This is a genomic window from Streptomyces sp. Root1310 (genome assembly GCF_001426425.1).
Classification (GTDB): Bacteria; Actinomycetota; Actinomycetes; order Streptomycetales; family Streptomycetaceae; genus Streptomyces.
The window spans coordinates 623,172-680,261 of record NZ_LMEQ01000012.1 but is presented as its reverse complement, the minus strand read 5'-3'; the positions used below and the strand labels follow the sequence as shown (position 1 = coordinate 680,261).

The 57,090-nt window shown below is 69.4% G+C and carries 52 protein-coding genes and 1 pseudogene (2 of these 53 running past the window's edge); 18 read left to right on the top strand and 35 right to left on the bottom strand.

From position 1 onward, the window contains the following. From ASD48_RS21255 to ASD48_RS21175, 17 genes and pseudogenes are all read right to left on the bottom strand, one after another. On the bottom strand, positions 1-123 hold the 5' end (the start) of the coding sequence (locus tag ASD48_RS21255) for a GNAT family N-acetyltransferase (protein ID WP_057603224.1). 2,031 nt of this gene lie to the left of the window's left edge; the window shows 123 of its 2,154 coding nt (coding positions 1-123); it begins with the start codon at positions 121-123; its stop codon lies off the left edge, out of view. A 51-nt stretch (positions 124-174) separates the two neighbouring features. Beyond that, positions 175-699 (bottom strand): 3-hydroxyacyl-ACP dehydratase FabZ, encoded by a 525-nt coding sequence (gene fabZ, locus ASD48_RS21250; RefSeq protein WP_057603223.1) that lies wholly within the window; start codon positions 697-699, stop codon positions 175-177. Positions 700-701: 2 nt separating this feature from the next. Next, on the bottom strand, positions 702-992 hold the full coding sequence (locus ASD48_RS21245) for a phosphopantetheine-binding protein (protein WP_020127988.1): 291 nt from the start codon (positions 990-992) through the stop codon (positions 702-704). A 72-nt stretch (positions 993-1,064) separates the two neighbouring features. Next, positions 1,065-1,817 carry a 3-oxoacyl-ACP reductase FabG gene (fabG, locus tag ASD48_RS21240; RefSeq protein WP_057603222.1) on the bottom strand — a complete coding sequence of 251 codons (753 nt, stop codon included), beginning with the start codon at positions 1,815-1,817 and terminating at the stop codon, positions 1,065-1,067. Continuing rightward, positions 1,814-2,842: a 2,3-diaminopropionate biosynthesis protein SbnB gene (gene sbnB, locus ASD48_RS21235; RefSeq protein WP_057603221.1), complete on the bottom strand. Its 1,029-nt coding sequence runs from the start codon at positions 2,840-2,842 to the stop codon at positions 1,814-1,816. Before sbnB ends, fabG begins: the two co-directional genes overlap by 4 nt. Then, entirely contained in the window at positions 2,839-3,927 is a 1,089-nt protein-coding gene (sbnA, locus tag ASD48_RS21230) for a 2,3-diaminopropionate biosynthesis protein SbnA (RefSeq protein WP_057603220.1), read from the bottom strand. Before sbnA ends, sbnB begins: the two co-directional genes overlap by 4 nt. Then, a complete protein-coding gene (locus tag ASD48_RS21225; RefSeq protein WP_057603218.1) occupies positions 3,924-6,254 on the bottom strand; it encodes a lantibiotic dehydratase in 2,331 nt (776 codons plus the stop codon). The genes sbnA and ASD48_RS21225 overlap by 4 nt, the downstream gene beginning before the upstream one ends. Then, positions 6,251-7,441, bottom strand: a complete 1,191-nt coding sequence (locus tag ASD48_RS21220) for a PLP-dependent aminotransferase family protein (protein WP_057603215.1) — start codon at positions 7,439-7,441, stop codon at positions 6,251-6,253. Before ASD48_RS21220 ends, ASD48_RS21225 begins: the two co-directional genes overlap by 4 nt. A gap of 5 nt (positions 7,442-7,446) precedes the next feature. Then, entirely contained in the window at positions 7,447-7,701 is a 255-nt protein-coding gene (locus tag ASD48_RS21215) for an acyl carrier protein (RefSeq protein WP_057603213.1), read from the bottom strand. Next, positions 7,682-9,211: a class I adenylate-forming enzyme family protein gene (locus ASD48_RS21210; RefSeq protein WP_057603211.1), complete on the bottom strand. Its 1,530-nt coding sequence runs from the start codon at positions 9,209-9,211 to the stop codon at positions 7,682-7,684. The genes ASD48_RS21215 and ASD48_RS21210 overlap by 20 nt, the downstream gene beginning before the upstream one ends. Next, on the bottom strand, positions 9,198-10,136 hold the full coding sequence (locus ASD48_RS21205; protein WP_057603209.1) for an ACP S-malonyltransferase: 939 nt from the start codon (positions 10,134-10,136) through the stop codon (positions 9,198-9,200). The genes ASD48_RS21210 and ASD48_RS21205 overlap by 14 nt, the downstream gene beginning before the upstream one ends. Positions 10,137-10,326: 190 nt before the next feature. After that, complete coding sequence (locus ASD48_RS21200; RefSeq protein WP_057603207.1) at positions 10,327-11,121, bottom strand: ABC transporter permease; 795 nt, start codon at positions 11,119-11,121, stop codon at positions 10,327-10,329. Further along, positions 11,118-12,077 carry an ABC transporter ATP-binding protein gene (locus tag ASD48_RS21195; protein WP_057603205.1) on the bottom strand — a complete coding sequence of 320 codons (960 nt, stop codon included), beginning with the start codon at positions 12,075-12,077 and terminating at the stop codon, positions 11,118-11,120. The genes ASD48_RS21200 and ASD48_RS21195 overlap by 4 nt, the downstream gene beginning before the upstream one ends. A gap of 257 nt (positions 12,078-12,334) precedes the next feature. Next, positions 12,335-12,523 (bottom strand): annotated as a pseudogene (locus tag ASD48_RS21190) (hypothetical protein); the annotation flags it as partial. A 172-nt stretch (positions 12,524-12,695) separates the two neighbouring features. Beyond that, the gene (locus tag ASD48_RS21185) at positions 12,696-16,538 is read right to left on the bottom strand and encodes a Pls/PosA family non-ribosomal peptide synthetase (protein WP_057603562.1); all 3,843 of its coding nucleotides are present in this window, start codon (positions 16,536-16,538) and stop codon (positions 12,696-12,698) included. Between the two features lie 745 nt (positions 16,539-17,283). Beyond that, a complete protein-coding gene (locus ASD48_RS42165; RefSeq protein ID WP_079073884.1) occupies positions 17,284-18,483 on the bottom strand; it encodes a site-specific integrase in 1,200 nt (399 codons plus the stop codon). Beyond that, positions 18,458-18,976 carry a hypothetical protein gene (locus ASD48_RS21175; protein WP_057603201.1) on the bottom strand — a complete coding sequence of 173 codons (519 nt, stop codon included), beginning with the start codon at positions 18,974-18,976 and terminating at the stop codon, positions 18,458-18,460. The genes ASD48_RS42165 and ASD48_RS21175 overlap by 26 nt, the downstream gene beginning before the upstream one ends. Positions 18,977-19,163: 187 nt before the next feature. Between ASD48_RS21175 and ASD48_RS41340 the strand changes: the two genes are divergently transcribed. Together ASD48_RS41340 and ASD48_RS21170 are read left to right on the top strand one after the other, a co-directional pair. Then, on the top strand, positions 19,164-19,328 hold the full coding sequence (locus tag ASD48_RS41340; RefSeq protein ID WP_078883422.1) for a helix-turn-helix domain-containing protein: 165 nt from the start codon (positions 19,164-19,166) through the stop codon (positions 19,326-19,328). 109 nt (positions 19,329-19,437) lie between these two features. Further along, a complete protein-coding gene (locus ASD48_RS21170) occupies positions 19,438-20,397 on the top strand; it encodes an AAA family ATPase (protein WP_057603200.1) in 960 nt (319 codons plus the stop codon). A gap of 483 nt (positions 20,398-20,880) precedes the next feature. Here ASD48_RS21170 and ASD48_RS21165 read toward each other — a convergent pair whose 3' ends face one another. The 6 genes from ASD48_RS21165 to ASD48_RS21145 form a co-directional block, all read right to left on the bottom strand. Continuing rightward, on the bottom strand, positions 20,881-22,467 hold the full coding sequence (locus ASD48_RS21165) for a histidine kinase (protein WP_242432670.1): 1,587 nt from the start codon (positions 22,465-22,467) through the stop codon (positions 20,881-20,883). Further along, a complete protein-coding gene (locus ASD48_RS45345; protein WP_242432669.1) occupies positions 22,454-22,876 on the bottom strand; it encodes an ATP-binding protein in 423 nt (140 codons plus the stop codon). The genes ASD48_RS21165 and ASD48_RS45345 overlap by 14 nt, the downstream gene beginning before the upstream one ends. 209 nt (positions 22,877-23,085) lie before the next feature. Then, on the bottom strand, positions 23,086-23,766 hold the full coding sequence (locus tag ASD48_RS21160) for a SprT family zinc-dependent metalloprotease (protein ID WP_242432668.1): 681 nt from the start codon (positions 23,764-23,766) through the stop codon (positions 23,086-23,088). A 34-nt stretch (positions 23,767-23,800) separates the two neighbouring features. Next, on the bottom strand, positions 23,801-26,893 hold the full coding sequence (locus ASD48_RS21155) for an HsdR family type I site-specific deoxyribonuclease (protein ID WP_057603197.1): 3,093 nt from the start codon (positions 26,891-26,893) through the stop codon (positions 23,801-23,803). Beyond that, positions 26,890-28,032, bottom strand: coding sequence for a restriction endonuclease subunit S (locus ASD48_RS21150; protein ID WP_157880661.1), 1,143 nt, complete (start codon positions 28,030-28,032; stop codon positions 26,890-26,892). The genes ASD48_RS21155 and ASD48_RS21150 overlap by 4 nt, the downstream gene beginning before the upstream one ends. A gap of 113 nt (positions 28,033-28,145) precedes the next feature. Then, entirely contained in the window at positions 28,146-30,578 is a 2,433-nt protein-coding gene (locus tag ASD48_RS21145) for a type I restriction-modification system subunit M (protein WP_079073882.1), read from the bottom strand. A 369-nt stretch (positions 30,579-30,947) separates the two neighbouring features. Here ASD48_RS21145 and ASD48_RS21140 point away from each other — a divergent pair, with 369 nt between their 5' ends. After that, positions 30,948-31,328: a hypothetical protein gene (locus tag ASD48_RS21140; protein WP_157880660.1), complete on the top strand. Its 381-nt coding sequence runs from the start codon at positions 30,948-30,950 to the stop codon at positions 31,326-31,328. 267 nt (positions 31,329-31,595) lie between these two features. Then, positions 31,596-31,844 carry a hypothetical protein gene (locus ASD48_RS21135; RefSeq protein ID WP_057603191.1) on the top strand — a complete coding sequence of 83 codons (249 nt, stop codon included), beginning with the start codon at positions 31,596-31,598 and terminating at the stop codon, positions 31,842-31,844. Positions 31,845-31,919: 75 nt separating this feature from the next. On the opposite strand, the gene ASD48_RS21130 is transcribed toward ASD48_RS21135, so the two are convergent. From ASD48_RS21130 to ychF, 6 genes are all read right to left on the bottom strand, one after another. Next, positions 31,920-32,126 carry a hypothetical protein gene (locus tag ASD48_RS21130; RefSeq protein WP_057603190.1) on the bottom strand — a complete coding sequence of 69 codons (207 nt, stop codon included), beginning with the start codon at positions 32,124-32,126 and terminating at the stop codon, positions 31,920-31,922. A gap of 118 nt (positions 32,127-32,244) precedes the next feature. Continuing rightward, complete coding sequence (locus ASD48_RS21125) at positions 32,245-32,466, bottom strand: hypothetical protein (protein WP_057603188.1); 222 nt, start codon at positions 32,464-32,466, stop codon at positions 32,245-32,247. A 264-nt stretch (positions 32,467-32,730) separates the two neighbouring features. Then, positions 32,731-33,561 (bottom strand): helix-turn-helix transcriptional regulator, encoded by an 831-nt coding sequence (locus ASD48_RS21115; RefSeq protein WP_057603185.1) that lies wholly within the window; start codon positions 33,559-33,561, stop codon positions 32,731-32,733. After that, positions 33,558-34,103, bottom strand: a complete 546-nt coding sequence (locus tag ASD48_RS21110; protein WP_057603183.1) for a DUF6879 family protein — start codon at positions 34,101-34,103, stop codon at positions 33,558-33,560. The genes ASD48_RS21115 and ASD48_RS21110 overlap by 4 nt, the downstream gene beginning before the upstream one ends. Next, the gene (locus ASD48_RS21105) at positions 34,087-34,278 is read right to left on the bottom strand and encodes a hypothetical protein (protein WP_030145782.1); all 192 of its coding nucleotides are present in this window, start codon (positions 34,276-34,278) and stop codon (positions 34,087-34,089) included. Before ASD48_RS21105 ends, ASD48_RS21110 begins: the two co-directional genes overlap by 17 nt. Before the next feature lie 331 nt (positions 34,279-34,609). Next, positions 34,610-35,698, bottom strand: a complete 1,089-nt coding sequence (gene ychF / locus ASD48_RS21100; protein ID WP_057603182.1) for a redox-regulated ATPase YchF — start codon at positions 35,696-35,698, stop codon at positions 34,610-34,612. A gap of 434 nt (positions 35,699-36,132) precedes the next feature. Between ychF and ASD48_RS46170 the strand changes: the two genes are divergently transcribed. Continuing rightward, positions 36,133-36,522 carry a DUF6542 domain-containing protein gene (locus ASD48_RS46170; protein WP_057603180.1) on the top strand — a complete coding sequence of 130 codons (390 nt, stop codon included), beginning with the start codon at positions 36,133-36,135 and terminating at the stop codon, positions 36,520-36,522. A 381-nt stretch (positions 36,523-36,903) separates the two neighbouring features. Here the strand turns inward: ASD48_RS46170 and ppgK are convergent, their stop codons facing one another. Then, positions 36,904-37,650: a polyphosphate--glucose phosphotransferase gene (gene ppgK, locus ASD48_RS21090; RefSeq protein ID WP_057603178.1), complete on the bottom strand. Its 747-nt coding sequence runs from the start codon at positions 37,648-37,650 to the stop codon at positions 36,904-36,906. 53 nt (positions 37,651-37,703) lie between these two features. Next, the gene (locus ASD48_RS21085; RefSeq protein WP_057603177.1) at positions 37,704-38,762 is read right to left on the bottom strand and encodes a 4-hydroxy-3-methylbut-2-enyl diphosphate reductase; all 1,059 of its coding nucleotides are present in this window, start codon (positions 38,760-38,762) and stop codon (positions 37,704-37,706) included. A 292-nt stretch (positions 38,763-39,054) separates the two neighbouring features. Here ASD48_RS21085 and xseA point away from each other — a divergent pair, with 292 nt between their 5' ends. From xseA to ASD48_RS21070, 3 genes are all read left to right on the top strand, one after another. Beyond that, entirely contained in the window at positions 39,055-40,290 is a 1,236-nt protein-coding gene (gene xseA / locus ASD48_RS21080; RefSeq protein WP_057603176.1) for an exodeoxyribonuclease VII large subunit, read from the top strand. 36 nt (positions 40,291-40,326) lie between these two features. Next, positions 40,327-40,551, top strand: coding sequence for an exodeoxyribonuclease VII small subunit (locus ASD48_RS21075; RefSeq protein WP_057603175.1), 225 nt, complete (start codon positions 40,327-40,329; stop codon positions 40,549-40,551). A 416-nt stretch (positions 40,552-40,967) separates the two neighbouring features. Next, positions 40,968-41,558, top strand: coding sequence for a malonic semialdehyde reductase (locus tag ASD48_RS21070; protein ID WP_057603174.1), 591 nt, complete (start codon positions 40,968-40,970; stop codon positions 41,556-41,558). Positions 41,559-41,738: 180 nt separating this feature from the next. Here the strand turns inward: ASD48_RS21070 and ASD48_RS21065 are convergent, their stop codons facing one another. After that, the gene (locus tag ASD48_RS21065; RefSeq protein WP_057603173.1) at positions 41,739-42,263 is read right to left on the bottom strand and encodes a DUF4245 domain-containing protein; all 525 of its coding nucleotides are present in this window, start codon (positions 42,261-42,263) and stop codon (positions 41,739-41,741) included. Positions 42,264-42,389: 126 nt separating this feature from the next. Between ASD48_RS21065 and glpX the strand changes: the two genes are divergently transcribed. Next, a complete protein-coding gene (gene glpX, locus ASD48_RS21060; RefSeq protein WP_057603172.1) occupies positions 42,390-43,424 on the top strand; it encodes a class II fructose-bisphosphatase in 1,035 nt (344 codons plus the stop codon). 164 nt (positions 43,425-43,588) lie between these two features. On the opposite strand, the gene ASD48_RS21055 is transcribed toward glpX, so the two are convergent. Further along, the gene (locus ASD48_RS21055) at positions 43,589-43,966 is read right to left on the bottom strand and encodes a WhiB family transcriptional regulator (protein WP_079073881.1); all 378 of its coding nucleotides are present in this window, start codon (positions 43,964-43,966) and stop codon (positions 43,589-43,591) included. Between the two features lie 185 nt (positions 43,967-44,151). Next, positions 44,152-44,838 carry a DUF1707 domain-containing protein gene (locus ASD48_RS21050; RefSeq protein WP_057603170.1) on the bottom strand — a complete coding sequence of 229 codons (687 nt, stop codon included), beginning with the start codon at positions 44,836-44,838 and terminating at the stop codon, positions 44,152-44,154. A 167-nt stretch (positions 44,839-45,005) separates the two neighbouring features. Between ASD48_RS21050 and ASD48_RS21045 the strand changes: the two genes are divergently transcribed. The 4 genes from ASD48_RS21045 to ASD48_RS21030 all read left to right on the top strand — a co-directional run bounded on the left by ASD48_RS21045 (position 45,006) and on the right by ASD48_RS21030 (position 51,442). Next, positions 45,006-46,670 (top strand): fumarate hydratase, encoded by a 1,665-nt coding sequence (locus ASD48_RS21045; RefSeq protein WP_057603559.1) that lies wholly within the window; start codon positions 45,006-45,008, stop codon positions 46,668-46,670. Between the two features lie 142 nt (positions 46,671-46,812). Further along, positions 46,813-48,198, top strand: a complete 1,386-nt coding sequence (locus ASD48_RS21040) for a class II fumarate hydratase (RefSeq protein ID WP_057603169.1) — start codon at positions 46,813-46,815, stop codon at positions 48,196-48,198. Positions 48,199-48,282: 84 nt separating this feature from the next. Continuing rightward, on the top strand, positions 48,283-48,975 hold the full coding sequence (locus ASD48_RS21035; RefSeq protein ID WP_057603168.1) for a DUF402 domain-containing protein: 693 nt from the start codon (positions 48,283-48,285) through the stop codon (positions 48,973-48,975). Between the two features lie 316 nt (positions 48,976-49,291). Then, entirely contained in the window at positions 49,292-51,442 is a 2,151-nt protein-coding gene (locus ASD48_RS21030; RefSeq protein ID WP_079073880.1) for a SpoIIE family protein phosphatase, read from the top strand. A 139-nt stretch (positions 51,443-51,581) separates the two neighbouring features. On the opposite strand, the gene ASD48_RS21025 is transcribed toward ASD48_RS21030, so the two are convergent. Further along, positions 51,582-54,023: a transglycosylase domain-containing protein gene (locus tag ASD48_RS21025; protein ID WP_057603166.1), complete on the bottom strand. Its 2,442-nt coding sequence runs from the start codon at positions 54,021-54,023 to the stop codon at positions 51,582-51,584. 280 nt (positions 54,024-54,303) lie between these two features. Between ASD48_RS21025 and ASD48_RS21020 the strand changes: the two genes are divergently transcribed. The 5 genes from ASD48_RS21020 to ASD48_RS21000 all read left to right on the top strand — a co-directional run. Further along, positions 54,304-55,260 carry an SPFH domain-containing protein gene (locus ASD48_RS21020; protein WP_057603165.1) on the top strand — a complete coding sequence of 319 codons (957 nt, stop codon included), beginning with the start codon at positions 54,304-54,306 and terminating at the stop codon, positions 55,258-55,260. Continuing rightward, positions 55,257-55,514, top strand: a complete 258-nt coding sequence (locus ASD48_RS21015) for a hypothetical protein (RefSeq protein WP_057603164.1) — start codon at positions 55,257-55,259, stop codon at positions 55,512-55,514. The genes ASD48_RS21020 and ASD48_RS21015 overlap by 4 nt, the downstream gene beginning before the upstream one ends. 328 nt (positions 55,515-55,842) lie before the next feature. Further along, positions 55,843-56,367: a PadR family transcriptional regulator gene (locus ASD48_RS21010; protein ID WP_020128023.1), complete on the top strand. Its 525-nt coding sequence runs from the start codon at positions 55,843-55,845 to the stop codon at positions 56,365-56,367. After that, positions 56,364-57,053, top strand: coding sequence for an ABC transporter ATP-binding protein (locus ASD48_RS21005; protein WP_057603163.1), 690 nt, complete (start codon positions 56,364-56,366; stop codon positions 57,051-57,053). The genes ASD48_RS21010 and ASD48_RS21005 overlap by 4 nt, the downstream gene beginning before the upstream one ends. Continuing rightward, positions 57,050-57,090: the start of an FtsX-like permease family protein gene (locus ASD48_RS21000; protein ID WP_057603162.1), read on the top strand. Its footprint extends 2,302 nt past the window's final position; only the first 41 of its 2,343 coding nucleotides appear in the window; the start codon lies at positions 57,050-57,052; its stop codon lies off the right edge, out of view. Before ASD48_RS21005 ends, ASD48_RS21000 begins: the two co-directional genes overlap by 4 nt.

Here is a 57,090-nt window from a genome sequence, read left to right as displayed (position 1 = left end):
GCGCTCCAGCTCGTCACCGGTGATGCCGCCCGCCACCGGGTTGGGGTTGTCGCGGTGGCGGTTGTAGAGCGCCGCGATGTCGTGCGCGTCGCCCTCCTGGTACGGGCGGATCGTGATGGACATGCCTCACCTCCTTTTCTTCGAGGGTTCTTCGGTGGGACCCGTGCAGCGGGGTCAGGCCTTGCGGCCGGTGGTGACGATCAGGGAGCCGGCGGCGGCCAGTTCCGAGCCGACGCTCGCCCGCACCGACACCTGCCGCAGGCCGCCCAGCCGCTGGCCGAGCTTGGCGTCCAGGGTCAGCTGGTCGCCGGGGACGACGAGCCGGGAGAACTTCATCGAGCTGATGGACCCGAGGTAGCCGACGCTCTCGGAGGGGTCGCCGCCCTCGGGCGCACCGGCGGCCGCGGCTGCCGCGGCCGCCTCGACGAGCTCGGCGACGTACACGACGGCCACCAGCTGGGCCATCGCCTCGACGATCATCACGCCCGGCATGATCGAGTGGTCGGGGTAGTGCCCGGCGAAGAAGGGCTCGTTCACCGAGACGCTCTTCACGCCGCGGCCCGAGACGCCGGGGACGACGTCGTAGGCACGGTCGATCATCAGCATCGGCCAGCGGTGCGGCAGCATCCGCTTGATGTCGTCGGAGGAGTAACTGTGCTTCTGCTGGGGCCTGGCGGGGGCCTCGGAGGCGATGGTCATGCTCAGACCTCGCGGGCTTCGATGAAGTCGACCAGGGCGTTGATGGAGCCGAAGGCCTCGAAGTCGTCGTCGCTGATCAGCACGTCGTACTCGTTGTTGACCATGACGACGATCTCCAGGGTGTCCAGCGAGTCCATCTCCAGACCGCGGCCGAACAGCGGCTGGTTGTCGGAGACGACGGCGGGCTCGACGTCCAGGCCCAGGCGGTCGATGATCATCGACTTGACCTTCATGTTCTTCGCCAGGCGGGTCTCGGCCTGGGTACGGATGTCCTCGAAGGTGGCGACGGACACGGTGCGTTCCTTTCACAGAGGGGATGAGTGCTGTGCGATTGCCGTGCGATGGCGATTGCCATGCTCTGGTGGCTAGTTGGGGATCATTCCGCCGTCGACGGTGAGCACCTTGCCGGTGATGTAGGAGGCGGCGGGGGCGGCCAGGAAGGCGGCCGCCTGGGCCACCTCGGCCGCGGTGCCCATGCGCCCCATCGGGATGACCTGGAGCGCCTCCTTCATGTGGGCCGGCGGCACCTTCTTGACCATGTCGGTGTCGATGAAGCCGGGCGCGACGACGTTGACCCGGATACCGCGCGGGGCGACCTCGTACGACAGCGTCTTGGCCATGGCGATCACCCCGCCCTTACTGGCGGCGTAGTTGGCCTGACCGGCCCGGCCGGCGATGCCGCTGGTGGAGGCGATGAAGACGATCGCGCCGCCGCTCGCGTACATCTGCTTGGTGGCCTCGCGGGCGGTGTAGAAGGTGCCGGTCAGGTTGGTGCCGATGACCTCCTGCCACTTGGCGGAGCTCATGGCGGCCAGGTGACCGTCGGCGGTGACACCGGAGTTGAGGACGGCTACGTCGAGACGCCCCCAGGCCGCCTTCAGCTGCTTGTACATCGCGGCGACCTGGGCCTCGTCGGAGACGTCCGCGCGGACCGGCAGGGCCTCCCGGCCGAGTGCGCGGATCCGCTCGGCGACCTCCTCGGCCTTCGCCTCGTTGGAGCGGTAGTTGAGGGCCACGTCGCAGCCGTGCTCGGCCAGGGTGAGCGCGATCGCCGCGCCGATGCCGCGCGAGGCGCCGGTGACGAGGGCCTTGGTGCCCTCGGCGAAGAAGGTGCTCATGCGGCCCTCCCCGCCATCGCCGCGGTGACCCGGTGGCTGCCCGGGTCGAACCCCGCGGCCTCGGTGCCGAGGCCGGCCGCGGTGGCGGCCTTGAGGACCGCCTGGGCGACCGCGAGGTCGAGGATGCCGAGCCCGAAGGGCGAGAAGACGATCGTGCGGTCCGTGGCCGGCGGCTCGGAGCAGCCCAGCACGCCGGCGATCTCGGCGTGCACGAACTCCCGGTGCCCGGTCTCCTGTTCGGCCCTGTGCAGGGAGGTCCGCTCACGGACGGCGTGCTCGATGTCGTCGACCACGTTGTACGCGCCGAGCACCGAGTCGGTGCTCAGGTCGCGCAGCGACAGGTGCAGGATCACCTGGCGGGACGGGCGGTCGGGGTGGGCGGCCAGGTCGAGCCAGTACGTCGAGTCGGTGGTCGCGATGCTCACCGTCTCGGCTCCGAGCGCCTCGGCGATGTCGCCGGTGCGGAAGGTGATCCCCGGGTACTCGCACTCCAGTTCGGCGGCGAACACCTCGGCACGGCCCGGGACGACGTCCTGGAGCACCACGGTCTCGAGCTCGGGGTGGGTCAGGGTGAGGAAGGCGAGGACCCGCTGGTTGATCGTGCCGCAGCCGATGAACCCGGCCGTGCGCACCGGACGGGAACCGTGCAGCGCGCCGCTGGCGAGGGCGGCGCTCGCCGCCGTCCGGGAGGACGAGATCTGGCTGCCTTCCAGCAGGGCCTGCGGATAGCCGGTGTCGAGGTCGTTGAGCACCTGGACGGAGGAGGCCCGCTGGAGGCCCTGCTCGACGTTGGCCGGGAAGGACGAGATCCACTTCAGGCCCATCACCGGCTCGGGGCCGCCCAGGTAGGCGGGCAGGGAGATGATGCGCGAGCCGGCGGGCCGCGGCGGGCGCAGGAAGCTGGAGAACGGCACCTGCGAGTGGCCCTGGCCGTGCAGCACGTAGGCGCTGCGGACCGCGTCGAGGACGGCGGGTCCGAGGCCCTTCAGGGCCACTGCGACGTCGTCGCGACCGAGGATCCTCATGACTCACTCCTTTCGTGATCGGTGGTGTCGGGACCGGGGTGGTCGAGACGGGTGTGGTCGGGTAGCGGGAAGTCCTTGAAGCGGTCCTCGACCCAGGAGTCCGAGTAGACGGTGTCGAGGTAGCGGTCGCCGCCGTCGGGAAGGACGGCTACGCAGGTCGCGCCCGGTTCGATCCAGGACGCCGCGTGCTGGAGGGCGGCCACGACGGCGCCCGAGGAGCCGCCGGCCAGGATGGACTCCTGGGCGAGCAGCTGCCGGCAGCCGCGTACGCAGTCCAGATCGGTCACCTTGACGATCCGGTCCGCGAGGCCCGGCCGCAGCAGCGGCGGCACGACCGCCGCCCCGTGACCGGGGATCGTGCGCCGGTGGGTGAGCTCCCACGGCTCCGGCGGTCCGAAGATCACGCTGCCGACCGCGTCCACCGCCACCACGTTCGTGGCCAGGCCGTGGTCGCGGATGTACTCGGCGCAGCCGCGCAGCGTCCCGGTCGTGCCGGCCGCGAGGAACAGGTGGTCGGGGCCGCCCGGCAGGGCCTCGTGGATCTCCCGCATCGTGTGGTGGTGGGCCCGGGAGTTGTGCTCGTTGGCGTACTGGTTGGGCCAGTAGGCGTCCGGGACGCTCTCGAGGAGCGAGCGCACCCGCTCGATCCGGGCCGGCAGGTACTCGCCGGTGGCCGGGTCGCGGTCGACCACCTCGACCCTGGCGCCGTACGCCCGCATGATGGCGGCGTTCTGCGGGGTGGTGCGCGGGTCGATCACGCAGATCAGGTTCAGCCGGTAGAAGTTGCACAGCTGGGCGAGGGCGATGCCCAGGTTGCCGGAGGAGGACTCCACGACCGTGGAGACGCCGGGGACGAGCTTCCCCGCCCTGATGGCGTGCTCGATCATCGACTTGGCGGCGCGGTCCTTGATGGAGCCGCCCGGGTTGAAGCGCTCGCACTTGGCGTACACCTGGAACCGCGCGGGCGGGAACAGGCGGTCGAGGGCGACCAGCGGGGTGCCGCCGATCGTCGCGACGATGTCGGGGTCCCGGGTGCGGGTGGCACGGACCGCGAGGGCCGCGCCGTCGGAGGCGAGGACGGTCATTCCGGCACCTTTCTGCTGATCTGGAGCCGCAGTTCGCTGACGAAGCGCTCGCCGTCGGCGTCCGGAAGCCAGGAGTCCTCCGGAGCCGGCAGCGGCTCGCTGAGGGTGATGACGGCGTCGGGGTCGAGCCGGCGCGCGGCCCGGACGAGGTTGGCGAAGGACAGCACCAGCGTCGGGCTGGTGAAGTCGACGAGGGACGGCTTGGTCTCCTCGGGGAACTTGACGAAGAGCAGGTCGGGCAGGGCGTGTTCGGCCACCCACCGGCGGACGGCGAGATAGTCGCGCTCCCGCTCGGCCTTGTCGGGCAGTTCCGTTCCGGCGGCCGGCAGCCGCCAGGTCTCCCGGAACAGCACCAGGTCGTCGAGGCTCACGCGCGGGGCGTGCGGCCGGTCCAGGCCGATCTTGAAGGCGTCCGCGGCGATGATCGCGACGGGCACGGCGAGCAGCTCGGCGATGCTCCAGACTCCCCCGTCGGGGGTGGTCGCGGTGACGGTGCCGTCCTTCTCGGCCAGCCCGACGGACACGGCGGGGTCGACGCGCGTGCGGTCGTCGTAAGGAGCCCGGGTGAAGCCGATCAGCCGGTCGCCGGCGCCGATCGGGGCGGGCACCATGCGGCCGCTGTTGCGCTTCCACTCGACCGGCAGCAGCGGCACCAGCCGCCGGGCACCGATCGCCGCGTTCACCTTGTCCCGCAGCGAGCCGGCGTCGGTGGTCCAGTCGAGGAACGGCAGGTCCAGGGTGGCCAGGCAGGCGTGCAGTTCGCCGAGGACGGTGGTGTAGTCACCGGCGTTGAAGGCGTCGACGGACCGGGCCACCACCTGCAGGTCGGGGCTGTGCACGGCGAGATGGGGTGAGCGCACCGGGCCGGTCGCGAAGACCTCGCGGGCCCGCTTCTCGATGTCGGACACCGACAGGCGTACCGGGGCCCGCTGTTCCTCGGCGAGGTGCAGCACCTCGCGCCACTTCTCGGCGAGTTCACGGGTCGCGGTCTCCACCGGGGTGGCGTGGTCGCCCCAGAACAGCCCGAGTACCTGCGTCCACACGTCGGCGAGGGTGACGTCCCCGCGGCGGCGGGCCGCGGCCTTGCGCACGAACCCGGCGACCTCCGCCTCCACCAGTTCGGCGAGCCGGTTGCCGAACCAGTCCGCCGCGTCCGCGACCAGGGCCAGCGGACGGGCGATGCCGTCCAGGAAGTCCCGCCCCAGGTCCATCCGGCAGTCCCGGAGGGAGTCCTGGTAGCAGAGCGTGCGGCCGGCGTACGCCTTGCCCTCGTCGCGGGAGGCCGACTGTCCCGTCGTCCGGACGAAGAACTCGTCGAGCCGGTCGAGCGCCGCCACGAGCTCCTCGGCGCTCGACGCCCGGTCGATGCCGTCGCGCAGCCGGTCGAGTCCGCTGAGGACCGCGTCGAAGCGGACGAACAGCTCCGGGTCGCCGATGCCGGCCACCCGGCGGCGCAGCACCTCCTCGGCACGGACGTCGACGGGGATGTTGGCGTCCCAGGTCAGCACCCGCTGCCGCAGCAGCCGGGTCAGGACCTTCTCCACCCGCTCCCGCGCCGTCGCCGGCTCCCAGCCGGTCGCCTCGGCGATGGCCTCGCCGCCGCGGTCGCCGTCCACCAGGCGCAGCACCCGGACGTCGTCCTCGCGCAGCCTCACGGTACGGCCGCCCTGCATGACGAGCCGGTCGCCGTCGAGGTGCACGTCGGGCCGCAGCATCGGCGGGAACCACCAGCGGGCGCCCGGCTGCCCGGCCATCCAGTCGGCCAGCGCGGCCACCGTCCAGCGTTCGAGGAAGGTACGGCTCCGCGAGGTGAGCGACGGGCCGAGATCGAGATCGACGGCTCGCTGCCCCCGGCCGACGGAGATCCACGCCCCCGGGCCGAAGAAGCCGATGGTGTCGGCCTTGGCGCAGTACCGCAGCCAGTACATGGCCAGGGTGCGTTCACGCTGCCGGCGCTTGGACTCCTTGCCCTTGCGCGCGGCGAGCGAGTCGAGGATCTGGTAGACGGTGCGGTTCTGCCAGGCGATGGCGGTGCGCACCTTGTCGTCGGTGGCGAGCAGGGCCAGCCGCCCGGCCTCGGCGTCGGTGTCGGCGCGGTAGGCGGCGCTGAAGGCCTCCCGGCCGTCCGTCCCGCCGCCGGTCTCCAGCAGTTGCGCGGCGGCGCGGGCGGCGTGCGGGCCGCCGATCAGGCCGAGGCCGGAGACGGGGAAGCCCGCGCTGCGGAGCAGTCCGACGCCCCATACCCGCCAGGCGCTGTCACCCAGCCGGTACGACGGTCCGAAGGCCGTCCAGTCGAGCGCGCGGGTCGCTTCGAGCGTGCCGGTCATGCCGCCGCCCCTTCCGCCGCCCGTCGACCGAGCGCGGCCGCCAGCCGGGAGATCCCCTCGGGGATCCGCTTCTTCGGGACGTGGCTGAAGCACAGCCGGAGCGCGTCGGCGTTCTCCCCGCCGATGCCGAAGTGCGAGCCGGGCACGAAGGAGACCCCGTGCTCGGCCGCCGCGTCGGCGAAGGTGTTCGTGTCGACGCCGTTGCGGTGCCGCAGCCAGATGTAGAAGCCGCCGTCCGGCCGCTGCCACGACCAGGGCCCGTCGGCGCCGAGTTCGGCGTCCAGCGCGTCGGCCATCAGCGTCGACCGCTCCCGGTAGCTCGCCCGGTAGGCGTCGATCAGGTCCGTCCAGCCGGAGCGGGTGTGGAAGGCGGCGAGCGCCGCCTGGGCGAGCGCCGACGGGGACAGCGCCATGATCTCGGTCGTACGGCGCAGGGTGCTCGCGAGTTCCGCCGGCGCCGCGATCCAGCCGCAGCGCAGCCCGGGCGCGAACACCTTGGAGAAGGTGCCGAGATAGATCACCCGGTCGGGGTCGAGGCCCTGGAGGGTGTCGGTGGTCCGCCCGTCGAAGCCGAGCAGGCCGTAGGGGTTGTCCTCGACGATCAGCAGGTCCAGCTCCCGGGCCACGGTGAGCAGTTCCCTGCGGCGGGCGACGGAGAGGGTGGCGCCGGTCGGGTTCTGGAAGGTCGGGTTGCAGTACAGGAGGCGGGCGGTGCGGCCGTCGGCGCGCAGTCGCCGCACCGTCTCGCGCAGTCCCTCGGGGTCGAGCCCCTCGGCGTCCTCGGGCACCGCGTGCGGGTGCAGTCCGGCCGTGCGGAAGGCGGCCGCGGCGCCGGGGTAGGCGGGCGTCTGGCACAGGACCGTCTCGCCCGGGGCGGCGAGGCCCAGGGCCACCGCCATCAGCCCCATCTGGGAGCCGCCGGTCGGGACCAGGTTCTCGGCGGTCGTACGTCCGCCCTCGCGGGCCATCAGGTCGGTGATCGCCGGCACCAGGGCCCCCGCGACATGCGGGGTCGTGTACTGGAGGGCGAGCTTCCCGCCGAGCCGCAGGAGCCGGGAGAGCTGGGCGGAGAGGACGTCCAGCGGCAGGACGTCCAGGTCGGGCAGGCCCCCGGCGAAGGATATCAGGTCCCCGCCCCGTTCGAACAGCCGCGGCATCTCCACCGCGGGTCGTGTGTCGGTCCACATGGCGGTCAGCTCCCGGCTCTGGCCGGCAGTGCGGCGGCCAACTGGTCCTGCACGGAGGCCAGCAGGCCGGCCGAGGAGGTGAGCGCGGGGTCGGCGAGCACCTCGGGGTCGATCTCGATGCCGTACTGCTCCTCGACGGCCATCACCAGGGCGATGGTCTGGAGCGAGTCCACGCCGAGGTCCACGAGCGGGGTCTGCGGGTCGGTGACCGTGACGGCGCAGATCTCCTCGACGAGCTGGTCAAACTGCGACTGGTTCATGGCTGGTCCTCGTCTGTGCGGGCTGTCGGGTGGTCTGTCCGGCGGGGCGGTGGGCGGCGGCGCGGACCAGCAGCCCGGCGGCCTTGCGGTCCGGTTTGCCGTTCGCGGTCAGCGGTACGGCGTCGAGGGGGACGATCAGGTCGGGCAGCCGGGCCCGGTCGAGGCGCTGCCGCAGCCGGTCGCGGATCTCCTCGGGCGTGAGGGAGGTCTGCACGGCCAGGAGCAGGGGGGCGTCCTCGGTCTCCGGCCGGAGCGCCACCGCCGCGATCACGCCGGGGATCCGCTCGGCGGCGTCCTCGATCTCGGTCAGCCCGAGGCGGATCCCGCGTCGCTTGATCATGTCGTCGTCGCGGCCGACGAAGTAGAGCCGGCCGTCCTCGTCGAGGTAGCCCTGGTCGCCGGTGTGGAGTTCCAGCGCGCCGTCGGCGTCGCGGACGTAGCGGTGCTGTGCCTCCAGCGGGACGCCCCAGTAGCCGGCCATCACGGTGGTGCCGGCCACGACGATCTCGCCGACCTCGCGGGGGCCGAGCTCCCGCTTCCGGCCGTCGACGATCCGGACCCGGTCGCCGGGGATGGGCCGCCCGACCGAGTCGGGGTGGGCGGCGTACTCGGCGGGGTCGAGGATCGAGATGCGCTTGCACTCGGTCATGCCGTACATCGACGCGAACGCCGACCCGGGGAAGACGTCGAGGAGTTCGGCCATGACGGCCCGGCCCGGTCGGGCACCCGTGTTGGTGAACAGCCGCACCCCGGTGGGCCGCCGCAGCCTGCTCTGGAGCAGCGCCAGCATCTGGGCCAGCGAGGGTACGAGCGGGACGACGGTCACGCCGTGCTGCTCGATGGTCTGCAACAGGCCCCGGTCGCCGCCGCGTTCGGCGAGGACGAGGGTGCCGCCGGTGCGGGCGCAGAGCAGTGCCTGGTAGAGGCCGTAGTCGAAGGAGAGCGGCAGCCGGCACAGCACCACGTCGTCCGCGGTGTAGCCGAGGCAGGCGCCCACGGCCTCGACGGCCGCGATCATCTGCCGGTGGGGGCAGACGACGCCCTTCGGGCGGCCGGTGGTGCCCGAGGTGTAGATCAGCATCGCGACGCCGTCGTCCGGGATCCGGGCGGCGAAACCGTCGGCGGGGGCGTCCCGGATCTCCTGCCGGGCCTGCCCGACCGGGACGGTCCGGCCGGCCCGCTCCCCCGCGCCGGGCGGGCAGATCGCCAGGGCGGCCGAGCAGTCCTCGACGATGCCGCCGATCTGGAGGTCGGTCAGGTCGGGGTGGACGGGGACGAAGACGGCGCCGATACGGAGGGTGGCGTGGAAGAGGGCGAGGAAGGTGCGGTCGTTGCCACCGGCGTGGACGACCCGCTGCCCGGGGGCGACGCCCTGGGCCCGCAGCCAGCCTGCCGCGCGGTCGACGTCCGCGCCGAGCTCGGCGTAGGTGAGGGTGCCGTCGCCGTCGACGACCGCGGGGTGGTCGGGGCGCTCGGCGCGGGCGCGCTCGAAGAGGTCAGACACCGGCATGGGCGGGTTCCTCCTTACGGGCGCTCTCGCCGATGCGCACGAGGGCCTTGCCGATGTCGCGGGCCGTGCTGACCGGGAGGACGTCGAGTTCGGGGTGGCGGCGCTTGAGGATGTTGGCGAGGGTGCGGGCGGGCGGCAGCGACACCGTCAGCCCGGGTGCCAGGCGGGCGAGGGTGTGCAGGCACAGGTCCCAGCGCACCGGCCGGACCACCTGGTCGACGAGCCGCCGGCGGACCGTCTCGGGGTCGGCGACCACCTCGCCGTCGGCGTTGGAGAGCAGGGCCCCGCGGGGGGCCGTGAAGTCGGTCGTGGCGGCCGCGGCGGCGAAGGCCTGCCGCGCGGACTCCATGTAAGGGGTGTGGAAGGCGCCCGCGACCGGCAGGGGTTTGACGGTCGACCCGTGCGGGGGCGCGGCCGCCAGCTGCTGGAGGCGCTCGGTGAGCCCGGCGGCCACGATCTGGCCGGGACCGTTGAACGTGGCCGCGTACAGGCCGAGTTCGGCGATCCGCTCCAGCACCCGGGCCTCGTCGCCGCCGACCACGGCCGCCATCGAGGTGGGTGCCTCTGCGCAGGCCGCGGCCATGGCCCGGCCGCGGACCGCGGCCAGCCGTACCGCGTCCACGGGTGTGAGGACTCCGGCGTAGGCGGCTGCGGTGAGCTCGCCGACCGAGTGCCCGGCCGCGACCGCGGCGCCCGCCGCCGCCAGCGCCTCGTGGGCCAGCAGGCCCTGGGCAACCAGCAGCGGCTGGGTGTTCTCCGTGCGGGCGATCTCCGCGGCCGAGGCCCGGGTGCCCAAGTGGACGAGATCGCAGTCCGCGGCCTCGGACCAGGCCCGTACGCGCTCGGCGTGGACCGGGTCGCGCAGCCAGCCGGCCATCATGCCAGGGGTCTGGGAGCCCTGACCCGGCGCCATGATTGCGAACATGTGTTCTATCCCCCTTTCGTGTTGAGCCCGTCGCACGGCGCTCGGGCCGGCGGGCGGTGGGATGCGGATGGATTCGGTGAGATGAGCGAGGCGAGGTGAAGAGGGGTGGGGCGAGGTGAGGTGAAGAGAGGTCGGGCAAGGTGAGGCCTGGTGGGCCGGAGCCGGGTGGGACGGCCCCGGGTGGGGTGGGCTACTGGCGGCCGGTGCTCTTCGCGAACCGGCGGACGGCCATGAAGCCGAACCCGGCGAACCAGGCGACGATGTTGAAGACGGCGCCTGCCAGGCTGGAGTGCTCGCCGCTGAAGCTGTAGCCGTCGGTGAGGGCGTAGCGGGCGAGGGTGGAAACGCCGTACATCGGCGTGTACCGCGAGATCTCGAGCATGGTGCCGCTCAGCGGGATGAACAGGTTGCCGAGGAAGGCCAGCGCGGTCATCGTCAGCCCCGGCATGTGCATCACGACGTCGGGCTTGAGGGCCAGGCCCAGCGAGATGCCGAGCGCCGCGAAGACCGCGGCCCCGAGCCAGGCGACGACCAGGGACGTCACCCACACCTCGGCGTCGGCGTGCGCGCCGGTGACGAAGCCCAGCACTCCGACGATGGCCACCGGCACGGCGGCCATCACCACCGAGCACAAGACCTTGACGAGCAGGTACCCGGGCGGGGCGAGCGGGCTCAGCGCGATCGTGCGCATCCAGCCGGCCGACTTCTCGACGGAGATGGTGGCCGCGGAACTGGTGGCGGCCATCGCCGCCCCGTACACGGCGAGGCCGATCATCATCCAGGCGGCGAAGTTGCCGTGCGGCAGCGTGCCGTGGGCCGGCGCGGTACGGAACAGGGCGAGGTAGAGGACGGCCGGGAGGAGGAGCGTGAAGATCGTGGTCTGACGGTTGAAGCGGCGGGCCAGCTCGTAGCGGACGAAGGTGGGGTTGACTCCGCTGAAGGACGAGGCACGCGGGCGGGCGGGCGGCGCGGTCAAGGTGGTCATCGCGGGACCTCCTGGCCGGTACGGCCGTGCTGCGTGATGGCCATGAAGGCCTCTTCGAGGCTTCGGGGGGCCACTTCGATCTCGGTGGCGGAGGTCCGCGTGACGAGCAGCCGCAGCAGGGCGTCGGAATCGGTGGAGTCGAAGTAGTGGCGATCGCCGCGGACCGCGACCGAGCGGACGGACGCGGAGTCGGCGACCGCGGCGGCGTCCTGCGGGCTGATCAGCGCGGAGACGGTGCGACCGCTGATACGGGTACGGATCGAGGAGGCGGACCCGTCGGCGACGACCCGCCCCCGGTCGACCATCACCACCCGGTCGGCGAACCGGTCGGCCTCCTCCATGTAGTGCGTGGCGAACAGGACCGTCATGCCGTGCCGGGCGTCCTCGCGGACGGTGGCCCAGAACTCGCGGCGGGCCGCCACGTCCATCCCGGCGGTCGGCTCGTCCAGCACCAGGAACTCCGGGTTCGACAGCAGCGCGATCGCGAACCTCAGCCGCTGCTGCTCACCCCCGGAGCACTCGGAGACCCGGCGGTCCCGCAGCCTGGTGACGCCTGCCCTGCTCATCACGGTCTCCGGGTCGGCGCCGGGGTGCAGCGAGCCGAGCATCCGCACGGTGGCCTCGACGGTCAGGTCGGGCAGCAGTCCGCCGCTCTGCAGGACGGCGGCCACGCGACCGGCGCGCACCGCCTGCTGCGCCGCCTCGCCGAACAGCTCCACCTGTCCCGCGTCGGGCCGGGTGAGGCCCAGGAGCATGTCGATCGTGGTCGTCTTGCCCGCGCCGTTCGGTCCGAGAAACGCCACGACCTCGCCGCGCCGGATCCGCAGGTCCAGCCCGTCCACAGCGGTGAACTCCTCGCCCTTGGCGTTGGCGAACCGCTTCACGACCGCGCTGAGCACGGCGGCATCCGGTGACGTCACCTCCCCCGACGCCGGGCGGAGTTGGGTTTCGGTCATCTTCAGGTCCTCACGATCCGGTGGGGGGTGGCTTGACGAGAAACACTCTTGCGCCCACCGCTATCCGCCCGAACCGAAGCGGCTATCCCTGCCCTATCGGGCCCCGGGACGGCCGAAAAGAGCCCTCCCCCGTCGCCGGCCTCGCGGCCCCTGCGCGTCCGACCCGGACCTCGACGAACTCACCCCTCCCCGTGGCGGTGACCGGCCGGCGACCGCCACGGGGAGGGGGCGTTCACTCACCTGCCGTGAGCGATTCCCGGGATGGCCTCAAGCTCCCGCTGCACCGCCGCGTCGTGGAGCGGCTTCAGCGCCGCCCGGACCGCCTCCACCGCCCTCGCGTGGTCGCCGACCACCGCCCGCGCCGCCTCGGACAGTCGCGCTCCTCTCGCGACCATGTCCCGCTCGCCACGCCCCACGCTTCCCGCCCCTCTCCCGCCTCCCCGCATCCTCCCACCGCGACCCCGGCCCCCGACGGCCGTTCCTCGCGCCCGACGGACCCCGACGCCTCGGCACCACGGTCCGCCGAGCAGGCCACAGCCCCCCGGCCCTCCCACTCGCCCCTCGCCCCCCGGCCCCCGGCCCCGTCGTGGAACGTCGCGCACATCCCACGGATCCCGGTCAGGAACTCGCCGGCGTGCTCGGAGCGATCGGGTTCCCCAACCAGCGGGTCCTGGCCGGTACTCGCTCCCCGCGCATCACCAGGGACGCGGGCCCCACCACCGTGCCGGCCGCCAGCGAGGCACCGGGCAACGCGATGGAGTGCGGCCCCAGCGTGGCTCCCGCGTCCAGTCGGATCTGGTCCAGCTGCAACACCCGGTCGTGGAAGACGTGCGTCTGCACCACGCAACCGCGGTTGACCGAGGCTCCGTCCCCGATACGGACCAGGTCGGTCTCGGGCAGCCAGTGGGTCTCGCACCACACGCCGCGGCCGATCCGGGCTCCGAGCGAGCGCAGCCACAGATTGAGGAACGGCGTACCGGTCAGCAGCCGGCCGAGCCAGGGTATGGCCAGTTCCTCGACAAAGGTGTCGTAGAGCTCGTTCCGCCAGACGAAGGAACTCCACAGCGGGTGGCGGCCTGTCCTGAACCGCCCCACCACAAGCCATTTCGCCGCAGTGGTGGCCAGACAGGCGAGTACGCCCGCGCCCAGCAGCACCACTCCCGAAAGGGCGGCGGCCACCAGCAGCCCGTGGCGAGCGGCGAGCACTTGGAGTGCCACCGCGGCCAGGCTGCCGATGAAGGCCGTACCCATGATCGGTACCAGTCGGCACGCCTCCACGGCTGCCCGGGCGAGCACCAGTCTCCGCGGCGGCGCCCAGGTCCGTCCAGGATCCCCCTTCTCCCGCACCCGGGGCAATGAGAGACCTGGTCTGCCCAGCCAGGACGATCCGGGTTCGGCGTGCGCGGGGGCATCCGAGAGCACCCCGACCAGGGCGCCCGGGGGAAGCTCCCGGCCCGGTCCCACGATCCCGGAGTTGCCGACGAAAGCACGCCGCCCGACGCGGGAGAAGTCCAGCCGGAGCCAGCCGCCACGCAGCTCGAACGGCGCCACCAGGGTGTCATCGGCGAGGAATGCCTGGTCACCGACCCGCATCAGTGCCGGCAGCCCCAGCACGGTGGAAACTTCCGCCTGCCGCCCGACCCTGGCCCCGAGCAGTCGCAGCCACAACGGCGTCAGCAGGCCCGCGTAGAAAGGGAAGAGCGAGGTCCGGGCCATACTCATGAGCCGTGCGACCCACCAGGCGCACCAGGTGACCCTGCCACACGTCGGATGGTGCCCGGGAGTCAGAACCCGGCCCGCGAGCCGCACCAGCACCACGGTCAGCGCCGCGTAACAGCCCATCGCCAGCAGGACGAGCAGCGGGGTCAGCAGCAGCAGGTCGAGCACCACGGCGCCGAGGCCATGTTCGTCGCCCACCAGACGGTTCAGGACCAGCAGCGCGGGCAGGGAGGCCACCAGCGGCAGCAGCCCCAGGGCCGACAAGGCCGCGCTGTAGGCCAGTTCCCAGCGCCGCGAGCGTCGCCGGACCGGCTGCGGCCAGTCGTGGCCCGCGCGCGGGGCACCGGACATCCGCCGTGCCGGTGAGCCGTGCCACCGCTCGTCCGCGGGCACTTCGCCCTCCACACAGCTGCCGGGTGCGACATCCGCACCGCTTCCCACCTTGGCGCCGGGCATCAGCATGCTGCGGGCGCCCACTCGGGCGCCGTCCCCGATCTCGACCCGGCCCAGATGGAGCACATCGCCGTCCAGCCACCAGCCGGCCACGTCCGCCCCCGGCTCCAGAACACATCCGGAGCCGAAACGGGCCATCCCGGTCACCGGCGGCATGGCGTGCAGGTCCACGCTCTGCCCCACCGCGCAGCCCAACGCCTTGGCGTAGCGGGCAGCCCAGTGAGTGCCGAGCAGTGTGGCCGTACCGAGTACGGTCCCCATGCGTTCAGCCGCCCACAACCGCAGGTGCACCGAGCCGCCACGGGGGTGCGTACCGGGTCGGAACCCGGCGGTGAGCAACCGGCCGACGGCCGCCCCGATCACGACGCGGCCGGGGGCGCTGGACAGAGCCAGCCAGCCCGCAGCGATCAGCCACCACGAACTCCGTGGGGCCCATGACCGCGGACCGAGGAGGTTGTCCAGCGCGGCGAGCAGGACCAGCAGTCGTATCCCGACCACGGCGCACAGGACGGTCACCACCACGAGCTGTACCGCACCGGTCCAGCGGGGGGTGGGTCGGATCGTGCGCGCGGGCTCGCCGCCGACCTCCAGGTCATCCAGCCGTGCGGCGAGGTCCGTCAGCCGGGGACACCGGTAGACATCGGTGACGGAAACCCCGGGGACGCGTTCGCGCAAAGTCGACACCAGCTGCGCGGCGGACAGGCTGGTACCGCCGAGGGCGAAGAAATCGCTGTCCTCCTCGGGGCGGAGTCCGAGCAGGCTCTCCCAGAGGTCGGTCAGCCATCCCGCGGTGCCGGTCGGCCCTGGGGCCGCCCCCGGTGCGGTACCGGCTCCCGGTGTGGCGTGCTGATCGAGCAGCGGCCAGGGCAGGGCGTCACGGTCGACCTTGCCGGACGCGCGGGTGGGAAGACCGTCGACGACGGCCAGCAGGGGCACCAGCGGCCGGGGCAGCCGGGTGAGCAGCAGGACCCTGGCGGCAGCGGTGTCGAAGCACGGGCGGCCGTCCCCGTGCAGGACCAGGTACCCGACCAGGACCTGGCCGCCCGCCCGGGTGGCGCGTACGGCGGCAGCGGCGGCGCTTACCCCGGGCAGCGACCGGAGCGCGGCATCGATCTCGCCGAGTTCCACACGGCGGCCGGACAGCTTCACCTGCTCGTCCGCCCTCCCCACGTACACCAGTCCCAGAGGGTCGGCGCGCACCAGGTCGCCGCTGCGATAGGCGCGCACACTGCGCAGAACAGGGTGCGGCTGGAACTTCTCGGCGTCCTTGGCAGGGTCCAGGTAACGGGCCGTCCCGACGCCGCCGATCACCAGCTCTCCGATCTCGCCCCAGGCCACGGGCTCGTTGTCCGGGCCCACGACGGCCACTTCGCAGCCCGCCAACGGTGCGCCGACGCGCACGGGCCGACCGGGGACCAGCCGGGCGGCACAGGCCACCACGGTGGTCTCCGTGGGACCGTAGGTGTTCCACAGCTCGCGCTGCGGAGCGGCCAGCCGGTCGACCAGTTCGGCCGGGCACGCCTCTCCGCCCAGGACGAGCAGCCGCACTCCCGTGAGGCACTCGGCCGGCCACAGGGCGGCCAGGGTCGGAACAGTGGAGACCACGGTGACACCGCGCTCCAGTAGCCACGGCCCCAGCTCGGCACCGGCTCTGACCAGCGAGCGGGGCGCCGGAACCAGACAGGCGCCGTGGCGCCATGCGAGCCACATCTCCTCGCAGGAGGCGTCGAAGGCGACGGACAGCCCGGCCAGCACCCGGTCCCCCGGTCCCGGCGGTCGGTGCCGGAGGAACAGCTGTGCCTCCGCGTCCACGAAGGCGGCGGCCGAGCGGTGGGTCACGGCCACGCCCTTGGGGGGTCCTGAGGTGCCGGAGGTGAAAATGATCCAGGCGTCGTCGGCCGGCCGCGGCTGACCCGCCCGGCCGCACGGCACGCGGCCGGGGACCGGACGGACGGTCCCGCTTTCGCCGATGACGGCGCAGACCTCCGCGTCGGCCCAGACGACCGCGGCACGCCGGTCCGGGTCCTCGGCGTCCACAGGGACATAGGCCGCGCCCGCGCGGAGCACCGTGAGCACGGCGGTGTAGAGGTCCACGGTTCCGGACGGCACCCGGACTCCGACCCGGTCCCCCACGCCGACACCGAGCACAGCGAGGTCACGTGCCAGCAGGCCGGCCCGGTCCCACAGCTCGCGATAGCTGAGGACCACGCCGTCGGCGTCGAGCGCGGGTGCGTCGGGGTACACCCGTACGGACGCCTCCAGTATGTCGAGCAGGGTACGCGGGGGCATGGCCGGCGCGGCGGCCCAGACCGCGCCCAGCCGGTTCCGCCGGCGCTCCGGGGGACCCTCCTCGCCGTACCTGTCGGCAGGTGGAGACGCCCGTCCGCCCGGGCCGGGCCGCGGATGTTCCCGGTGAGTCGGACCCGGCTCCTGAGGCGACTCGGTCATCCGGATTCCTTACGGCGGGGGCTCGATGCGCTCCATGAACACACGCGGCGGGCGCGGGAAGGATGCGGGACTCACGGGCGGACGGCGCCGGTGGCGGCGCTCCACCGAGCGGGACGGCCCCCCGGCCGCGCGGGAGACTCCCGCGCCACGGTCCCTCTCAGGTCCGACGGCCCCATGGGAACACGCGCCTTGCGGGCCCGCATCCTGTGCGCGCGGAGACGGCGGGGGCATGTCCCGTCAGGTGGTGCAACCGGGGATGCCCCCATCGAGGCAGCCCAGATGCTCGTGTCGCCGACTCGGCTCATCCGGCACGGGACGGGGAGAAGAGGTGAGAGCAGATGACGAAGGGCAGGGAAATCCGGCAACCATCCGGCACAGGAAAACGCCAGAGGCCCACCCGCAATGAGGTGGACCCCTTCTGACCTGCATGTTTGATAGATCAGTAACGTGATGCCATGGCATCCGCTCAGACGTTGAAGCGGAACGTTCATGGAACCCCCTTCTGCCCAGTATTCCCAAGGGATTCCACCCCTGGAAGAGGCCTAGGGTCAGCACCAAGTCAGCACGGTGTCGAGCAGTCAGCACGTCACGCCGCCAGCGCCGTCGATGGCTCCGCCGCCTGGCGGGGAACCGACGGGCGCAGCGCCTCCTGCATGACGTCGCGGCAGCGGTCCCACGCCTCCGGGACGAGGTGCCCGTACGTGTCGACGGTCGTCTTGATGTTGCGGTGCCCGAGCCAGCGGCTCACCTCGTGGATCGGGACGCCGTTCGCCAACGCCGTCGAGGCGAAGAAGTGCCGCAGCGAGTGCGGCGTGTACTTCGGCTTCCCGTCTGGCGTCGTCACTCCGGCGACCTTCAGTGCCTTGCGCCAGTGGTAGCCGTACGTCGACGCCGTGGGCATCTTGCCCTTTCCGCGCTCACGCGGGGCGAACAGAACCTCCAGGCCATCGAGTACGACCGTTCCCCAGCGCTTTAGGTGCAGTCCGATCTCCTGGTCGAGGAAGGTCGGCGTGGGTACGTCTCGGAACTCCTCCGCCGTGCGGTGCTTCAGCGGCACGAAGCGGGTGACGCAGTCGCCCTGATTCGCCTTGGCGCTAATCTGGCGGCGCAGCCGGAGGAAGCCGTCGCGCTGGCAGTCGACCGAGAAGCCGAGGGTCTCGCTGATGCGCAGCCCCGCACCCGCCTGGAGCCATACGGTGAGCCGGTACTGCTCGGACATGGCCGCTGCGATGGCGTACACCTCGGCCAGTGTCGGGATCTCGTCGGGATCGACCGCAGCGCCCGCCGCCTTGAGCGGCGGCACCTCGTCGCACGGACTGTCGGGTATCCGGCGCTCCTTCACGGCCGCCGTCATCATGCTGCGCAGGATGTTCAGGCGGTCGTTGACCGTCGCGGCCGTCAACCCACGGCCGACCATCGAAGCCTGGAGCTTCTTCACGTCCGCGACGGTCAGGCCGGCGAGGGTGCGGGAGCCCAGCTCCGGTATCAGGTGGTTGGAGAGGAAGCCCTGGTAGTTGCGCCGCGTGGACTCGTTCACCTGGTGCTGCTCCAGCCACTCCTCGGCCCACTTGCGCAGCGAGATCTGGCCGAGCTGGGGGTCGATGTAAACACCCTGCCGCTTGTCGTTCTCCGCCTTGACGCCGAAGCTCTCGGCTTCCTTCTTCGTGGGGAACGACCTCTCCCGCTGCCGCGCGCTCCTCCCTCCCGGCTCCCGGTAGCGGACCGTCCACCGGTGCCCGCACCGGGTCTTGTTCCGGCAGTCACACTTCTTCAGTACCTGCGCCACTCTTCATCCCCCTGAGTGTCTGTACGGCCTTGTCCGTGAGCTGTCCGCCCGCTTTCCCTTCGACCTTCGTCAGGAACCCCCTCTGCCGGGCGGCGCGCAGGTGCCCCTTCACGGTGGCTGGGTTCAAGTCGAAGCCCACCGCCAGGCGTTGAGCCGGGGCACGCTCCCCCGCATCCACGAAGTGCACGTAGAGGGCAGACAGCACCGCCAGGCGCTCGTCCGTGAGACCGCTCGGGAGAGAAGTCAGCCGCTTGCCAAGCTGGCGGATATCCATGTCAGCAGCCTTCTCAAGGGACCGCATCGCGGCGAAGTCCCGACTCGGCGTCGTATTGATCCGCCGGAGAACGGTGCTGGAGATACCCCGCGCGACCTCCTGCGGATCAGCGTCGTCCGCAGGAACCACATGGACCTCACGCGGCCCTACCGATCCGCTGGCGCCCTCGGGCCAGTACATAGTCACCACCCATGCACCCGTGCGCTTGATGACGGTCACACCATTCCACGGTTCGGGTGCTGGTGGCTGAGGTGTCGAGTTCATATCCGAACCGTAGGCAGGCGCCACAGCATCGTCAAGTCCGGATGTGACAGATCCGGACTTGACCACGCCGATCTTGCGCGCTCAAGATGTTCAGGTCCGCCCATGCATCGACAGGAGCCCGCCTTTGCGCCACCACCGCCTCATGACCGTTGACGAGCTGGCCGAGTACCTGGGCAAGAAGCCCGCGTGGATCTACAACAACCACCGGACGCTCGGCATCCCGTCCCGGAAGGTCGGCGGCAGCCTGCGCTTCCGACTGTCAGAGGTAGACCGCTGGATCGATCGGGAGTGCCCGGTCTCGGCCTGACGGGGCCTCCCCATTCCCCACTGACCGAAAGGAGGTCACATGATCCCGTCGCTCGGCGGGAGGACGTCGGCGCACCTGAGCGCCGCACACGGAAGGACGGCCACCCATCATGGGAGCCATCAAGGACAAGGGACTCCAGCTCCACCAGATCGAGCGCGTCCCGTACGAGGAAGCGTTCCTCATCGGTGATCTCCTCACCACCCGGATCACCATCCTGTCCGGAGAACCCAAAGCCGGTAAGACCCTGCTCGCCGTAGGCATGAGCACCGCCCTACTCAACGGCGATCCGACGTTCCTCGGGCTCCCCGTACACAAGAAGCTCGACCACATCGTCTTGGGCCTCACCGACGACGGTGCGCCGGCCGAACTGAAGGAGCGCATGGACGGCGCCGTTCCCTACGACTCCGTGACCGTCTTCCCTTTCTCCGACACCGGAGACCCGTGGTACTGGGCAGGCATCTACGAGGACCTCGCCCGAATCAAGCCCGGGCTCTTCGTCCTGGACAACGTCATCGGGGCACTCGCCCCCGGCGAAGACATCGCGTCATCCGTCACCGCGCAGCGCCTCGTCAACAGCCTCCGACCGATCAGCGATCTCGGCATCCCAACGCTTCTGGTCACCCACACCCCCAAGGGGACTGGAGAAGGAATGAGCGTTGCGTCCTCCCCGATCGGAGGCCGCGCCATGGGCGCCGCCGCCCGTGGCCTCATCGCCCTGCGCAACTCCGGCAAGCAGGGACGGAGGCTCCAGACGGCCAACAACCGAGCTATCGAAGAACTCGACATCCCCGTCGCTGTGCGCCGCGCCTCCCCGGAGAACGAGATCCCCATCTGGGAACGTATCGAGCCCGGCCTGAGGGCCATCAGCCGGCCCAAGGCGGGCCCATGGGATGAAGCCCTCATCGCCCGCGTCCTCGAAGAGCAGCCGCAAGAGACAACCATCAAGGCCCTTGCGAACAAGTACGCACAGGATGCAGACAGGAAGCCGGAGACCCTGCGCCCCAAGCTCAGCGCCGCCCTCACTCACGTCGGCGGCAGGTGGGTCCGCCGAACTACCGAAGCGGCGTAAGCCGTGGTGGTGGTGATGCCGCTCCCTTATAGAAATGCTCACCACCACCAGCTACCTCGCTCCGCTCGGCAAGCCTCGCTCCTCCCCCCTACTTACGTAAGTACGCCAGCTCTATGGACGCTGGCGGCCTGCGGCCGACCAGAACACAGTCCACTGGAGAACTGGAAAGCCGGGATCCTGAAAGTGATGGTCCCCTCAAAAGGGGGCCATCTACAGGGGCAAGACGGCTTACGCGCTGACGAACAGCGGCGAAGCCGGAAGCCTGTGCAGCGGCGAAGGAGGTCAGCCAGGATGCGGCCAAGGCCGCTCTTCAGGAAGACGGCTTGCCCGGCCTGACTTCCCCTTACGTACCAACCTCTTCGCCGCTGCCTTCCTCGGGGCCGCGGGGCGACCCTCTCGTCAGGAGCTGTCCAGACTCACATCCTGCCCTGACGCCGTTGACCTTCCCCGTCGCCGCGTACGACCGTCGGCCCAGTCCGGGCCTCACGGGGTGGTGGCAGCTCCAATCGATCCGCTGTCCCCAGTCCTCGCCACCGGCACCGTGCCGTCGCTGACCAGGTCCACGACCGCATCGGCGTGCTCCCTGATCAGATAGTCCATGGCGTGCTCGGTCGTCGACTGGTACTCAAGCTGCTCGCTGTAGAAGCGGAGCCGTTCCTGAGCGTCCTCGATGATCTCGCCCCAGGTGCGCACCCAGATCCGGTACGTGGGCTGATTGACGGCACATCCGGGCATTCGGTCAGGCTGGTGGGCGAGTTGGCGTAGGCCGTCTTCCATAGCATTGCCGACAAGCCAGAAGTCCCAGGTCACCTTGGGGTCCCGGAACCTGTCGTCGTTCATGACCGCTTGCGCGTAGCTGTTGATCTGCGAGAACTCGGCCATACCAAGGGTGACGCTCGACCTCTTGAGTTCCACCACGAGATGGTGGCGCTCCCCTTTCCTCTGCCGAGCGGCACGGGACAGCATCAGGTCGACGATGCTCTTCCTCCCGTCCTCTCTCAGAACGGGGTCCGGAGCTGGCGCGTCCCGGCCGAGCAGACGGCAGTGCTGCCTCAGCACCTCGTTCAGGCTGCGGTCACTGGCGTGCAGTCCGTACTCCTCGCCGAAGATCCAGCACTCGTTCTCCAGGATCCGGTGCAGCTCGGTACGTTCCTTGACCCGCCCCTTGGCCACGGGCTCGAAGACGAGGTGCTCCAGAGCCGACAGGAAGTCGAGACGTCCGGTCGTCGCTGTCGACGCCTTGATCAGGGCAGACAGCGGCGTGCGGTCCAGCAGTCGACTGAGTTCTGTCTGCTCCTGCTTGGAGAGCGCGAAGAGCTCCTCGGCGATGCGCAGCACTTCACCCGGCTCGTGGGTCAGGACGGAGCGCAGGAGCGCGAAGGACACCTTCTGTGCCCTCTTACTCGCCGGCAGGTGCCGGACGACCGCCGTCGCCACGGCGTCGAAGGTCTCACGCTCCGCACGCTCCTGGTCGTTGGCGGGCTCGCCCATGTACGGGTAGAAACCTTCCGCACGCCACTGGTCGACGAGCTCACGACGACGTTCGTCGGCACGGGAGCGGAAGTGCTCACGCATACGCTCCCGGGCTTCGGCCAGCACCTCGGCAGCAGGCCCCTCCGGTGTCCAGTCGGCAAAGGCGAGGTCGCCGACCGAATCGTCCTCGAACCCCGACCAGGACAGGTACGCGGTGAAGTGGAAGCCGGGAGCCTGAATCTCCGGCTTCAGCTGCGCCAAGGACATGCCTCGGCCGTCACACAGGATCAGAGCCCGGGAATACGGACGCGACCATTCGATGATCTTCAGCTGAGCCGGCGGGTGAGAGCTGCCCGGCGGGGCCGCCACCTCGTACGTATCGACGTGAACCTGCTCCGACGCCGGGTCAAGCCGCGTCCCGTCGTAGGTGATGCAGATGTCCGGGTACGCCTCCAAGTGAAGCGCGAAGGCAGCGGTGAGTGCGGTACGGGCGGCGTCCTCGGTCAGCTTCTGGAGGTCCTCCCCGCCGAACGCCTCGAAGGCCGTCCCCGTCGCGTCGGTCGTCGGCTCGGGATCGCTGACGTCAAACTCGTCCATGGAGCCGCGGTCGGACTCGATGACCACACGACGGCAGATCCCCCTGCATCCCGCTCACGCTGGTCCAGCGCACCTCGCTGCCGAGCGCGAAGGCCCGGACTCGGCCCCGACCGTTCTTCCCGTGTAGCACGCGCTTCTTGACCTCGCTGACCTGCGTGCGCTTCTTCCAGGACGTACCGATCTGCTCGAAGTAGTCGCTGCACTTCTCCGCCGCAATACCAGTGCCGTCGTCGATCACGGCTACTCGGTCGACTCCGTCGAAGTCGTTGCGCTCAAGCACAACGGTGACGTTCTCGGCGTCCGCATCGAGTGAGTTCCAGATCAGCTCCTCGATGGCTCCGACAGGATGGCGCAGGCGTGCCAGCTCCTCGACGTGCCCCCGCCCTACGGTCAACCGAAGCTTCGCCATGGGGTCAGCACCTTCCGCGTCATCGTCTTTTGATGGAACCGAGAGGGAAGCTGGACGCCTCCCCAGTCATTAACTCGGATACCTGATAAACGTCACTCGACATTTTCGAGCAACGGAAATGCGTTCACGACCGCCCTGCTCTTCAGGGCAGATACGAGACTGTTGCCGTGGAGAAGGCCCTGTCCGGCCACGGAAAGTCCTTGGTGTACTCAACGCCCCATCCACAGCTCATCAGAGAGCGGTGCAGCGTTCAGGCCATCACGGCGACTACGCCAGTCCGGCAGGAAGCCGTCCATCAGCTGGGCGAAGCGCTGGCCGTGTCCCCGTTCGAGATAGTGGACCATCTCGTGAACGACGACGTACTCAAGGCACTCTGGATGCTTCTTGGCCAGTTCGGAGTTGAACCACAGGCGGCGGGTCTCCCGGTTGCAGGAGCCCCACTTGGTCTTCATCCGGCGGATACCCCACCACGGCACTGAAACCCCGAGCTTCGTCTCCCAGCGCTCGATGAGCGCAGGGATCGCCTGACGGAGTTGCTCACGACACCACCGGTCGAGCAGGTCGCGACGGCGCTCCTCACCTGTCCCGCTCGGCACGTAGAGCAGCATTCGGTCGCCGTCGATTTCTACATGCGGGCGTCCCGGTCGCTCGATGACCTTCAGGCGTCGTCGCACACCCCACACGTAGTGGGACTCTCCGCTGACCATCTCGCGCACTGACTGACGCTCAGCCGAGCGCAGTTGATCCTGCTGACGCTTGATCCACGGCAACCGCTGGATGACGGCCAGGCGGACCTGATCGTCATCCAGCTGCTGAGGCGCGGCCACCCGGACGCGCCCTATGGGGGGGTACACGCCGATGTGCAGGTTCTTGATGTCCTTGTAGACCACGTGGACGTCAATGCCCCGGACTGCGAGACGGGCGCTAGTGGTACTCATGCCTTGCCTTCACCAGTTCAAGGAGCTCATCAAGCCGGTCGAAATCGTCGGGCAGCGCTCGCTTCAGCGCGTTCCGAACCTTCCGCTCCCTTAACGGGTTACCCACCCATGCATGCGGCTTGGAGTGGAGCACCGCGGTGTCGACCTCGACAGCCAGTCGCTCATCAGGGAGGAAGAAGTCGACCAAGGCCCGCTTCGCCCCGTTATTGGCCCAGGCGGGGTACTTGTACGTGTCGTCGGACTCTCCTCTGCCGAGCTGCGCGGCAGTCTCCAGCAGTTTGGCGAGGTAGTCCTGGTACTCGATCGCGCCCTGGCGCCGCTTCTCGATTATGGCGTCGAGCAGCTCCGACATCTTGTCGAAGTACTTCGGGTTCGTCGCATGCTCTTCAATGATCAGCTTGCGCATGTTGTTGGCGACCGTCTCGGCGACGGCCTCAGGGCTGCTCTTGATTCCCTTTGGCAGCTTGTCGAGGGCCCCGGCACCCAGTTCGACGATGAGTTGAACGAGGCCGGTGTCCTCGAAGTCGGACACGGTCTCGGACGCGTCCGCCTGGATGTAGGTGTCCAGAAGGAACCGCATACCGGCCTCGTACTGCTTGAAGTCAACGTCCTCGCCGGCTCCGAGCTTCACCTCGTCGCGGACATCCGTGTAATGCCGGATCTCAGCGCGGATGTCCTGGGCCTCCTGGCTGGTGTATCCGGCGGCTTCCATGTCGTTGGCCAGGTTGGCGAAGGCCCGCGTAACCCCGGCAACGGCCTTATAGAGCTCGACACGCTTGGGCTCGTTGGCCTTGAGCTGCTCGGCATTGCCGGGATCGGCCGCACAGAAGTACTGCTGGTACTGGAGCGTGTTCCGGGGCTGCGCAACCACCTCGCAGAGCGCGCGGATTCGTTCCAGCGCTTCGTCGAGAGCCTCTCGCCCCTTCTCGATCCGGTCAGTCAGCAGGCCCTCGATGTCCTGTGGTTCGTACCCGTCGAGTGCACCAGACGTGTAGTCGGTGATGGCGTCCTGAAGGGAATTGAACAGGTCGCGGTAGTCGACGACGCAGCCGAACTCCTTGTCGTCTCCGTCGAGTCGGTTGACCCGGCAGATCGCCTGGAACAGGCCGTGATCGCTCATCTTCTTGTCGATGTAAAGGTACGTGGCACTCGGCGCATCGAACCCGGTCAGAAGCTTGTCGACGACGATGAGCAGGCGCATGCGGCTGGGCTCCTCGACAAACTGCCGCTTGACCTCTTGCTCAAACTGGTCGACCTTCGTCATGGCGGCGTCTTCGGACTCGCCGAAGTGGTCAGCGAGCATCTTTCGATAGATGTCGTACTGACGCAGCTTCTCCGTCTGGCCTGCGCCGGAGTCCTCCTTGGAGATATCTCCGGGACTCGGGGCGTAGCTGGTGACGATGGCGCACTTCCCTCGGAAGCCCGCGTTGCAGAACAGCTCGTAGAACTTGCATGCCTGGTAGATGCTCTCGCCCACGAGCATGGCGTTACCACGCCCGTCCATCAGGCGGGGCTTGCTCTCCATGTCGAGCAGGATGTCCTGCACGATCTGCTTCGCCCGAGGCTCGGAGGAGACGACCTTCTGTATCGTGCCCCAGCGCTTCTTCAGCTCTGCCTTGGACAGGTCGGTCATGCCGCGGGTCTTGGCCTCGAACCACTTGTCCACCTGCGCCGGCGATGTCAGGTGCTGGTCGATGGAGCGGGCTTCGTAACAGAGGTCGAGCACGACGCCGTCCTCGACGGCCTCGTCGAACTTGTAGGTGTGGATGAACGACCCAAACTTCTCCATGCTGGTGGCCTTGTCCGTCTTGAGCAACGGTGTCCCCGTGAACCCGATGAACATGGCGCCCGGCAGCAGGTCCTTCATCGCGTCGTGCATCTTGCCGGACTGAGTGCGGTGGGCCTCGTCGACGAAGACGAAGAGGTTGCCCTTGGCTTTGAAGCCCTTGGGGATCCTGGCTTTGAGCTCTTTGATGAACTCGTTGCTGGCCTCGGATCCATCCTTACCATCCGCCGAGCTACCGAACTTGTGCACGAGGGAGCAGATGAGCCACTCGGTAGACTTGTTCAGAGTGTCCAGCAGGTCCATACCACTACTGGTGCGGTAGATCTGCTCGTTGACGCCGTTGAAGACCTTCTCGATCTGCTCGTCCAGCTCGGTGCGATCGGTGATCAGCAGGACTCGGGCGTCGTTTTGGTGCTCCCGGATCCACTTCGCCAGCCACACCATCGTGAGCGACTTCCCCGACCCCTGGGTGTGCCAGATGATGCCGCCCTCGCGACGGCCAATGCGTTCCTGGGCAGCCTTGACGCCGAAGTACTGGTTGTGACGGCACGCCTTACGGACACCGGAGTCGAAGACGGTGAAGTCATGGATCAGTTCAAGCAGCCGCTCCTTACCGCACATCTGAAGCAGAGCCCGGTCCAGCGGCTCCTCAACGTCGGAGGGCTCCTTCCACTGCAACCAGTACTTCTCAGGCGTATCGATGACGCCGTAGCGCAGGCCCTCCACGTCGTTGCCAGCGAGCACGAGCTGGACGGTAGAGAAGAACGACCGGATGAACTGAGGCTTCTGGTTGCCGATGCTCTGCCGGATACCCTCGCTCACGGCCACCCGGGAACGCTTCAGTTCCAGGGTCACCAGAGCCAGGCCGTTGACATATAGCACGATGTCGGGTCGCTTCGTCTGCTTCCCAACAATCGTCACCTCCTCGACAACGACGAAGTCATTGGCCTGCGCGTCGCTCCAGTCAATGAGCCAGATCGTCTCGTACTGCTCGCCAGCACCTGGCTTGACCTTGACCCCGTAGCGCAGCAACTCATAGACGGCACGATTCGCCTCGTACAAGTCACGACCGCCGCCAAGTGCGGCGGCCTTCTTCAGGTGGTCGATCGCTTTGCTGATGAGAGTGCTGTCGTAGCCGCGAGCACGGAGGTTCGCCTCCAACAACTCGAACTCGATGTTCGAGTTACCGGTGCGGTACTCCCAGTTGCCAAGGTAGCGGTAGCTCAGCTGCTCCTTGAACAGCCGGACGACCCGCTTCTGGGCCTCGCGCTCGACCTGCCCAACATCGCTCATTCGCTGCTCTCCCCCTGAACAGGCAGGCGCGTCCGTCCGGTTAGGAGCTCCTGCATCATGCCACGCTTGATTTCCCGAGCTTTAGCGAGCCGGGCCCTGAGAAATTCGATCTCTTCCTCGCTATCGTTCAGAACGGCGACGGTCCCCTGCTGCTCCTCCAGACACGGCAGAGCCAGGGCGAGGTCGAGGAATTTACTCTTAGCGATGTTATAACGAGTCGCACCCTGAGCCAGAGACGCGACCGACGCCCGACCGACACCAGACCTAAAGAAGTAGGCCAAGAACGTCGGATCAACAAGATCTGGCCGCCGAATCCGATAGCCGAAACAAAAGCTGTTGAGATATGTGTTCGACCCAGCATCGAAATCGACAACAGCGGCCAGGGCCACCTCTTCGGGCGTCTCGGAAGACCCATTGAACAGAACGTCCCCACGCATCACTCTATGCTGCGGCTCAGACTCGTGGACGCGGACGCGTCCAAGCTCAGGCGTCATCAGGCGAACGTTATTTACGACATCGAGAAACGTCACGAAGGCAGCCACGCCTTGACCGAAGTCGCCTTTCCTCTTACCCGTAAGCCCTCCGTACACCATACCGAGGTCACGCAGTCGAGTTTCCTCCCGCGGCTCGGAGAGATCAGAGCGGCGCACCCTTCGGGTGAGGAGCCGCTGCATGATCCCCTGCTTGATCGCCTGCTTCTTGGCGATCAGAAGCACCAAAGACGAGATCAACCGCTCGACATCTTCAAGCGTATCAGCGATTGCACACTGCTCAGACTTTGACGGAACCGGAATTTCCAGTTTAAGCAAGTCGCGCGTGTACACGGCGGCAACACTCGTTGTACCGGTCGCCAAGTTGCGGATCGCTTCAATGCTTTCTGCGGAATTCAGCGCGTACCCAAAGTACCGCGAATCACCGCAGTACTCAGACTTGAATTCGAGCTTCAGAATGTTGGAGTTGTAGTACGCAACCGGAAGTTCGTCACGCCAAATAGAGACTTTCCCGACAAGGTCGAGTGTATTCCTGGTATTAAAAAGCACGTCACCGTATCGCAAACGGTGCAATGGGCTAACCGCTTCCGAGTCCGGGATGTACTCAATGCGCGACAAGTCGATGTTAACCCGCGCAATGTTTCCCATCTTGATGAGCGGTCGCCTAGACACAGACCCGGCGTTCCTATAGTTGCCACCCAAGCGCGGTTGGGCAATAACCCCAGTCGCCAACCGGGGCCAAGGCGAATTTTCAGAGGTCATTACATAACCCCCATGGCGGAAAGATGACGTGCCACCTTAGCCTCGATATTTTCCAAATCGGCTTTGATAGCGTCAACTGTTTCTGCGTAGCGCTTGCCGAGTTCCTTAATCCGCCCCACCAGCGTAAGCGTCAGCGATTCAACCACCTGAGCAACACGGTCCGTGACCGTAGCCTGCCACTTGTCGTTAAGCGTAAGTTGTTTGATCTCAGACTCGGCGAGCTCGCCGTACTTCTTCAGCGTGACAAGACTCAGCGCAGCTTCCGCCTCCTTGGCCGCCTTCTTCGCTACCGCCTCCGCGTTGTACAGGTTGATGAGGTGTGACAGGGAGGCCACCTCGTCTGCATCCGTACCTTCGTGTCGCGCCTTTTTCAGGCGGGCCGAAGCGAGTGCCTTGTTGATCTTTTCATCGTCCATCGCTTCCGCCAGTAGCCCGCCCTCAACGGCATGCTCCTCGACGTACTCCTCGACCAGGCGACTCGCTTCCTCCGATAGCGAAATGAGCTCATCGACCTCAGCGCGTTCCTTGGCGAAGTAGCGCTCAACGATCAGATTCGGTGGGAGGAGATCCATCTTGTACTTCTCGGCACTGCGGCCCGTACCCACCACGAGGTCAGGGGTCTCGGACAGCTTTCGGTCCTTGTCCACCACGATCTGGCGCGGCTTAGCCGCTTCGAGCCAGCCGTCGTTCATGACCATGAAGACGTCATCGTGCATGACGTCGTGCCAGTACGTCATGAGCTGTTCGTAGACGTCGTACTCGTCCAGCAAGGGAACTGGTTTGAATCGGGCCAGCAGGTCGTCGCCGAGAACGGCAATCAGGTCATTTGGCCGAGTAGTCTCGTCGATCCCTTCGAGCCTCTTGCGATGGGCGGCGAACCACTCAGTGGTAAGCTCCCGGGCCTCTTGGGTGAACTTCTGGAACTCGGGCGAATCAAGGATCGCCTGTTGAACCTGACTGACGTCGATGGTCAGGTCACTGTAGCCAGGACGGTTCAGCCGGAACAGTTGGTCTCGCAACTGCGGGAAGGCATCCCAGTAGCCACTGAGCGCGTCGAGATCGCGGTTCGGGATGCCGCCGTGCAGGTGTGCGTGGAGGTCCTGGATGTCCTCGGGCTCGGAGGAGTCGATGTATCGGGGGATGTTGAGGTTGTAGTCGTTCTTCGGGTCGGCGATCTCTGATAGCGGGACCATGCGCGAGTAGCGGTCAATCGTGGTCTGCCGGGTGAAGACGTCGACGATCTTGTGGATGTCCTGGCTGCGGAGACGGTTCTTGTTGCCGTCCTTGATGAAACCCTTGGACGCGTCGATCATGAACACGCCGGTGCGGCCGACGGCATTCTCCTTGTCGAGCACGATGATGCAGGCAGGGATGCCGGTCCCGTAGAACAGGTTCGCGGGGAGACCGATGATGCCCTTGATGAACCCTTGCTTCAGCAGGCGCTGACGGATGTCGGCTTCGGCGTTGCCTCGGAAGAGCACTCCGTGCGGGAGGATGACCGCCGCCTTGCCCGTGCTCTTGAGTGACTTGAGGATGTGCAGCAGGAAGGCGTAGTCGCCGTTCTTCTCCGGTGGCCGGCCGTACTCGAAGCGGCCGTACTCCTGCTCCAGCCCGTTGCTCCAGGACTTGATCGAGAACGGCGGGTTGGCCACGGCGAAGTCGAACGTCTGGAGTGCGTTCCCGTTGGTGAACTGAGGGCTCGTGATCGTGTCGCCCTTGAGGATCTCTGCGTCTTCGTTCCCGTGCAGGATCATGTTCATCTTGGACAACGCCCACGTGGCGTTGTCCTTCTCCTGGCCGTAGATCGTGATGCCTCGCGGAGCCTCGGCCGCGACCTTCAGAAGCAGCGAGCCTGAGCCACAGGTCGGGTCGTAGACCGTCTGGTCCTGGCGAGTGTCCTTGGTGATGCCGACCACCTTGGCCAGAACCCGCGAAACCTCCGCGGGCGTGTAGAACTGCCCCTTGCTCTTGCCGGACTCCGTGGCGAAGTGGCGCATCAGGTACTCGTAGGCGTCACCAAGAAGGTCGTCACCCTCCGCGCGCGAGCCGCGGAAGTCCAGGTCACTGAAGATCGTGACCAGCTTGGAGAGCCGGTCCTGGATCTCCTTGCCCTTGCCGAGCTTCTCCTCATCGTTGAAGTCGGCGAGGTCGATGACGTTGCGCAGGTCGTTCGCCTCGGCGAGACGACTGACGATCTTGTTGAAGCGGTCGCCGATCTCCTTGTCCCCCTTGGCGGCGACCATGTCGTCGAAGGAGCCGCCGGGCGGGACGTCGATGAGACTGTCGGGGTCGGCCTTGGCCTTGTCGGAGACGTACTTCACGAAGAGCAGCGTGAGGATGTAGTCCTTGTACTGACCGGCGTCCATCCCGCCGCGCAGCTCGTCGCAGCTCTTCCAGAGCGAGCTGTAGAGGTCTGTCTTCTTGAGGGCCAAGGCTCTTCTTCCCGGTATGTCATGGCGGTCGCGCGGGCCGCCAACCCTGATGCCTGCGGCGTGACGCACGTCGCGCGGCCGTTTCCAGCCGTCGATGCGAGTTCCACGCAAGCGGCAGCCGAGTCCACGCGGGAAGCGTAGTAGAGAAAGCGGCCGAGCTGCCCTCTATGGGAAGAGAGGCACCTCGCGGCCGACGCCAAGCAGAGCCGCCCGGCGGGCGGGCCACAGAGCGAGGATGGCAATCCGCTGCGACGGCCAGAGGATGTACCTTCGCGAAGACTCGAAGACGTACGAGCGCCACGGAACCTGATCGGGCGATGTCGGGTGATTGCCTGACAGGTGAGGGACGGGTCCGGTAGATCTGTGCGCGTGACTGACTCCACGCCCAGCGAACCCATCCCCGAGGACGGCGAGCCCACCGCTTTCGCCAAGGCGAAGGGCTGGGTCAGCAAGCACAAGCCGAAGATCCTCGCCGTGGCCGGCACGGTCGGCAGCGCGGCTCTGGCCGTCGCCGTCCTGGCCGCTAGGCATGCCGAGGAACAGAACGTCGCCGAGGAGTCCCAGGACACCGGGTCGGCCGCTGACTCTGCAGAGGAGAAGGAGCAGCGGAACCCGCCCACCAAGCACAACGTCGCCCCGCACAAGAGACGGCTCGCAGACGGCCGCGAGATCGACGTGTCGGGTTACGAGCGGGGCGGCTCCTCGGAAGACGAGGACGAGGACGAGGACCCCGGCGAAGCCGCGGCCTGAGCGCTTCTCATTCCTGTGCAGTGCCGGCGGATGCCCTGCAGAACGGTTGGATCGCCGCTGACCTGCGGCTTCTATCGCCGCTGGAGGGAGCGCCACAGCTGCCCCGTCGCCCCTGGAACCGTGGCAGAACCCGAGCTGCTAAGACGCGGCGGCCGACGACGGGCCCCTTCGGGGGTCGTACCCCCACCCCCGCTCTCACCTCTGGCTCTTCACGCCGCCCGCCGCCGTCCGTACGATCCGCGCACGATCAAGCTGACGTGGGCCCTGGTGGCCGAGCACGTGGACGAGTGGACCGGGGACGACGCGGCGCAGGGCGCGGCCGTACTCGAAGCCAGGGTGGGGGCCTCGGTCGAGGCGAGCGGCATGAAGCCGGAGGCCGTGCAGCATTGGCGTACGGACTTCCTGACCCCCGTGGTCACGTCGCTGCGCACGGAAGGCGCGGCAGCTCTCGCCAGGGGAGAATCATGGAGCCGGGCGGCCGGGCCGTTCATGGCCTGCGCATCCCCGCTCAGCTGAACACCGCCCGTCTCGTGAGCCAGGCAGGCTGACCGGCTCGCCGAGTGGCGCGGAGCCTTGGAGCCGCGATGAAGCTCAGGCTCCAGCTGTGCGCCTTGCGGCGCGTTCCTCCTTCTCCCGGAGCATCGCCTGGTAGGCCGCCTCCACCTGTTCCGTCGGGAAGCCGAACCTGTTGAGCACCCACCAGACATCCTCGGCCGTCGGCTCCGGGGCATTGGCCAGCTGTTGTTCGATCCACTCCCCCTTGGTCATCGTCTTCTTCGGCTCGGAACGCTTCGCCATGGGTTTCGTCCTGTTCGATCTCATACGGAGGCCCGTGTCTGTGTCGCGTGCTGGGGGCCGTCGACGTCGCCTCCAGCGCGTCTGACGGCAACTGAAGCAAGGGACGCTCGGGTCGCCGTCACCCCGCCCGCACCACCAGAGCGAACGACGTGCACACCCGCCTGAATCCCTCGTGGGTGGTGCGTCCCGTGTGCCCCATGCACTCGATGTCCACGGCCGCCCCGTCCTCGGAAGGCGTCGCCGACCAGTCGCAGCGGAGGCACTCGGCCTCGAACGTCACGTCGGTGTCTGGGTGCTGGGTGATCCGATGCGTGACGTACCGCAGCACAGCGCGGGGCATTACTCGCCCCCGTGCGCGTCCCGCAGGTGTGCGCGCAGGGTCACGTTCATGTCGGACACTTTGGAGTAGTCCCAGACCGACCCGGCGTTGGCCCGTTGTACCGCGAGGCCGAGGCAGTCCCGGCAGCCCGGGACGGGTTCCGGCCGTGCCGGCGATAGGGAAGAAGCCACCGGCTCCGGCAGCGTCGACGGTTCTCCGTGCATCTCGTACGCCTCCCCGCATCTCGTCGAGAAGGCCATGGTCAGCCGGTCCGAGGGGCCGAAGCTAGGGCGTTTCCCGTTCGTGCAAGAACGCGTCTCGGATGCCCTCGACTAGGTCGCGCATTGCGTCCCCGGCAAGGGACACGGAGGCGAAGCGGGCGAACTTCTCGACGTACAGGGAGACGTCCCGTGGGTCGGTGACGACCACCTCGGCGTGTGTCATCTCGACCGTCACCACACGGTCGTCCCGGATGACGAAGGAGTGACCGGGCACGTCGCGCTGCGGCGCGTCGAGAGGGACCACGCGCACGTCCACGTTCGGCAGGCGGGACACCGACACGATGCGGTCCAGCTGGCCCGCCATCATCGCGGGCGGAAGGAGACGCCAGCGCAGGACGGGTTCCGTAACCACGAAGTGCAGGGCTTTGCTGGTGTCGTACAGGACGCGTTGCCGCTCGATCCGGGCGGAGACCGTGCGGGAGAGCTGTTCGTCCGTGAGGCCCTTCGGCTCCAACACTGCCCGGATGTACTCCGGCGTCTGGAGCAGACCGGGAACCAGGGACGGCTGGAAGAGGCGCAGGAGCGTCATCGAGGACTCCAACGCCCTGATCTGCTCCTGCTTCTTGTGGTAGCCCATGCGCCGAAAAAGGCGCCATGCGATTGCCTCTGTGGCCTGTGCGCGGGCTACAGCGAGGTACTCGGCCTTGATCTCCGGGGACACGTCCAAAGCCGTGAGGATGCGTTCCACGTCCGCCGTCGCCGGGGCGACACGGCCGTTCTCGATCTTCGACAGCTTGGCGGTCGACATGACTGCGCTGCGGGCGACAGCCTTGGCCTCCTTGCCGGACGCCTGCCGCAGCGCCCGCAGCGCGGCGCCGAGTTCTGCCTGATTCACGCTGCTCCGTGCTTCCCCCACCACTCGGTGAAGGGCACCGACATGGCCAGGGCGACGCTTCGATACGTCGCGTACTCGGACTCCTCGCCCGTGGGCAACGCCCCCGGTGCCGGGACGAACGTCGGCCCGGTGAACGCGCCGTTCTCGTCGTAGTTGAGCACCACAGGCTCGCGGCCGTCGAAGAGCCAGAAATCGGGCACACCCTCCAGCGGATTCGGGTGGTCGGTCGTGTCGAGGATGTGGAACTCCTCACCCGCCGTCATGTTCGTCTGGTAACCCCAGCTCAGCTCGTAGCGGAGGTACGGCGTGAGCGGGCGGGACAGGACGTGGACGCGCACCATGCGCTTACCGCTCTCCGTCGCCTTTCGCACGGTCTCCAGCCAGTCTGCGTTGTAGTCGGCGGGCTTGGTCTCCCCCGCGAGGAAGGCACGGAAGGCGGCAGGGTTGCCCGAGTTGCTGTAGTCGTCGAGAGTCTCCAGCCGGAACGCCTCCTCCTGGAAGGTGGAGAAGCGGGCAGCCAGGTCGTTAGATGCGCTGATCACGGATTGCCTTCCGGATGAGGTCCATCGGGATTTCCACCAGGGATTCGCCCTCCGGCACGTCGAGACCGTGTCCCGTCGGCACGCCTCCCTGCACGATCAGGGTTCCCTTGTCGGTCGCATACAGGGTGGGACAGTCCCCGTTCTCACAGGTGGTGGCCAGCTTCGTCAGCCTCATACGGTGCCCCCTCGTTCCCGTGCTCCGGTGTCCCGTTCATCGTTCCCAGCCGGCGGCTTGCACAACAAGAGGTTCGGGTTTCCAGAACGGGAAACCGGTCCGCCATCGCTTCGTCCGGGTCAATCCCTTCGGCTGTCCTCCCCTCTCCCATCGGAGCCCCAGGTCAGAGCTTCTGAGAGTCGCCGCCAGGGTCAGCACCAAGTCAGCACACGACCCAGAAACAGCCTGAATCCGCAGGAGAAAACAGGAAGGGGCCAGACCCGATGATCTGGCCCCTGACCTGGGGATTCATGCCCTGACCAGCCGCGTTAGCCGATCAAGGAATCAGGCACTACACGTTGAAGCGGAACTCCACCACGTCGCCGTCCTGCATGACGTAGTCCTTGCCTTCCATGCGGGCCTTGCCCTTGGCTCGGGCCTCGGCGACCGAGCCAGTCTCCACCAGGTCGGCGAAGGAGATGACCTCCGCCTTGATGAAGCCCTTCTGGAAGTCGGTGTGGATGACACCGGCGGCCTCGGGCGCGGTGGCGCCCTTCTTGATCGTCCAGGCGCGGGACTCCTTGGGACCTGCCGTGAGGTAGGTCTGGAGGCCGAGGGTGTTGAAGCCGACGCGGGCGAGGGTGGCGAGGCCGGGCTCGTCGGCGCCGACCGACTCCAGCAGCTCCATCGCGTCCTCCTCGTCCAGCTCGGCGAGGTCCTGCTCCAGCTTGGCGTTGAGGAAGATCGCCTCGGCCGGGGCGACCAGCGCGCTCTGTTCGGCCTTGAACTCCTCGTCGACCAGCTCGTCCTCGTCGACGTTGAAGACGTAGAGGAAGGGCTTGGTGGTGAGCAGGTGCAGGTCGTGCAGGAGCTCCTCGCGTCCGGAGCCCTGGGCGATGCCCGCGGAGAAGAGGGTGTCGCCCTTCTCCAGGATCGCCTGCGCCGCCTCGACCGCAGCGACCTTCGCCGCGACCTCCTTCTTGATCCGCGACTCCTTCTGGAGGCGCGGCAGGACCTTCTCGATCGTCTGGAGGTCCGCGAGGATCAGCTCGGTGTTGATCGTCTCGATGTCGTCCTTGGGCGAGACCTTGCCGTCGACATGGACGACGTTCTCGTCCTTGAAGGCACGGATGACCTGGCAGATCGCGTCGGACTCGCGGATGTTCGCCAGGAACTTGTTGCCCAGGCCCTCACCCTCGCTCGCGCCGCGCACGATGCCCGCGATGTCGACGAAGTCGACGGTCGCCGGGAGGATCCGCTGCGAGGAGAAGATATCGGCCAGCTTGGTGAGACGGGCGTCCGGGACGCCGACCACACCGACGTTCGGCTCGATCGTGGCGAACGGGTAGTTGGCCGCCAGCACGTCGTTCTTGGTCAGGGCGTTGAACAGGGTCGACTTGCCGACATTCGGCAGACCGACGATTCCGATCGTGAGCGACACGTTGCGACTTCCCGTGGTGAGAGGGCCGGAAGGCCAGTTCCCGTAGTGAGAGGGCCAGAGGCCAGAGAGCTGACCGGTCCCCCAGTTTACGGCGTGCCCGGCGCCGCCCCGGCGGACCTGTCGAACGCATGGCCAAGCTCGGCCCGTCGGCGTGTCCGACACCCGATTCGGCACATAAACCGACCTAAGTTGGTCCGGTGGAGCAACACAGGACGCGCCCCCCGGCCCAAGGCACCCGCCGCGACTCGCCACCCCTGCCGCCTCAGGCAGGCCGCGAGGCCGGCCGGGAGCCGGGCCGCAAGCAGCCGCGCCCGGCGGGTGGCCCCGGCCGGGCCGGCGCCCCGCGCTCCGGCGGGCCCCGCCCCGCCCCCGCCGGGCGACGGCCGACGCCTCCCCTGGAGCGGACTGCACGGACGGCCCGGACGGCGCGCCGGATGCCGAACCCCCGGCTCACCGGGCTCGGCGGCGGGCTGTTCAGCGGGGTGCTGATGTTCGGGATCGGCTGCCTGGACCAGCTGCTGTTCGGCGCCTCACTGCCGGTGTACAGCGTGCTGTTCCTGCCGGTGTGCCTGCTGACCGCCCTGTGGGTGCGTGGGGGCGACCTGCTGTCCGCGCCGGTCGTCGTGCCGATCGCCTTCGCCGTGGGGCTGCTGCCCGTGTCCGAGGGCGGGAACGGCATCGGGGCGCGGCTGATGGGTCTGGTGACGGCACTTTCCACCCAGGTCGGCTGGCTGTACGCCGGGACGCTCCTGGCGGGAACGGTCATCCTGGCCCGCGGCCTGCACCGGGCAGCCGCCCGCCGGCACAACGCGCCCCGCCACTAGCCACGACGTAGCGCCGCCGACGGCAGGTCGCCAGGCAGCGCCACGACCACCACCGTCGACCGCAAGCCCGCCCGGCTACCGGCGGCCGGTCGGCCCGGCGCACACCGCCCCCCACCGGCCACCGCGCCGCACCCCTGCCGGGCGTCGAGCCCGCCCAGCCACCACCGACGACCGCCGGGCCCGCTGGCTGCCCGACTACCGGGCTACCGGGCCGTCCGGCCGCCGGGCTACCGGGCCGGCTGGCTACGGGCGGGCCCAGCCGCCCCTGGCCGCCGCCGACGGCAGGTCGCCAAGCAGCGCCGTCGGGTACCACCGCCGGGCCGCCGGGCTTCGGCTGCCGGGCCGCCGGGCGGTCGGTCGGGCCCCCGGCAGGCCGGGGGGCTAGTCCGCCTTCGCCGCGTGCATCGCCGCGCCCACGATGCCGGCGTTGTTCTGCAGTTCGGCCGGGACGATCTCCGCCCGGATGCCTTCGATGAGGTGCAGGAACTTGTCGGCCTTGCGGCTGACGCCGCCGCCGATGATGAACATCTCGGGCGAGAAGAGCATCTCGACGTGGGCGAGGTACTTCGTGACCCGGCGGGCCCAGTGCTCCCAGGTCAGCTCGCCGTCCTCCCTGGCCTTGCTGGAGGCACGCTTCTCGGCGTCGTGCCCGTGCAGCTCCAGGTGGCCGAGCTCGGTGTTGGGGACGAGGACGCCGTCGACGAAGAGGGCGCTGCCGATGCCCGTGCCGAAGGTCAGCAGGATCACCGTGCCGCTGCGGTCGCGGCCGGCCCCGAAGGACACCTCCGCGACGCCCGCCGCGTCCGCGTCGTTGACCACCGTCACCGGCAGGCCGCCCAGCCGCTCGCTGAAGAGGGCACGCGCGTCCGTGTCGATCCAGCTCTTGTCGACGTTGGCCGCCGTACGGATCGTGGAGCCGCCGGTGACCACGCCCGGGAAGGTGAGGCCCACCGGTCCCGTCCACTCGAAGTGCTCGACGACCTGCCGCACACCGTCGGCCACGCCCTCGGGCGTGGCCGGTTGCGGGGTGAGCACTTTGTGGCGCTCCTGAGCGAGGTCGCCCCTGTCCAAGTCCACCGGGGCACCCTTGATCCCGGAACCGCCGATGTCCACGCCGAAGATCTGCATGGCCCTACGTTACGACGGTCGACTGACCGTCACTCACTCGGCCGAGGTGTCGGTCAGCTGTCCGCCGGACCGACCCCCGTGTCGGACGACGTGCCGGACGCGGCCTCGGACGCCGTGCCGCTGCCGCCCCGCTGGGCCGCCAGGGCCGCCGCCTCCTCGCGCAGGTCACGGCGGAGCTCCTTGGGCAGCGAGAAGGTGATGTGCTCCTCGGCCGCCTTGACGAGCTCGACGTCGCCGTAGCCGCGCTCGGTGAGCCAGGCCAGGACCTCTTCGACGAGGACCTCCGGGACGGAGGCGCCGGAGGTGACGCCCACCGTGGTCACGCCCTCCAGCCACGCCTCGTCGATCTCGCTCGCGAAGTCGACCAGGTAGGCCTCGCGGGCGCCGGCGAGCTTGGCGACCTCGACGAGCCGCACGGAGTTCGAGGAGTTGCGGGAGCCGACCACGATGACCAGCTCGGCCTCCGCGCCCATCTGCTTGACCGCGAGCTGACGGTTCTGCGTGGCGTAGCAGATGTCGTCGCTGGGCGGGGAGATGAGCTGCGGGAACTTCTCCTTCAGGGCGTCGACCGTCTCCATGGTCTCGTCGACCGAGAGGGTGGTCTGGGAGAGCCACACGATCTTCGACGGGTCGCGGACCTCCACCTTGGCGACGTCCGCGGGGCCGTCGACGAGCTGGATGTGCTCGGGGGCCTCGCCGGAGGTGCCGATGACCTCTTCGTGGCCCTCGTGCCCGATCAGGAGGATGTCGTAGTCCTCGCTGGCGAAGCGGACGGCTTCCTTGTGGACCTTGGTGACCAGGGGGCACGTCGCGTCGATGGTGGCCAGGCGCCCGCGCGCGGCCTCCTCGTGGACGACGGGCGCGACGCCGTGCGCCGAGAACATGACGATGTTGCCGGGCGGAACCTCTTCCGTCCGCTCGACGAAGACGGCGCCCTTCCGCTCCAGGGTCTGCACGACGTACTTGTTGTGGACGATCTCGTGCCGGACGTAGACCGGCGCCCCGTACTGCTCCAGGGCCTTCTCGACGGCGATCACGGCACGGTCGACGCCCGCGCAGTAGCCCCGGGGAGCGGCGAGCAGGACACGGCGGCGGCCAGGCGAAGCAGTCATGCGTCCCATCGTAAGGCCGCGCCCGAGGGGTCGGAGATCACCGCTTTGGGGAGAGTGGACGGACCGGCGGTGAGCCGAGGGGGGTGGCCGGTACCCGACGCGCGGAGGCATCGATGTCCGACACCGCCGGCACCGGCACCGGCACCGGCACCGGCACCGGCACCCAGGACCGTCCGGCCCGGGAGGGACCCGGACACCTGCGGCGGAGCCTGGCCCCGCCCCGGCCCCCGCCCCTTCTCGCCGCGGGGGCGGGACCCCCGGATTGTCGGTGACGGCCGATACGCTCGGGCGCATGGCTGTGAACACGTCCGCGGACGCCCCGCTGCCCGTCGGCGAGGTCTCGCGGCTCATCGGAAGCTGGATCGACCGGCTCGGCGCGGTGTGGGTCGAGGGGCAGATCACCCAGTTGTCGCGGCGCCCGGGTGCCGGCGTCGTGTTTCTGACGCTGCGGGACCCGTCGCACGACATCTCGGTGAGCGTGACCTGCTACCGGCAGGTCTTCGACGCGGTCGCGGACGTCGTCGGGGAGGGCGCGCGGGTCGTCGTCCACGCGAAGCCCGAGTGGTACGCGCCGCGCGGCCAGCTGTCGCTGCGGGCCGTCGAGATAAGGCCGGTGGGGGTCGGCGAGCTGCTGGCACGGCTGGAGCAGCTGAAGAAGTCCCTGGCGGCGGAGGGCCTCTTCGCCCCCGCCCGCAAGAAGCCGCTGCCCTTCCTGCCGCAGCTCATCGGGCTGGTGTGCGGACGGGCCTCCGCCGCCGAGCGGGACGTCCTCGAGAACGCCCGGCACCGCTGGCCCGCCGTCCGCTTCGAGGTGCGCAACGTCGCCGTCCAGGGCGTGCACGCGGTGACGCAGGTCGTCCAGGCGGTGAAGGAGCTGGACGGCCTGGACGAGGTGGACGTGATCATCGTCGCGCGGGGCGGTGGAAGCGTGGAGGATCTGCTGCCGTTCTCCGACGAGCAGCTGGTCAGGGCGGTCGCGGCCTGCCGTACGCCGGTCGTCTCGGCGATCGGGCACGAGCCGGACAACCCGCTCCTCGACCATGTGGCGGACCTGCGCGCCTCGACGCCGACCGACGCCGCGAAGAAGGTCGTGCCGGACGTCGGCGAGGAACTGGAGCGGGTGCGGATGCTGCGCGGGCGGGCGCGGCGGTGTGCGCAGGCGTTCCTGGAGCGGGAGGAGCGCGGGCTCGCCCACGCCCTCGCGCGGCCCGTGATACAGGATCCGCACCGGATGATCGACGAGCGGGCCGATCACGTCTCCTCGCTCGTCGACCGGTCGCGGCGCACGCTCGGGCACCTCCTGGACCGCGCCGACTCCGAGCTGACCCACACGCACGCGCGCGTGGTGGCACTCTCACCGGCCGCGACGCTGAAGCGGGGGTACGCCGTGCTCCAGAAGGCCGACGGGCACGTCGTCCGGGATCCGGCCGAGGTGACGGCCGCCGAGACCCTGCGCGCGCGGGTCGCCGAGGGCGAGTTCACCGTCCGGGTCGGCGACGTCGACCACGTCGACCACGTCGACAACTAGGCAGCAACGTCCACGACGACCACTGGGATTGGGTGCATGACGAGCAAGACGGACGAGGCGCTCGGCTACGAGCAGGCCCGCGACGAGCTGATCGAGGTCGTGCGGCGTCTGGAGGCGGGGGGTACGACGCTGGAGGAGTCCCTCGCCCTCTGGGAGCGCGGTGAGGAACTGGCCAAGGTGTGCCGGCGCTGGCTGGAGGGCGCCCGGGCGCGGCTGGACGCGGCGCTGGCCGAGGAGGGGGAGACCGAAGAGGGGGAGTGAGCCGGGCAGACCCCGGCCCAGGATGCCGTGGCCCGCGCTGACACAACGGTCCCCCGAGGCGGCACCCCTGTGCCGCCTCACCTGCGGCAACCTGGCGCCCCCGACCCGCGAGGCGGAACTCTCCCGTCTCGCGGCGACGGAGGCCGCCGACCTGCAGGGCGGGACTCTCGCGGCGGCCGGGCGCCGCCGACCCCGCGAGACGGAACTCCCCCGGCGCCCGCGCACCCCCGACCCGCGAAGCGGGACTCTGCGGCGGTCCGGCTCAGCCGCCCCCCTACAGCGGGGCTGTGAAGCGGATCACCTCGGTCCGGCTTTTGTTGAAACTTGAACCTTCCCCGCGTACTGTCAGTGCCGTCAGCCTATCCGGACCGCGGTCCGGTACGGGATCCGGACGCCACCACCGAGGAAGTTCCCGCATGTCTCTCGTTCTCGACCCCACCGCCCAGGACCTGCTGTTCCGCGAGGCCCACACCGCGAACACCTTCACCGACGAGCCGGTGACCGACGAGCAGGTCCAGGCGATCTACGACCTGGTCAAGTACGGGCCGACGGCGTTCAACCAGACCCCGCTGCGCATCACCCTGGTCCGCTCCGCCGAGGCCCGCGAGCGCCTGGTGCGGCACATGGCCGAGGGCAACCAGCCCAAGACCGCCACCGCCCCGCTGGTCGCGATCCTCTCCGCGGACAACGAGTTCCACCAGGAGCTGCCGACCCTGTTCCCGGCCTTCCCGCAGGCCAAGGAGCTGTTCTTCAGCGAGCGTCCGGCCCGTGAGGGCGCCGCCGCGCTGAACGCCGCGCTCCAGGCCGCGTACTTCATCATCGGCGTCCGCGCCGCCGGTCTGGCCGCCGGCCCGATGACCGGCGTGGACTTCGAGGGCGTCCGCAAGGAGTTCCTGGACGACGACCACACCCCGCTGATGGTCGTCAACATCGGCAAGCCGGGCGAGGGCGCCTCCTACCCGCGCTCCCCGCGTCTGGCGTACGACGAGGTCGTCACCACCGTCTGACCCGTCCGACCCGTCCGAGCCCGGTCGGGCCGGTCAACCGGTTCGGACCGGTGACATGCGAAGAGGCCCCCGCCGAGCTCGACGGGGGCCTCTTCGCATGTCACTTCACGTCACGTCGCAAGTCACCGCGCGAGACTTCCTCGATGCCTCCTCCGGCGCCTCTCGCAGGTCGGAGCGTGCTCACGCCAGCTTCAGCGCGCCGGCCATCGCCGACAGCTGCTCGAAGGACCCCGTGCCCGCCACCACGGTGGTGGAGCCCGTCTCGCCCTGGAGAACGAGCGCGTCGTAGCGGCCGCCGGTGTAGCGGGTCCAGGTGCGGCCGCCGATCTGCTCGGTGACCTTGGTCGCCTTCGATCCCTGGCTGGCCTTCTCGACGAACTCCGAACGCTGCTGAGTGGACTGCTCGATCGTCACGTACTCCCCGTCGGGAGCGTGGAAACCGAGGTGCCATGCGTCGAATTCGTCGCCCTGGAACCGCACCGAGGTCGCCTTCCAGGCCTCGGACAGGCCTTCGGGCGCGGCCACCGGGTACGACGCCGCGCGACGCGCCGTGAGGAGCTCGACGCGGTAGTCGACCTGCCGGACCTCGGGAGGGCGATCGTCGTGCGGGACGAAGAGGTAAATGACCCACGCCGCGATCATGATCACCCCGAGGGAGAGGATCATGTCGCGGGCCGTCTTCTGCTTGCCGTTCGAACCTGCCACGCCCCCTATCGTCGCAGGTGCCCGGGGCGCTCATCCGTGGGGTCCCCTGCTCATTTTGTCGGACTGACGATAGAGTCGGGATCGAACCCTCATCCGGCCGTCGTCGTATCAGAAAGGTGCGCTCCGATGACCGAGCATCATCATTTGCCGTCCGAACTCGATGTCCCCTCCGAGGCCCCCGACCGCAACCTCGCCCTGGAACTCGTCCGGGTGACCGAAGCCGCCGCCATGGCCGCGGGCCGCTGGGTGGGACGCGGTGACAAGAACGGCGCCGACGGTGCCGCGGTGCGCGCCATGCGGACCCTCGTCTCCACCGTGTCGATGAACGGCGTGGTCGTCATCGGCGAGGGCGAGAAGGACGAGGCCCCGATGCTCTTCAACGGCGAGCGCGTCGGTGACGGCACCGGGCCCGAGGTCGACATCGCGGTCGACCCGATCGACGGCACCACGCTGACGGCCAAGGGCATGCCGAACGCGATCGCCGTCCTCGCCGCCACCGAACGGGGCGCGATGTTCGACCCGTCCGCCGTGTTCTACATGGACAAGCTGGTCACCGGCCCCGAGGCCGCCGACTTCGTCGACATCGACGCGCCCGTTGCCGTGAACATCCGGCGGGTCGCCAAGGCCAAGCGGGCCACGCCCGAGGACGTCACCGTCGTCATCCTGGACCGCCCGCGGCACGAGGGCATCATCGAGGAGATCCGGGAGACCGGGGCGCGCATCAAGCTGATCTCCGACGGTGATGTCGCCGGCTCGATCCTGGCCCTGCGCGAGGGCACCGGTGTCGACCTGCTGCTCGGCATCGGCGGCACCCCGGAGGGCATCATCTCGGCCTGTGCCGTGAAGTGCCTGGGCGGTGTCATCCAGGGCAAGCTGTGGCCGAAGGACGACGAGGAGCGGCAGCGGGCGATCGACGCCGGGCACGACCTCGACCGCGTCCTGACCACCGAGGATCTGGTGACCGGCGAGAACGTGTTCTTCGTCGCCACCGGTATCACCGACGGTGAGCTGCTGCGGGGGGTCAGGTACCGGTCGGAGACCGCGACCACCGACTCGATCGTGATGCGGTCGAAGTCCGGGACGGTCCGGCGGATCGACTCCGAGCACCGGCTGAGCAAGCTGCGGGCCTACAGCGCGGTCGACTTCGACCGGGCCAAGTAGCCGCCCCGGTCCGTCCGGGCCGAGCAGCCGCCCCGGTCCGATCGGGCCGGGCTACCCCGGCAGTCCGATCCGGGCCGAGCAGCGCCCGTAGTGCGTGAGAGGGGCACCCCCGGTGCGGTGGGGGTGCCCCTTTCGCGTGCCCCGAGGACTGCTCGGCCGGCCGCTCAGCCCGCCGCCGCTATATGGCCCGCCGACTGTGCCGCCTTCTTCAGTTCCACGTCACGGCGGCGGCGCCGGGCGAGGGCCACCCGGCGTTCGGCGGCGGTCAGGCCGCCCCAGACGCCGTAGGGCTCGGGTTGGAGAAGCGCGTGCTCGCGGCACTCCACCATGACGGGACAGCGGGCGCAGACCCGCTTCGCGGCTTCCTCGCGGGAGAGCCGGGCGGCCGTGGGTTCCTTGGAGGGGGCGAAGAACAGGCCTGCCTCGTCGCGTCGGCACACCGCCTCGGTATGCCAGGGGGCGTCTTGATCCCTGTCGCGCGCTGGTACCCGCTGGGCCGGAACAGCGGCGACCTGCACGGGCGAATGCGGCGGTTGCAGCACGGGTCTACTCCTGACGACGGCTTCGCGAGCGAGAGACGATGCAGCAAGGCCTACCCGCTGTGCGCGCGCCTATGCACTGAGTTCCCGACCACCGTGCCCCACGGAGGCCTCGCGGCGGACTCGCGGAGGCCTCACGGCGGACTCGCGGCGGACTCGCGGCGGACTCGCGGCGAACTTCACGGCCGTCAACGGTCCAGATGCTTGCGCAAACCCCTGTCGACCTTGTGCTGAACCCGGTCGAGAAGGTCCGCGACGAGCTTGCCCCGCTTCGGCCGCCCCTCGATGTTGCCCAGCACCGCCCAGCCGTCGACGTAGACCACCGGGGCGTCGGCCTGGGGCGAATCGAGCGCGTACACCTCGAAGTTGCCCAGCACGGCGCCGCCGGTGCCGCGCAGCGAGACGTTCTCCGGGACGCGGACCTCGACGTTGCCGAAGACCGAGATCGCCTTGATCACGACCTGCTGGTACTCGAAGAGCGCCTCGGTGAGGTCGATCTCGACGGTGCCGAAGACCGCGTAGGCGTGGATACGGCGGCCCGCGCGCCAGCGGCCCCGGCGGACGGCGCTGCTGAAGATCGCGACCACGTTGTCGTCGGGGTCGGCGGGGATCGCTCCCGCGGTGGGGCGTCCGGGGGCCGGGGAGGGGGCCGTGCGCCGCTCGTGCGCGGCGGGCAGGTCCCGGACGAAGACCTCCAGCTCACCGACCGTCTTGGCGGCCAGTACGCCCTCTACCCGCTCCGCGTGCTCGTCGGCTGTCAGCCGGCCCTCCGCGAGAGCTTCGCGGAGCATGTCGGCGATACGGTCACGGTCGGCGTCCGAGGCACGCAATTCCGCGGCCGGCGCGGGGGCGGCGGTCTGCTGGTGAAGGTCCACGAGAGCAGCGTACCGAAACACGATAGATCGCGATAGCCCCACCTCGGAACGGGCGGCCGGCGAACTGAGCCTTACCTCACAAGCTCGCCGGCGACGGCAGGTCCTACGCTGGTGAGCGCCCGCCGATGGAGGCGGGCCAGCCGTCTGTCGAGTGAGGAATGGGCGAGATGCCTGAGTTCGCGTACACCGATCTGCTTCCCATGGGAGAGGACACCACCCCGTACCGGCTGGTGACCGCCGAGGGTGTCTCCACCTTCGAGGCCGACGGGCGGACGTTCCTCAAGGTGGAGCCGGAGGCGCTGCGCAAGCTCGCCGAGGAGGCCATCCACGACATCCAGCACTACCTGCGGCCGGCCCACCTCGCGCAGCTGCGCCGCATCATCGACGACCCGGAGGCCTCCGGCAACGACAAGTTCGTCGCGCTGGACCTGCTGAAGAACGCGAACATCGCGGCCGCGGGCGTCCTCCCCATGTGCCAGGACACCGGCACGGCGATCGTCATGGGCAAGCGCGGGCAGAACGTGCTCACCGAGGGCGGCGACGAGGCGGCCCTGAGCCGCGGCATCTACGACGCCTACCTGAACCTCAATCTGCGCTACTCGCAGATGGCCCCGCTGACCATGTGGGACGAGAAGAACACCGGCTCCAACCTCCCGGCGCAGATCGAGCTGTACGCGGCCGACGGCGGCGCGTACAAGTTCCTGTTCATGGCCAAGGGCGGCGGCTCGGCCAACAAGAGCTTCCTCTACCAGGAGACGAAGGCCGTCCTGAACGAGGCCTCCATGATGAAGTTCCTGGAGGAGAAGATCCGTTCGCTCGGTACGGCCGCCTGTCCGCCGTACCACCTGGCGATCGTCGTCGGCGGCACCTCGGCCGAGTACGCGCTGAAGACCGCGAAGTACGCCTCCGCGCACTACCTGGACGAGATCCCCGCCGAGGGTTCGCCGCTCGGGCACGGCTTCCGGGACGAGGAGCTCGAGGAGAAGGTCTTCGAGCTGACCCAGAGGATCGGCATCGGCGCGCAGTTCGGCGGCAAGTACTTCTGCCACGACGTACGGGTCGTCCGCCTCCCCCGGCACGGCGCCTCGTGCCCCGTCGCCATCGCCGTCTCCTGCTCCGCCGACCGGCAGGCCGTCGCGAAGATCACCGCCGAGGGCGTCTTCCTCGAGCAGCTCGAGACCGACCCGGCGCGCTTCCTGCCGGAGACCACGGACGAGCACCTCGACGAGTCGGACGTGGTCCGCATCGACCTCAACCAGCCGATGGACGACATCCTCGCCGAGCTGACCAAGTACCCGGTCAAGACCCGGCTGTCGCTCACCGGCCCGCTGGTCGTGGCCCGCGACATCGCGCACGCCAAGATCAAGGAACGTCTCGACGCGGGCGAGGAGATGCCGCAGTACCTGAAGGACCACCCGGTGTACTACGCGGGCCCGGCCAAGACCCCCGAGGGCTACGCGTCCGGTTCCTTCGGCCCGACGACGGCCGGCCGCATGGACTCCTACGTCGAGCAGTTCCAGGCCGCCGGCGGCTCCAAGGTGATGCTCGCCAAGGGCAACCGCAGCAAGCAGGTCACCGACGCGTGCGGCACGCACGGCGGCTTCTACCTCGGCTCCATCGGCGGTCCGGCCGCCCGGCTGGCCCAGGACTGCATCAAGAAGGTCGAGGTCGTCGAGTACGAGGAGCTCGGCATGGAGGCGGTCTGGAAGATCGAGGTCGAGGACTTCCCGGCCTTCGTCGTCGTCGACGACAAGGGCAACGACTTCTTCCAGGACCCGGCGCCCGCGCCGACGTTCACGACGATTCCGGTACGGGGTCCCGGGCTGGGATAGTGCCCCAGCGGGGGCGGCGGGGCCGAGAGAGGGCCCCCGCCGCCCCAACGTGCCTCGTCCGCACGCGCCGGACGGGATCGAGCGTGCCGCCGGACGGCCCAGCGCGCGGAACATCCCGGCCTCCCCGATCGCTGTACCGGGCATGAGCGAATACCGGATCGAGCACGACTCCATGGGTGAGGTACGCGTCCCGGCGGAAGCCAAGTGGCGGGCCCAGACACAGCGCGCCGTCGAGAACTTCCCCGTCTCGGGACAGCGCATCGAGCGTGCGCACATCGAGGCGCTGGCACGGATCAAGGGAGCCGCGGCGAAAGTGAACGCGCGGCTCGGGGTGGTCGACAAGGACATCGCCGACGCCATCCAGGAGGCGGCCGCGGAGGTCGCCGACGGCCGGTGGGACGAGCACTTCCCGGTGGACGTGTTCCAGACCGGGTCCGGGACCTCGTCCAACATGAACACCAACGAGGTGGTCGCCACGCTCGCCACGGAGCGGCTGGGCCGGGCCGTGCACCCCAACGACCACGTCAACGCCTCGCAGTCCTCCAACGACGTCTTCCCCTCGTCCCTCCACATCGCGGCCACCGCCGCCGTCACCCGGGATCTGATCCCCGCCCTGGAGCATCTGGCGGCCGCGCTGGAGCGCAAGTCCGCGGAGTTCGCCGACGTGGTGAAGGCGGGGCGCACGCACCTGATGGACGCAACGCCCGTGACGATGGGCCAGGAGTTCGGCGGGTACGCCGCCCAGGTGCGGTACGGCGTGGAGCGGCTCGAAGCCTCGCTCCCCCGGCTCGCCGAACTGCCGCTGGGCGGTACCGCGGTCGGTACCGGCATCAACACGCCCCCCGGCTTCTCCGCCGCCGTCATCGAGGAGGTGGCCCGTGCCACCGGGCTGCCGCTGACCGAGGCGCGCGACCACTTCGAGGCACAGGGCGCGCGGGACGGGATCGTCGAGACCAGCGGGCAGCTGCGGACCATCGCCGTGGGCCTCACGAAGATCGCCAACGATCTGCGGTGGATGGCCTCGGGGCCGCGCACGGGCCTCGCCGAGATCAGCCTGCCCGACCTCCAGCCCGGCTCCTCGATCATGCCCGGCAAGGTCAACCCGGTGATCCCGGAGGCCGTGCTGATGGTCGCCGCCCAGGTCGTCGGGAACGACGCGACCGTGGCCACGGCGGGCGCCGCGGGCAACTTCGAGCTCAACGTCATGCTGCCGGTGATCGCCAAGAACGTGCTGGAGTCGATCCGGCTGCTCGCCAACGTGTCCCGGCTGCTCGCGGACCGGACCGTCGACGGGATCGTCGCGCACCGCGAGCGCGCCCGGGAGTACGCCGAGTCCTCGCCGTCCGTGGTCACGCCGCTGAACAAGTACATCGGGTACGAGGAGGCCGCGAAGGTGGCCAAGCGGGCGCTGGCGGAGCGGCGGACGATCCGCCAGGTGGTGCTGGACGGCGGGTACGTGGAGCGCGGCGACCTGACGGTCGAGCAGCTCGACGAGGCGCTGGATGTCCTGCGGATGACACACCCGTAAACCCTCGTGCGCTTTCGCGCCCCCGGCGCGAGAACCGTGACGCGCGCCGCAGCGTCGTATGCCCATGGCACCTAATATCTGTGCATGGCAGACGGTGAAGCGGTGAGACGCGTGGGAACTGGTGGTGCGGCGGCCTTCTGGGAGCCCGGGAGCCGGATTCTGTGGCGCTACCGGGAGAACGGCGGGTCGAACTTCCACATCGCCCGCCCGGTGACCGTCGTGCGGGACGACGAGGAGCTGCTCGCCGTCTGGCTGGCCCCGGGCACGCAGTGCGTCAAGCCGGTGCTCGCGGACGGCACCCCGCCGCATCAGGAGCCGCTGCACACCCGGTACACCAAGCCGCGTACGGTTGCGCGGGGACGCTGGCTCGGCACCGGGGTGCTGAAGGTGGCCCGGCCCGGCGAGCCGTGGTCGGTGTGGCTGTTCTGGGACCAGGGCTGGAAGTTCAAGAACTGGTACGTCAACCTGGAGACGCCGCTGGCCCGTTGGGACGGCGGTGTGGACTCCGAGGACCACTTCCTCGACATCTGCGTCTACCCGGACCGCAGTTGGGGTCTGCGCGACGAGGACGAGTTCGCGCAGGCCCAGCAGGACGGACTGATGGACCGGGCGGTCGCCGAGCAGGTGAGGGAGGCGGGCAGCAGGGCCGTGGAGGTGATCCGCGCGTGGGGGCCTCCGTTCAGCGAGGGCTGGCAGCACTGGCGCCCGGATCCGTCCTGGGCCGTACCGTTGCTGCCGGAGGACTGGGACCGTACGCCCGCGCACATGTCCACATGAGACCCTTGATGCGCCCCCGGGCAAGAAACGTAGGATCGTCCTCCGCAAGGCACGCTGGCAGTAACTCCCGGAGCAGACGCCGGGCCTGACCGAACGTCACCGAGGGGCGGCAGCACGTGAGCGAGGGGTACGAGGGCAACACCGGCGGGACGCTCGACGTCGGCCCCCAGGGCCGCGCGCGGTCCACCGGTGGCACAGGAACAACCTCTGACCACGCGGGAATTCCGTTCCGGGGGCACGTATTCCGGGTATCGGGTTTCCTGCGGGACCAACTGCGCGCGCGGCGCGCAGCCCCGGACGGACGGATTCGACACGCGTGACGGAGCAGCCCACCTCCTACGAACGCCCCCAGGGCGTCGACCCCACGGACCCCCGTGGGGCACTGCTGCATACCCAGGCACCGGCGCCGGGCCAGTCCGCCTTACCGCCCGACGCCTCGGGTACGACGACGCCGCGCGGCAAGGGCGGAAAGGGTGGCATGGGCGGCCAGGGAGCCACGGGAATGGATGCGGCCGGTTCGGAGGCCGGTTCCGGCGCCGAGCACTCCCAGCCGTCGGCGGCCGACGAGGCCATGGGGGCCCCTCCCGCGCGGGCCAAGCCGAGCGTGGGTGACCACCGGCCGCGCCCCGCTCCCGAGTCCATCCCGGCCCAGCCGGGCACCGACGCGCGCCCGGAGCGGGGTCCGGAAGGGCAGGACCGGCGCGCCGGAGGGGCACTGACGCCCGGCCGGCCCACGCCGATGCGGCGGGACGGGGACCGGCTGCGCTTCGTGGGAGCGGCGACCCGGCGGATCGCCCGCGGCCTGGACCTCGACGAGATCGTGATGGGGCTGTGCCGGGCCACCGTGCCGACCTTCTCCGACGCGATCCTCGTCTATCTGCGCGACCCGCTGCCGGTGGGCGATGAGCGGCCCGCGGCGGACCGCATCATGCTGCGGCTGCGGCGCACCGACCGCATTCCGGAGGAACGGGACACCGAGACCGGCTTCGCGGCGCTCGCCCTGCCGCCCCCGGAACCGGGCGAGCTGACCGCCGAGCTGTCGGCCGCGGTCGGCGAGCTGTGCGAGGTGCGGCCCGGCGGGGCGCTCGCGGAGGTGCTGCGCGGGGTGCGTCCGGTGTTCGCCGACCACCCGGCCGCACGCGCCGCGCTGCCCGAACTGCTGGGCGAGGACAGCACCTTGGCCATCCCGGTCGGTCAGCGGGCCGTCCTGGCCCCGCTGCGGGGCCGCCGCCGGGTGATCGGCGCCGCGGTCTTCCTGCGCCGCCCGGAACGCATCCCGTTCGAGAACGACGACCTGCTGGTGGCCGCCCAGCTCGCCACCCACAGCGCCCTGGGCATCGACAAGGCGGTGCTGTACGACCGTGAGGCGTACATCGCCGACGAGTTGCAGCGCACGATGCTGCCGGAGACCCTGCCGCGCCCCACGGGCGTGCGGCTCGCCTCCCGGTACCTGCCCGCGGCCGAGACCGCGCGGGTCGGCGGCGACTGGTACGACGCCATCCCGCTGCCGGGCAGCCGGGTGGCGCTGGTGGTGGGCGACGTCATGGGTCACTCCATGACGTCGGCGGCCATCATGGGACAGCTGCGGACGACGGCCCAGACCCTCGCCGGTCTCGACCTGCCGCCGCAGGAGGTCCTGCACCATCTGGACGAGCAGGCCCAGCGGCTGGGCACCGACCGCATGGCGACCTGCCTGTACGCGGTCTACGACCCGGTGTCCCACCGCATCACCATCGCCAACGCGGGGCATCCCCCGCCCATCCTGCTGCACCTGGGCGGCCGGGCCGAGGTGCTGCGGGTGCCGCCGGGCGCGCCGATCGGCGTGGGCGGCGTCGACTTCGAGGCGGTGGAGCTCGACGCCCCGGCCGGTGCGACGCTGCTGCTGTACACCGACGGCCTGGTCGAGTCCCGGCTGCGGGACGTGGCGACCGGCATAGAGCAGCTGCGGGAGAAGCTCGCCGCGACCGCCCAGCTGACCGGCCCCGATCATCCGCCGCCGCTCGAGGCCCTGTGCGACGAGGTGCTCGACATGCTCGGCCCGGGCGACCGGGACGACGACATCGCGCTGCTCGCCGCCCGGTTCGACGGGATCGCGCCGAGCGACGTGGCGTACTGGTTCCTCGAGCCGGAGGACGCGGCTCCCGGCCGGGCCCGCCGGCTGGCCCGGCGGGCGCTGTCCCGCTGGGGGATGGAGGACATGACCGACTCCGTCGAGCTGCTGGTCAGCGAGGTCGTCACCAACGCGGTGCGGTACGCCTCGCGGCCGGTGACCCTGCGGTTGCTGCGCACCGATGTGCTGCGCTGCGAGGTCGGCGACGACGTGCCGCAGCTGCCCCGGCTGCGGCAGGCCCGGGCGACCGACGAGGGCGGCCGCGGCCTGTATCTGGTGAACCGGCTGGCCCGGCGGTGGGGGGCCACCCGGCTCAGCACCGGCAAGGTGGTCTGGTTCGAGTTGAACCGGAGCTGAGTTGAACCGGAGCTCGTTGAACGGAGCCGGCTGAACCGGATCTCGTTGAAACGGAGCTGAGAAGAACGCGGGAAGCGCGCGAAGAGGGCGCCCGGAGATCTCCGGGCGCCCTCTTCGCTGTCTCTGCCGCCGGTGGCCGCTATTGGCCGAGGAGCGGATCCTCCGGATCCTCCGGATCGGTCGACGGGTCGTCCGTGCTCGGTTCCGACGAGGTGTCACCCGTCGGTGTGCTGGACGGGGACGAGCTCGGCTTCGACGACGTGGACGGGGACGAACTCGTCGACGGAGAGGAGGACGGCGACGAACTCGTCGACGGGGACGAGGACGGTGACGAACTCGTCGACGGGGAAGCGGACGGGGACGGCGACGCGGTCTGGACCGCCGCTCCCTGGTCGGTGTCCAGGTCGAACTTGGTGACCTTGGTGGAGACGCCGAAGGTGTACGCCGCCCAGATCTGCGCCGGGAAGCCACCACCGTTGACCCGGCCCGCGTCCGAGGTCAGGCCGTTCGTCGCGCCGGTCAGCGGGACCTGGGGGTGCGGGGCCTTCGCGGACTCGCCGAAGAGTCCGACCGAGGTGACCAGGTCGGGCGTGTAGCCGGTGAACCAGGCCGACTTGTTGTTGTCGGAGGTACCCGTCTTGCCCGCGACCTTCTGGCCCTTGCGCAGCGGGTTGTCCCGCACGGACTTCTTCGCCGTACCGTCGTCGACCACGCCGGTGAGCACCGAGGTGACCGAGTCGGCGGCCTCGCGGCTGATGACCTGCTCCCCGACGGGGTCGGTGTGCTTGAACGTCGGGTGGGCGCTGTTCTCCGCCGACTTGATGAGCGCCGGGGTGACCTGCTTGCCGTGGTTGTCGAGGGTGGCGTAGACGCCGGCCATCTGCAGGGGGCTCGCGCCCATGGTGCCGAGGGTCTGGGCGGGCACGGCCTTGAGGTCCGCGGTGTCCATGCCGAGGTTGGCCGCGACCTTCAGCACCTCGGGCATCCCGACGTCGACGCCCATCTGCGCGAAGACGGAGTTGATGGACTTGTTGAGCGCCGTCTGGACGGTGACGTCGCCGTAGTCCTGGTCGTCCTCGTTCTCCGGGGCGAAGCCGATGTCGCTGCCGACGACCGGGCGCTTGCTGGTGCCGTCGTAGATCGTGTTCGCGGTGATCTGGTCGCCGTCCTGCGTCTTGGCGGCCTCGTCGAAGGCGGCGGCGAGGATGACCGGCTTGAAGGTGGAGGCGGGCTGGTAGTCGGTGCGGGTGGCGTTGTTGGTGTAGTGGTCGGTGTAGCTGGTACCGCCGTACATCGCCTCGACGGCGCCCGTCTTGGGGTTCACCGACACCGCGCCTGCCTGGACGTCTCCGTCGACCGAGCGCTTCTTCTTGTCCAGCTTGCTGGTCAGCTGTTCCTTGACGGCCGTCTCCAGCGCCTTCTGCTTCTTCTTGTCGATGTTGAGCTCGATGTTCCAGCCGCCGCGCCGGACCAGTGCCATGCCCGACTCGTAGTCGTCGGCGACGCCCTGGGCCACCAGTTGCTTGGCCAGTTCGGTGTTGGCCGCGTCGACGAGGTAGCCGATCTGGCCCTCCTTGCCGGGCGCGGCCTTGGGCTCCTTGGGCACCGGGAACTTCATGGCGTCGCGCTTGCCCTTGTCCAGCCAGTCCTGCCCGACCATGTTGTCGAGGACGTAGTTCCAGCGGGCCATGACCAGCTTCTTGCCGGTGTCGGAGGCGGAGGTCCAGTCGTACTGGCTGGGGGCCTGGAGCAGCGCGGCGAGGTAGGCGCCCTGCTCCACGCTGAGCTTGTCGGCGTCGACGCGGTAGTAGGCCTGGGCGGCCGCCTGGATGCCGTAGGCGCCGCGGCCGTAGTAGCTGGTGTTGATGTAACCGGCCAGGATGTAGTCCTTGTCCTTCTCCCGGTCCAGCTTCAGGGAGATGACCAGTTCCTTCAGCTTGCGCGTGACGGTCTGTTCCTGCGTCAGGTAGTAGTTCTTGACGTACTGCTGGGTGATCGTGGAACCGCCCTGCGCGCCCTTGCCCATGAGGGTGTTGAGGACACCGCGGGTGGTGCCCTTCAGGTCGACGCCGGCGTCGGTGTAGAAGGACTTGTTCTCGGCGGCGACGAAGGTGTGCTGGACCTCTTTGGGAATCTTCGCGAGTTCGACGTTCTCGCGGTTGACCTCGCCGTCTCGGGCGAGGATCGCGCCGTTGTCGTACTCGTAGACGTTGCTCTGGAGGTTGGCGTCGGGGTTGCCCTCGGGGATCGGCGTGCTCATGTACAGCCAGAGGAAGGCGCCGATGACGGCCACGGTCAGGCCGAGGAACGTGCCGAGGATCTTCTTCCAGGTGAAGAGCCGGCGTATGAGGCTCTTGTCCTTCTTCCCGGCCTTGCCCTTGGCGCCCTTGCCGCCCTTCTTCGCGCCCCGGCGGGCGGCCGCGCGACCACCGGTCGCGGGAGCGGTCCCGGGCTCCGCCTCGGCGGTCGCCACGGACTCGGCCGTCGAAGGGGTCGTCGAGTCCGTCTCCGCCGAGCGGCCCCTGGGCGCCGCGCGGCGCCCACCGCGCTGTCGAGCTCGTCTCTCGTCCGCTCGTCCCATGAGTCCGCTCGCTCCGCTTCCTACTCGGCAGTCACACCAGTGCCCGGGGGCAGGGGCAGGTCAGCTCAGAAAGCTAACACCGCTGTCTATGACGAAGGGGTCTCGGTCCGGTCCGCACGGGGCGTGAGAATCAGCACCCCATGTGAGGGAACCGCCCGGACGTCCCCACCGAATCCGACGTACGAGAGTGGCACAGGGTTGCCACGAGGCGCTAAAGTGATATCACTTAGATAGTCCGCCGATCACTGAATCAGGCGGCGAGGAGAAACGGGGACCCACCATGCCCACTCACGACCCGTCGGCCACCGCCGAAGCGGCCATCGACACCGTCGACACACCCGACATGCCCGCCCCGCGCGTGCAGGAGTTCCCCGCGCGCAGCGTGGCCGGCGGACTCGCGCTGCTGCTCGGCCTGGCCGGACTGCTGGCCGGCGCCGGGATGATCGCCTCCGGCGCCCAGGTGGACGCGGCCGGCCTCAAGGCGGCGCTGATCACCGGCGGCATCCTGGTCGCCCTCGCCGCGTTCCTGGCGATGTGCGGGCTGAACACGGTGTCGCCGGGCGAGGCCCGCGTGGTGCAGCTGTTCGGCCGCTACCGGGGCACCATCCGCGAGGACGGGCTGCGCTGGGTGAACCCCTTCACCTCCCGCGAGAAGATCTCCACCCGGGTCCGCAACCACGAGACGGCCGTACTGAAGGTCAACGACGCCTACGGCAACCCGATCGAACTCGCCGCGGTCGTGGTGTGGAACGTACGGGACACCGCGCAGGCCAGCTTCGAGGTGGACGACTTCCTGGAGTTCGTCGCCACCCAGACCGAGGCGGCCGTCCGGCACATCGCCATCGAGTACCCCTACGACTCGCACGACGAGGACGGCCTCTCGCTGCGCGGCAACGCGGAGGAGATCACCGAGAAGCTCGCCATAGAGCTGCACGCGCGCGTGGAGGCGGCCGGCGTCCGGATCATCGAGTCCCGCTTCACCCACCTCGCGTACGCTCCCGAGATCGCCTCGGCGATGCTCCAGCGGCAGCAGGCGGGCGCCGTGGTCGCGGCGCGGCGGGAGATCGTGGACGGGGCCGTGGGAATGGTCGAGGCCGCGCTCCAGCGCATCGCCGAACAGGGCATCGTGGAGCTGGACGACGAGCGGAAGGCGGCGATGGTGTCCAACCTGATGGTGGTGCTGTGCGGGGACCGTGCGCCCCAGCCGGTACTGAACACCGGGACCCTCTACCAGTGAGTGACGCAGCCGGGGGCCCGGCCCCTCAGCGCCGGCCGCAGCAGCGCAAGCAGGTGCTGCTGCGGCTGGATCCGCTGGTCCACGACGCGCTGGCCCGCTGGGCCTCGGACGAACTGCGGTCGGCGAACGCGCAGATCGAGTTCCTGCTGCGCAAGGCGCTGAAGGAGGCCGGGCGGCTGCCCGGCGACACCGGGCCCCTCCCGCGCCGCGGCCGGCCCCCCGGCGGCTCGCCCCCCGGGCCCCCGCCCGCCTGAACGGCTTCGCCCCCCGCACACACCCGCACACGGACAGCGGGGCCGCCCGGACAAGCCCCTCCCCCGGACGGGCCACCGATGCACGCCGCCCCTGTGGCAGACGCCGGACCTGCGGCAGACGCCGCCCGCCCCCTAGACAGAGGCCGGGCCTGTGGCGGAGCCGGGCCTATGGCAGATGCCCGGACTGTGGCCCCCGCGCCCGAGGCAGGCGCCCGGCCTGTGGCAGAACAGTGACAATCGGCCCTCACCTGCGCAGTCCCACTCCCCGCCGTCACCTGCACACAGGGCGTATACACACCGGGTATACACCGCATGTACAGTCCTTTCCATGTCCATCGGTCACACCCTCCTGGGACTCCTGGAGTCCGGGCCCCGCCACGGTTACGACCTCAAGCGGGCCTTCGACGAGAAGTTCGGTCACGACCGGCCGCTGCACTACGGCCAGGTCTACTCGACGATGTCGCGTCTGCTGAAGCACGGGCTCGTCGAGGTCGACGGCATCGAGGCCGGCGGCGGTCCCGAGCGCAAGCGGTACGCGATCACCGACGCCGGGATCACCGACGTCGAGCAGTGGCTCGCGACACCCGAGAAGCCCGAGCCGTACCTCCAGTCGACGCTGTACACCAAGGTCGTCCTCGCGCTGCTGACCCACCGCGACGCCGCCGACATCCTCGACACCCAGCGTGCCGAGCACCTGCGCAGCATGCGCATCCTCACGGACCGCAAGCGCTCCGGCGACTTCGCCGACCAGCTGATCTGCGACCACGCCCTGTTCCACCTCGAGGCCGACCTGCGCTGGCTGGAGCTCGCCGCCGCCCGGCTCGACAAGCTGAAGGCCGCGGTGATCGCGTGAACGCCCCCGGGGGATCCCTGCTCGCCGCCGAGAACCTGCACAAGGCGTACGGGCCGACGATGGCGCTGGCCGGCGCCGAGTTCTCCATCCACCCCGGCGAGGTCGTCGCGGTGATGGGCCCGTCCGGCTCCGGCAAGTCGACGCTGCTGCACTGCCTCGCCGGGATCGTGACGCCCGATGCGGGCTCGATCATGTACGACGGCCGTGATCTGGCGACGATGAACGACGCCCGGCGCAGCGAGCTGCGGCGCTCCGAGTTCGGCTTCGTGTTCCAGTTCGGGCAGCTCGTGCCGGAACTGACCTGCGTGGAGAACGTGGCCCTGCCGCTGCGGCTGAACGGCACCCCGCGCAAAGAGGCCGAGCGCATCGCCCTGGGCTGGATGGAGCGGCTGGAGGTCGACGACCTCGGCAGGAAGCGCCCCGGCGAGGTGTCGGGCGGCCAGGGGCAGCGGGTGGCCGTGGCGCGTTCGCTGGTCACCAGCCCGCGGGTGGTGTTCGCCGACGAGCCGACCGGCGCGCTGGACTCGCTCAACGGCGAACGCGTGATGGAACTGCTCACCGAGGCGGCACGGTCGGCCAGCACGGCCGTCGTCCTCGTGACGCACGAGGCCCGGGTGGCGGCCTACTCCGACCGCGAGATAGTCGTCCGGGACGGGAAGTCGCGGGACATGGAGCGGGTCGTATGAGTCTGCGGCAGTCGGCCAGGGACCTCGGCCTGGGGGT

Bases quoted from the DNA above. Each gene is read 5' to 3' on its own strand.
- ASD48_RS21185 (WP_057603562.1), bottom strand. From the start codon at position 16,538: ATGCCCCCGCGTACCCTGCTCGACATACTGGAGGCGTCCGTACGGGTG.
- ASD48_RS21035 (WP_057603168.1), top strand. From the start codon at position 48,283: ATGGCAGACGGTGAAGCGGTGAGACGCGTGGGAACTGGTGGTGCGGCG.
- ASD48_RS21085 (WP_057603177.1), bottom strand. From the start codon at position 38,762: ATGACTGCTTCGCCTGGCCGCCGCCGTGTCCTGCTCGCCGCTCCCCGG.
- sbnA (WP_057603220.1), bottom strand. From the start codon at position 3,927: ATGACCGTCCTCGCCTCCGACGGCGCGGCCCTCGCGGTCCGTGCCACC.
- ASD48_RS21150 (WP_157880661.1), bottom strand. From the start codon at position 28,032: ATGGGAAACATTGCGCGGGTTAACATCGACTTGTCGCGCATTGAGTAC.
- ASD48_RS21130 (WP_057603190.1), bottom strand. From the start codon at position 32,126: ATGGCGAAGCGTTCCGAGCCGAAGAAGACGATGACCAAGGGGGAGTGG.
- ASD48_RS21225 (WP_057603218.1), bottom strand. From the start codon at position 6,254: ATGACCGGCACGCTCGAAGCGACCCGCGCGCTCGACTGGACGGCCTTC.
- glpX (WP_057603172.1), top strand. From the start codon at position 42,390: ATGACCGAGCATCATCATTTGCCGTCCGAACTCGATGTCCCCTCCGAG.
- ASD48_RS21010 (WP_020128023.1), top strand. From the start codon at position 55,843: ATGTCCATCGGTCACACCCTCCTGGGACTCCTGGAGTCCGGGCCCCGC.
- ASD48_RS21155 (WP_057603197.1), bottom strand. From the start codon at position 26,893: ATGAGCGATGTTGGGCAGGTCGAGCGCGAGGCCCAGAAGCGGGTCGTC.
- sbnB (WP_057603221.1), bottom strand. From the start codon at position 2,842: ATGAGGATCCTCGGTCGCGACGACGTCGCAGTGGCCCTGAAGGGCCTC.
- fabG (WP_057603222.1), bottom strand. From the start codon at position 1,817: ATGAGCACCTTCTTCGCCGAGGGCACCAAGGCCCTCGTCACCGGCGCC.
- ASD48_RS21165 (WP_242432670.1), bottom strand. From the start codon at position 22,467: ATGGACGAGTTTGACGTCAGCGATCCCGAGCCGACGACCGACGCGACG.
- ASD48_RS21070 (WP_057603174.1), top strand. From the start codon at position 40,968: ATGTCTCTCGTTCTCGACCCCACCGCCCAGGACCTGCTGTTCCGCGAG.
- ASD48_RS21195 (WP_057603205.1), bottom strand. From the start codon at position 12,077: ATGACCGAAACCCAACTCCGCCCGGCGTCGGGGGAGGTGACGTCACCG.
- ASD48_RS21040 (WP_057603169.1), top strand. From the start codon at position 46,813: ATGAGCGAATACCGGATCGAGCACGACTCCATGGGTGAGGTACGCGTC.
- fabZ (WP_057603223.1), bottom strand. From the start codon at position 699: ATGACCATCGCCTCCGAGGCCCCCGCCAGGCCCCAGCAGAAGCACAGT.
- ASD48_RS21210 (WP_057603211.1), bottom strand. From the start codon at position 9,211: ATGCCGGTGTCTGACCTCTTCGAGCGCGCCCGCGCCGAGCGCCCCGAC.
- ASD48_RS21105 (WP_030145782.1), bottom strand. From the start codon at position 34,278: ATGAGGCTGACGAAGCTGGCCACCACCTGTGAGAACGGGGACTGTCCC.
- ASD48_RS46170 (WP_057603180.1), top strand. From the start codon at position 36,133: ATGCCGAACCCCCGGCTCACCGGGCTCGGCGGCGGGCTGTTCAGCGGG.
- ASD48_RS21220 (WP_057603215.1), bottom strand. From the start codon at position 7,441: ATGTGGACCGACACACGACCCGCGGTGGAGATGCCGCGGCTGTTCGAA.
- ASD48_RS21025 (WP_057603166.1), bottom strand. From the start codon at position 54,023: ATGGGACGAGCGGACGAGAGACGAGCTCGACAGCGCGGTGGGCGCCGC.
- ASD48_RS21200 (WP_057603207.1), bottom strand. From the start codon at position 11,121: ATGACCACCTTGACCGCGCCGCCCGCCCGCCCGCGTGCCTCGTCCTTC.
- ASD48_RS21170 (WP_057603200.1), top strand. From the start codon at position 19,438: ATGGGAGCCATCAAGGACAAGGGACTCCAGCTCCACCAGATCGAGCGC.
- ASD48_RS45345 (WP_242432669.1), bottom strand. From the start codon at position 22,876: ATGGCGAAGCTTCGGTTGACCGTAGGGCGGGGGCACGTCGAGGAGCTG.
- ASD48_RS21215 (WP_057603213.1), bottom strand. From the start codon at position 7,701: ATGAACCAGTCGCAGTTTGACCAGCTCGTCGAGGAGATCTGCGCCGTC.
- ASD48_RS21020 (WP_057603165.1), top strand. From the start codon at position 54,304: ATGCCCACTCACGACCCGTCGGCCACCGCCGAAGCGGCCATCGACACC.
- ASD48_RS21045 (WP_057603559.1), top strand. From the start codon at position 45,006: ATGCCTGAGTTCGCGTACACCGATCTGCTTCCCATGGGAGAGGACACC.
- ASD48_RS21125 (WP_057603188.1), bottom strand. From the start codon at position 32,466: ATGCCCCGCGCTGTGCTGCGGTACGTCACGCATCGGATCACCCAGCAC.
- ASD48_RS41340 (WP_078883422.1), top strand. From the start codon at position 19,164: ATGACCGTTGACGAGCTGGCCGAGTACCTGGGCAAGAAGCCCGCGTGG.
- ASD48_RS21205 (WP_057603209.1), bottom strand. From the start codon at position 10,136: ATGTTCGCAATCATGGCGCCGGGTCAGGGCTCCCAGACCCCTGGCATG.
- ppgK (WP_057603178.1), bottom strand. From the start codon at position 37,650: ATGCAGATCTTCGGCGTGGACATCGGCGGTTCCGGGATCAAGGGTGCC.
- ASD48_RS21075 (WP_057603175.1), top strand. From the start codon at position 40,327: ATGACGAGCAAGACGGACGAGGCGCTCGGCTACGAGCAGGCCCGCGAC.
- xseA (WP_057603176.1), top strand. From the start codon at position 39,055: ATGGCTGTGAACACGTCCGCGGACGCCCCGCTGCCCGTCGGCGAGGTC.